Source organism: Streptomyces sp. DSM 120436 (genome assembly GCF_055778765.1).
Genome location: NZ_JBSKBS010000001.1, coordinates 3,867,214 through 3,923,402 on the forward strand (window position 1 = coordinate 3,867,214; position 56,189 = coordinate 3,923,402).

The 56,189-nt window shown below is 74.0% G+C and carries 54 protein-coding genes and 1 pseudogene (2 of these 55 only partly in view); 40 read left to right on the forward strand and 15 right to left on the reverse strand.

The annotated features are described in order from the left end of the window. A protein-coding gene (locus ACWH4W_RS17225) for an SRPBCC family protein (RefSeq protein WP_473076607.1) crosses the window boundary here: on the forward strand, positions 1–157 show its final stretch. Its footprint begins 290 nt before the window's first position; the window shows 157 of its 447 coding nt (coding positions 291–447); its start codon lies beyond the left edge, outside the window; it ends in the stop codon at positions 155–157. A 165-nt stretch (positions 158–322) separates the two neighbouring features. Then, complete coding sequence (locus tag ACWH4W_RS17230; protein WP_473076608.1) at positions 323–2,755, forward strand: MFS transporter; 2,433 nt, start codon at positions 323–325, stop codon at positions 2,753–2,755. Between the two features lie 304 nt (positions 2,756–3,059). On the opposite strand, the gene ACWH4W_RS17235 is transcribed toward ACWH4W_RS17230, so the two are convergent. Then, the gene (locus tag ACWH4W_RS17235; protein WP_473076609.1) at positions 3,060–3,953 is read right to left on the reverse strand and encodes an SDR family oxidoreductase; all 894 of its coding nucleotides are present in this window, start codon (positions 3,951–3,953) and stop codon (positions 3,060–3,062) included. A gap of 174 nt (positions 3,954–4,127) precedes the next feature. Here ACWH4W_RS17235 and ACWH4W_RS17240 point away from each other — a divergent pair, with 174 nt between their 5' ends. The 6 genes and pseudogenes from ACWH4W_RS17240 to ACWH4W_RS17265 all read left to right on the forward strand — a co-directional run. Then, on the forward strand, positions 4,128–4,961 hold the full coding sequence (locus tag ACWH4W_RS17240) for a M55 family metallopeptidase (RefSeq protein WP_473076610.1): 834 nt from the start codon (positions 4,128–4,130) through the stop codon (positions 4,959–4,961). Then, positions 4,954–6,258, forward strand: coding sequence for a M20/M25/M40 family metallo-hydrolase (locus ACWH4W_RS17245; protein ID WP_473076611.1), 1,305 nt, complete (start codon positions 4,954–4,956; stop codon positions 6,256–6,258). Before ACWH4W_RS17240 ends, ACWH4W_RS17245 begins: the two co-directional genes overlap by 8 nt. Before the next feature lie 16 nt (positions 6,259–6,274). Continuing rightward, positions 6,275–8,227, forward strand: coding sequence for an LpqB family beta-propeller domain-containing protein (locus tag ACWH4W_RS17250; RefSeq protein WP_473076612.1), 1,953 nt, complete (start codon positions 6,275–6,277; stop codon positions 8,225–8,227). After that, on the forward strand, positions 8,224–9,156 hold the full coding sequence (locus ACWH4W_RS17255; RefSeq protein ID WP_473076613.1) for a S66 peptidase family protein: 933 nt from the start codon (positions 8,224–8,226) through the stop codon (positions 9,154–9,156). Before ACWH4W_RS17250 ends, ACWH4W_RS17255 begins: the two co-directional genes overlap by 4 nt. A gap of 269 nt (positions 9,157–9,425) precedes the next feature. Further along, complete coding sequence (locus tag ACWH4W_RS17260; protein WP_473076614.1) at positions 9,426–9,998, forward strand: GNAT family N-acetyltransferase; 573 nt, start codon at positions 9,426–9,428, stop codon at positions 9,996–9,998. A 139-nt stretch (positions 9,999–10,137) separates the two neighbouring features. Beyond that, positions 10,138–10,412 (forward strand): annotated as a pseudogene (locus ACWH4W_RS17265) (DUF5107 domain-containing protein); the annotation flags it as partial. A gap of 7 nt (positions 10,413–10,419) precedes the next feature. On the opposite strand, the gene ACWH4W_RS17270 reads toward ACWH4W_RS17265, so the two are convergent. Continuing rightward, a complete protein-coding gene (locus ACWH4W_RS17270) occupies positions 10,420–10,767 on the reverse strand; it encodes a VOC family protein (protein ID WP_473076615.1) in 348 nt (115 codons plus the stop codon). 123 nt (positions 10,768–10,890) lie between these two features. On the opposite strand from ACWH4W_RS17270, the gene ACWH4W_RS17275 reads away from it, so the two are divergent. Further along, positions 10,891–11,397 carry a phage holin family protein gene (locus ACWH4W_RS17275; protein WP_473076616.1) on the forward strand — a complete coding sequence of 169 codons (507 nt, stop codon included), beginning with the start codon at positions 10,891–10,893 and terminating at the stop codon, positions 11,395–11,397. A gap of 43 nt (positions 11,398–11,440) precedes the next feature. On the opposite strand, the gene ACWH4W_RS17280 is transcribed toward ACWH4W_RS17275, so the two are convergent. Continuing rightward, positions 11,441–12,403, reverse strand: a complete 963-nt coding sequence (locus ACWH4W_RS17280; protein WP_473076617.1) for an LLM class F420-dependent oxidoreductase — start codon at positions 12,401–12,403, stop codon at positions 11,441–11,443. A gap of 141 nt (positions 12,404–12,544) precedes the next feature. Between ACWH4W_RS17280 and ACWH4W_RS17285 the strand changes: the two genes are divergently transcribed. From ACWH4W_RS17285 to ACWH4W_RS17345, 13 genes are all read left to right on the forward strand, one after another. Further along, positions 12,545–14,347: an NAD(P)/FAD-dependent oxidoreductase gene (locus tag ACWH4W_RS17285; protein ID WP_473076618.1), complete on the forward strand. Its 1,803-nt coding sequence runs from the start codon at positions 12,545–12,547 to the stop codon at positions 14,345–14,347. Continuing rightward, positions 14,344–16,191, forward strand: coding sequence for a transketolase (locus ACWH4W_RS17290; protein WP_473076619.1), 1,848 nt, complete (start codon positions 14,344–14,346; stop codon positions 16,189–16,191). The genes ACWH4W_RS17285 and ACWH4W_RS17290 overlap by 4 nt, the downstream gene beginning before the upstream one ends. After that, complete coding sequence (gene ligD / locus ACWH4W_RS17295) at positions 16,188–17,114, forward strand: non-homologous end-joining DNA ligase (RefSeq protein ID WP_473076620.1); 927 nt, start codon at positions 16,188–16,190, stop codon at positions 17,112–17,114. The genes ACWH4W_RS17290 and ligD overlap by 4 nt, the downstream gene beginning before the upstream one ends. A gap of 119 nt (positions 17,115–17,233) precedes the next feature. Continuing rightward, positions 17,234–17,716, forward strand: a complete 483-nt coding sequence (locus ACWH4W_RS17300) for a gas vesicle protein GvpO (protein ID WP_473076621.1) — start codon at positions 17,234–17,236, stop codon at positions 17,714–17,716. Positions 17,717–17,795: 79 nt separating this feature from the next. After that, a complete protein-coding gene (locus tag ACWH4W_RS17305; protein WP_106411541.1) occupies positions 17,796–18,215 on the forward strand; it encodes a gas vesicle structural protein GvpA in 420 nt (139 codons plus the stop codon). Then, on the forward strand, positions 18,212–18,985 hold the full coding sequence (locus ACWH4W_RS17310; RefSeq protein WP_473076622.1) for a GvpL/GvpF family gas vesicle protein: 774 nt from the start codon (positions 18,212–18,214) through the stop codon (positions 18,983–18,985). The genes ACWH4W_RS17305 and ACWH4W_RS17310 overlap by 4 nt, the downstream gene beginning before the upstream one ends. 4 nt (positions 18,986–18,989) lie before the next feature. Next, positions 18,990–19,256, forward strand: coding sequence for a gas vesicle protein GvpG (locus tag ACWH4W_RS17315; protein ID WP_106411539.1), 267 nt, complete (start codon positions 18,990–18,992; stop codon positions 19,254–19,256). After that, complete coding sequence (locus ACWH4W_RS17320; RefSeq protein ID WP_473076623.1) at positions 19,253–19,885, forward strand: DNA primase; 633 nt, start codon at positions 19,253–19,255, stop codon at positions 19,883–19,885. Before ACWH4W_RS17315 ends, ACWH4W_RS17320 begins: the two co-directional genes overlap by 4 nt. Then, entirely contained in the window at positions 19,885–21,195 is a 1,311-nt protein-coding gene (locus ACWH4W_RS17325) for an SRPBCC family protein (protein ID WP_473076624.1), read from the forward strand. The genes ACWH4W_RS17320 and ACWH4W_RS17325 overlap by 1 nt, the downstream gene beginning before the upstream one ends. Further along, complete coding sequence (locus tag ACWH4W_RS17330) at positions 21,192–21,527, forward strand: gas vesicle protein (protein WP_106411536.1); 336 nt, start codon at positions 21,192–21,194, stop codon at positions 21,525–21,527. The genes ACWH4W_RS17325 and ACWH4W_RS17330 overlap by 4 nt, the downstream gene beginning before the upstream one ends. Continuing rightward, positions 21,524–22,342, forward strand: a complete 819-nt coding sequence (locus ACWH4W_RS17335; protein WP_473076625.1) for a GvpL/GvpF family gas vesicle protein — start codon at positions 21,524–21,526, stop codon at positions 22,340–22,342. The genes ACWH4W_RS17330 and ACWH4W_RS17335 overlap by 4 nt, the downstream gene beginning before the upstream one ends. Next, positions 22,339–22,527, forward strand: coding sequence for a gas vesicle protein (locus ACWH4W_RS17340; RefSeq protein ID WP_106411534.1), 189 nt, complete (start codon positions 22,339–22,341; stop codon positions 22,525–22,527). Before ACWH4W_RS17335 ends, ACWH4W_RS17340 begins: the two co-directional genes overlap by 4 nt. Positions 22,528–22,748: 221 nt before the next feature. Next, positions 22,749–23,006: a gas vesicle protein K gene (locus ACWH4W_RS17345; RefSeq protein ID WP_026243351.1), complete on the forward strand. Its 258-nt coding sequence runs from the start codon at positions 22,749–22,751 to the stop codon at positions 23,004–23,006. 26 nt (positions 23,007–23,032) lie between these two features. Here ACWH4W_RS17345 and ACWH4W_RS17350 read toward each other — a convergent pair whose 3' ends face one another. Next, complete coding sequence (locus ACWH4W_RS17350) at positions 23,033–23,854, reverse strand: methyltransferase domain-containing protein (protein ID WP_473076626.1); 822 nt, start codon at positions 23,852–23,854, stop codon at positions 23,033–23,035. Positions 23,855–24,009: 155 nt separating this feature from the next. On the opposite strand from ACWH4W_RS17350, the gene ACWH4W_RS17355 reads away from it, so the two are divergent. Then, positions 24,010–25,629, forward strand: coding sequence for an ABC-F family ATP-binding cassette domain-containing protein (locus ACWH4W_RS17355; RefSeq protein ID WP_473076627.1), 1,620 nt, complete (start codon positions 24,010–24,012; stop codon positions 25,627–25,629). A gap of 18 nt (positions 25,630–25,647) precedes the next feature. Here ACWH4W_RS17355 and ACWH4W_RS17360 read toward each other — a convergent pair whose 3' ends face one another. After that, positions 25,648–26,757 (reverse strand): baeRF2 domain-containing protein, encoded by a 1,110-nt coding sequence (locus ACWH4W_RS17360; RefSeq protein ID WP_473076628.1) that lies wholly within the window; start codon positions 26,755–26,757, stop codon positions 25,648–25,650. A gap of 62 nt (positions 26,758–26,819) precedes the next feature. On the opposite strand from ACWH4W_RS17360, the gene ACWH4W_RS17365 reads away from it, so the two are divergent. Continuing rightward, the gene (locus ACWH4W_RS17365) at positions 26,820–27,107 is read left to right on the forward strand and encodes a DUF6158 family protein (RefSeq protein ID WP_473076629.1); all 288 of its coding nucleotides are present in this window, start codon (positions 26,820–26,822) and stop codon (positions 27,105–27,107) included. 70 nt (positions 27,108–27,177) lie between these two features. Here the strand turns inward: ACWH4W_RS17365 and ACWH4W_RS17370 are convergent, their stop codons facing one another. The 3 genes from ACWH4W_RS17370 to ACWH4W_RS17380 all read right to left on the reverse strand — a co-directional run bounded on the left by ACWH4W_RS17370 (position 27,178) and on the right by ACWH4W_RS17380 (position 28,691). Then, positions 27,178–27,723 (reverse strand): type 1 glutamine amidotransferase domain-containing protein, encoded by a 546-nt coding sequence (locus tag ACWH4W_RS17370; protein ID WP_473076630.1) that lies wholly within the window; start codon positions 27,721–27,723, stop codon positions 27,178–27,180. Positions 27,724–27,850: 127 nt separating this feature from the next. Further along, positions 27,851–28,276, reverse strand: coding sequence for a CBS domain-containing protein (locus ACWH4W_RS17375; protein ID WP_473076631.1), 426 nt, complete (start codon positions 28,274–28,276; stop codon positions 27,851–27,853). Between the two features lie 22 nt (positions 28,277–28,298). Further along, the gene (locus ACWH4W_RS17380) at positions 28,299–28,691 is read right to left on the reverse strand and encodes a DUF2795 domain-containing protein (protein WP_473076632.1); all 393 of its coding nucleotides are present in this window, start codon (positions 28,689–28,691) and stop codon (positions 28,299–28,301) included. A gap of 228 nt (positions 28,692–28,919) precedes the next feature. Between ACWH4W_RS17380 and ACWH4W_RS17385 the strand changes: the two genes are divergently transcribed. From ACWH4W_RS17385 to ACWH4W_RS17405, 5 genes are all read left to right on the forward strand, one after another. Further along, complete coding sequence (locus ACWH4W_RS17385) at positions 28,920–29,060, forward strand: hypothetical protein (RefSeq protein WP_473076633.1); 141 nt, start codon at positions 28,920–28,922, stop codon at positions 29,058–29,060. 148 nt (positions 29,061–29,208) lie between these two features. Continuing rightward, positions 29,209–30,009 (forward strand): RNA polymerase sigma factor SigF, encoded by an 801-nt coding sequence (locus ACWH4W_RS17390; RefSeq protein ID WP_473076634.1) that lies wholly within the window; start codon positions 29,209–29,211, stop codon positions 30,007–30,009. A 211-nt stretch (positions 30,010–30,220) separates the two neighbouring features. Further along, positions 30,221–31,168, forward strand: coding sequence for a hypothetical protein (locus tag ACWH4W_RS17395; protein ID WP_473076635.1), 948 nt, complete (start codon positions 30,221–30,223; stop codon positions 31,166–31,168). A 155-nt stretch (positions 31,169–31,323) separates the two neighbouring features. Beyond that, positions 31,324–32,571, forward strand: coding sequence for an aminotransferase class I/II-fold pyridoxal phosphate-dependent enzyme (locus ACWH4W_RS17400; protein WP_473076636.1), 1,248 nt, complete (start codon positions 31,324–31,326; stop codon positions 32,569–32,571). Further along, positions 32,568–33,623, forward strand: coding sequence for an MBL fold metallo-hydrolase (locus tag ACWH4W_RS17405; protein ID WP_473076637.1), 1,056 nt, complete (start codon positions 32,568–32,570; stop codon positions 33,621–33,623). Before ACWH4W_RS17400 ends, ACWH4W_RS17405 begins: the two co-directional genes overlap by 4 nt. A gap of 9 nt (positions 33,624–33,632) precedes the next feature. Here ACWH4W_RS17405 and ACWH4W_RS17410 read toward each other — a convergent pair whose 3' ends face one another. Beyond that, entirely contained in the window at positions 33,633–34,265 is a 633-nt protein-coding gene (locus tag ACWH4W_RS17410; protein WP_473077528.1) for a DedA family protein, read from the reverse strand. Positions 34,266–34,282: 17 nt separating this feature from the next. Beyond that, complete coding sequence (locus tag ACWH4W_RS17415) at positions 34,283–35,056, reverse strand: MBL fold metallo-hydrolase (protein ID WP_473076638.1); 774 nt, start codon at positions 35,054–35,056, stop codon at positions 34,283–34,285. Positions 35,057–35,162: 106 nt separating this feature from the next. Between ACWH4W_RS17415 and ACWH4W_RS17420 the strand changes: the two genes are divergently transcribed. From ACWH4W_RS17420 to dnaK, 7 genes are all read left to right on the forward strand, one after another. Beyond that, positions 35,163–35,564, forward strand: coding sequence for a hypothetical protein (locus ACWH4W_RS17420; protein ID WP_473077529.1), 402 nt, complete (start codon positions 35,163–35,165; stop codon positions 35,562–35,564). A 123-nt stretch (positions 35,565–35,687) separates the two neighbouring features. Further along, positions 35,688–37,769 (forward strand): phage holin family protein, encoded by a 2,082-nt coding sequence (locus ACWH4W_RS17425; RefSeq protein ID WP_473076639.1) that lies wholly within the window; start codon positions 35,688–35,690, stop codon positions 37,767–37,769. A gap of 130 nt (positions 37,770–37,899) precedes the next feature. Next, on the forward strand, positions 37,900–38,961 hold the full coding sequence (locus ACWH4W_RS17430; RefSeq protein ID WP_473076640.1) for an ATP-binding protein: 1,062 nt from the start codon (positions 37,900–37,902) through the stop codon (positions 38,959–38,961). After that, positions 38,958–40,778 carry a vWA domain-containing protein gene (locus ACWH4W_RS17435; protein ID WP_473076641.1) on the forward strand — a complete coding sequence of 607 codons (1,821 nt, stop codon included), beginning with the start codon at positions 38,958–38,960 and terminating at the stop codon, positions 40,776–40,778. Before ACWH4W_RS17430 ends, ACWH4W_RS17435 begins: the two co-directional genes overlap by 4 nt. Before the next feature lie 100 nt (positions 40,779–40,878). Beyond that, positions 40,879–41,307 carry an OsmC family protein gene (locus ACWH4W_RS17440; RefSeq protein WP_473076642.1) on the forward strand — a complete coding sequence of 143 codons (429 nt, stop codon included), beginning with the start codon at positions 40,879–40,881 and terminating at the stop codon, positions 41,305–41,307. Between the two features lie 66 nt (positions 41,308–41,373). Further along, the gene (locus tag ACWH4W_RS17445; RefSeq protein WP_473076643.1) at positions 41,374–42,117 is read left to right on the forward strand and encodes a glycerophosphodiester phosphodiesterase family protein; all 744 of its coding nucleotides are present in this window, start codon (positions 41,374–41,376) and stop codon (positions 42,115–42,117) included. A gap of 97 nt (positions 42,118–42,214) precedes the next feature. Continuing rightward, a complete protein-coding gene (gene dnaK / locus ACWH4W_RS17450; RefSeq protein WP_473076644.1) occupies positions 42,215–44,101 on the forward strand; it encodes a molecular chaperone DnaK in 1,887 nt (628 codons plus the stop codon). 13 nt (positions 44,102–44,114) lie between these two features. Here the strand turns inward: dnaK and ACWH4W_RS17455 are convergent, their stop codons facing one another. Together ACWH4W_RS17455 and ACWH4W_RS17460 are read right to left on the reverse strand one after the other, a co-directional pair. Next, the gene (locus tag ACWH4W_RS17455; protein WP_473076645.1) at positions 44,115–44,978 is read right to left on the reverse strand and encodes a helix-turn-helix domain-containing protein; all 864 of its coding nucleotides are present in this window, start codon (positions 44,976–44,978) and stop codon (positions 44,115–44,117) included. A 267-nt stretch (positions 44,979–45,245) separates the two neighbouring features. Continuing rightward, positions 45,246–46,064: a helix-turn-helix domain-containing protein gene (locus ACWH4W_RS17460; RefSeq protein ID WP_473076646.1), complete on the reverse strand. Its 819-nt coding sequence runs from the start codon at positions 46,062–46,064 to the stop codon at positions 45,246–45,248. A gap of 123 nt (positions 46,065–46,187) precedes the next feature. Between ACWH4W_RS17460 and ACWH4W_RS17465 the strand changes: the two genes are divergently transcribed. Next, a complete protein-coding gene (locus ACWH4W_RS17465) occupies positions 46,188–46,493 on the forward strand; it encodes a 4a-hydroxytetrahydrobiopterin dehydratase (protein ID WP_473076647.1) in 306 nt (101 codons plus the stop codon). Between the two features lie 5 nt (positions 46,494–46,498). Then, on the forward strand, positions 46,499–47,242 hold the full coding sequence (locus tag ACWH4W_RS17470) for a class I SAM-dependent methyltransferase (RefSeq protein ID WP_473076648.1): 744 nt from the start codon (positions 46,499–46,501) through the stop codon (positions 47,240–47,242). Here the strand turns inward: ACWH4W_RS17470 and ACWH4W_RS17475 are convergent. From ACWH4W_RS17475 to ACWH4W_RS17485, 3 genes are all read right to left on the reverse strand, one after another. After that, positions 47,211–47,804 (reverse strand): chloramphenicol phosphotransferase CPT family protein, encoded by a 594-nt coding sequence (locus ACWH4W_RS17475; RefSeq protein ID WP_473076649.1) that lies wholly within the window; start codon positions 47,802–47,804, stop codon positions 47,211–47,213. The genes ACWH4W_RS17470 and ACWH4W_RS17475 overlap by 32 nt on opposite strands. A 57-nt stretch (positions 47,805–47,861) precedes the next feature. Beyond that, complete coding sequence (locus tag ACWH4W_RS17480; protein ID WP_473076650.1) at positions 47,862–50,519, reverse strand: cellulose binding domain-containing protein; 2,658 nt, start codon at positions 50,517–50,519, stop codon at positions 47,862–47,864. 138 nt (positions 50,520–50,657) lie between these two features. Then, positions 50,658–53,573, reverse strand: a complete 2,916-nt coding sequence (locus tag ACWH4W_RS17485; RefSeq protein ID WP_473076651.1) for a glycoside hydrolase family 48 protein — start codon at positions 53,571–53,573, stop codon at positions 50,658–50,660. A gap of 493 nt (positions 53,574–54,066) precedes the next feature. Here ACWH4W_RS17485 and ACWH4W_RS17490 point away from each other — a divergent pair, with 493 nt between their 5' ends. Beyond that, the gene (locus ACWH4W_RS17490) at positions 54,067–55,785 is read left to right on the forward strand and encodes a glycoside hydrolase family 6 protein (protein WP_473076652.1); all 1,719 of its coding nucleotides are present in this window, start codon (positions 54,067–54,069) and stop codon (positions 55,783–55,785) included. 148 nt (positions 55,786–55,933) lie between these two features. Beyond that, positions 55,934–56,189 carry the 5' portion of a class I SAM-dependent methyltransferase gene (locus ACWH4W_RS17495; protein WP_473076653.1) on the forward strand. The gene runs 671 nt beyond the window's last position, so only the first 256 of its 927 coding nucleotides appear in the window; its start codon is at positions 55,934–55,936; the stop codon falls past the right edge of the window.

Here is a 56,189-nt window from a genome sequence, read left to right on the forward strand (position 1 = left end):
GGCCGGCGAGGGCCGCGCCCGGGTCGTCGTGACCACCGTGTGGGACGGTGCGGGCGGCGTGGGCGGCTTCTTCGAGCGCACCTTCGCCCCCAAGGGCCTCGCCCGCATCTACGACGCCGTGCTGGCCCGGCTGGCCGGCGAGGTCGAGGCGCGGTAGGTCCGATCGCCGCCAACTCCGTTCACACGAAATGGAGTTGGCGCTTCCGTCACCGGTTCGGGTGATCTCTCGACGGATCGACTCTGTGCCGTAACTCGTTGTGCTTGCTCGTAGTTGTCGCTTTTACGCGGGAATTGGCCGGCGGTGCGACGAGGGGAGCGGCACGTGGGCGGGATCACTCTGACGCAGGACGGGCCGGTCACGGCTCCATCGGCCGGGGGGCCGCCGCCCCCCGTGCCGCCGGCCGGGGACCCGCCGTCCCCGGCCCCGGAGAGCGGGCCGGCCCTGAGCCCCGCCCGGGTCCGGCTCGTCTTCCTCGCGCTCATGCTGGCGCTGCTGCTCGCCGCGCTCGAGCAGATGATCGTCGCCACCGCCCTGCCGAAGATCGTCGGCGAGCTGCACGGCCTGGACAAGATGTCCTGGGCGATCACCGCCTACCTGCTCACGGCCACCGTCGGACTGCCGGTGTACGGCAAGCTCGGCGACCAGCTCGGTCGCAAGGGCGTCTTCCAGTTCGCCATCCTCGTCTTCGTCGTCGGCTCCGCGCTGGCCGGCCGCGCCACGACGATGGACCAGCTCATCGCCTACCGCGCGGTGCAGGGCGTCGGCGCGGGCGGTCTGATGATCGGCGTCCAGGCGATCATCGCGGACATCGTGCCCGCCCGGCAGCGCGGCCGCTTCATGGGGCTGATCGGCGCCGCCTTCGGACTCGCGTCGGTCGCCGGCCCGCTGCTCGGCGGCTACTTCACCGACCACCTGTCCTGGCGCTGGTGCTTCTACGTCAACGTGCCGTTCGGCCTCGTCACCATGGCGGTCGTCGCCCTGGTGCTGAAACTGCCGAAGCCGGCCGGACGGCGCCGCTTCGACGTGCTCGGCGCCCTGCTGCTGACCGCCGCCTCCACCTGCCTGGTGCTGCTGACCAGCTGGGGCGGCACCGAGTACGCCTGGGACTCCCGCGTCGTGCTCGGCCTCGCCGCCGGCGCGGTCGCGGCCACCGCCGCCTTCCTGGCCGTCGAGCGCTTCGCCGCCGAACCCCTCATCCCGCTGCGGCTGTTCCGCGACTCCGTCTTCAACGTCACCGGCCTGGTGGGCCTGGTCGTCGGCGTCGCCCTGTTCGGCGCCGCCAGCTATCTGCCGACCTACCTCCAGATGGTCGACGGGGCCTCGGCGACCGAGTCGGGTCTGCTGATGCTGCCCATGATGGGCGGCATCGTCGGCGCCTCCGTCGTCTCCGGGCACATGATCAGCCGCTCCGGTCGTTACCGCGGCCACCCCATCGTCGGCTCCGCCCTGTCCGTCGCCGGCATGTGGCTGCTGTCCCGCCTGGAGACCGACACCCCCCGGCTGCACTACAGCGTCTGGATGTTCGTCCTCGGCGCCGGCATCGGCATGGTGATGCCGGTCCTCGTCCTCGCCGTGCAGAACTCCGTCCGCCCCGCGGACCTCGGCACCGCCACCAGCGCCAACAACTACTTCCGGCAGATCGGCGGCAGCGTCGGCGCCGCCGTCTTCGGCACCCTGTTCGCCGGCCGGCTCACCGACGCGCTCGCCGAGCGGCTCCCCGCCGGCGCGGCCGGCGCGCCCGCCGACGCCGAGTCGGTCACCCCCGAGCTCGTGCACGCCCTGCCGCCCGAGCTGCGCGACGCCTACGTCCAGGCCTACGCGGACGCCATGCCGCGCATCTTCCTCTACCTCGTGCCGGTGCTCGTCCTCGGCCTGCTCATCGCCTTCTTCCTCAAGGAGAAACCACTGGTGTCCCACCACGCCCCCACCGCCGACCCGGCCCAGGAAGCACCGCGGTTCGAGGCGCGCGTGCCGCAGGCGCGCAGCGCGCAGAGCGGCGGCGTCCCCGTCTGCGGCACCGTCCAGCACCCCGACGGCACCCCCGTGCCCCACGCGGCGCTCACCCTCATCGACGTCCAGGGGCGGCAGACCGGACGCGGCGCGAGCGGCGCCGACGGCCGGTACGCGCTGGCCACCCCGGGACCCGGCTCGTACGTGCTGATCGCCGCCGCGGGCGGTCACCAGCCGCAGGCGGTCTCCGTGACCGTCGGCGAGCGGCCCGTCGAGCTCGACGTCGTCCTCGGCGGCGCGGGCCGGCTCGCGGGCAGCGTCCTCACCGCCGACGGCACCCCCGTGCGCGACGCCGCCGTCACCCTCACCAACGTGCACGGCGAAGTCGTCGCCGGCACCCGCAGCGGCCGCGAGGGCGGCTACGTCATCACCGAGCTGGTCGCGGGGGAGTACACCCTCGCCGCCAGCGCCCCCGCCTTCCGCCCGGCGGCACTTCCCGTCACCGTGCAGGCCGCCCGCGAGACCCGGCAGGACGTCGAGCTGGCGGGCGGCGCGGTGCTCCGCGGCACCGTACGGGCGGGCGGCGGACGGCCGGTGGAGGACGCGCGGGTCACGCTGCTGGACGCGGCGGGCAACGTCGTGGACACCCTCACCACCGGACCCGACGGCACCTTCCGCTTCGTCGACCTGTCCTCCGGCGAGTACACGGTCATCGCCGCCGGCTACCCGCCGGTCGCGACCGTGCTCCAGGTGGCCGGCGGGGGCCGCACGGAACGCGACCTGCAACTGGGGCACGAGGACTGAGCGTTCCGCACCGTACCGGTGGACCGGAGCCGTCCCCCTCCACGGCTCCGGTCCATCCTCGTCGTCCCCCGGCCGCGGCGTCCGCCGCGTCCCCCTCGGTGCGACGGCGGACGACTCCAGCGGCACGGTCCGTCACGGACGACCACCGTGCGCCGAGCGGGGTCCGGCAGCGTGTTCCGCGTCGGATCCGGCCACAATGCGGCCCGTATTTGCGTGGCAGCGGTCGACCGTGGTGTGCGCACACGTCGTTGAGGAGCGCGGAGGGGACGGGCGCCGACCGCGGGCCGTCCGGGGAGCGTGCCGGTCAGGACGTCCGGCGGCTTCGGGTGGCGGCCTGGTCCGCGAGGCCGCCCGCGCCCAGCAGGCCCGTCGCCTCGAACGGCTCGGCGGCGGCCAGCCGCGGCAGTTCGCGCCGGGACAGCGCCGTCACCACCGGCGGCATCGCCGCCCGCACCAGCTGGGTCGCGCGCAGCCAGCCGGGCACGTACACCGACGGGCGGCGCCGCCGCACCGCGTCCGCCAGCCGCCGCGCCACGTGCTCCACCGGGTACACCTTCCGCGCCGGCGGCGGCATGTGGCCGCGCAGCTCGCGCAGCACCGCGTGCTCGTCCACGCCGCGGATCATGTCGGTGTCCGTCCAGTTGATGTAGGCGATGCCCACGCCCACGTGACGGTGCGCCATCTCCGCCCGCAGGGAGAGCGCGAACGACTCGACGCCCGCCTTGGACGCGCAGTACGCGCTCATCATCGGCGCCGCGCCGATCGACGCCAGCGAGGCCACCTGGAGGAAGTAGCCGCCGGTGGCGGTCAGGTCGCCGATGAACGTGCGGGCGGTGGCCGCGCTGCCGACCAGGTTCACCTCGATCACCCGGCGCCACACGGCCGGGTCGGACTCGGGGAACGGCCCGCCCTCGGCCACCCCCGCGTTGGCGACCACCACGGACGGCGGCCCGAGGCGCGCCCGGATCTCCGCGCCGGTCTCCGCCAGCCCCTGGTCGTCCGTGACGTCGACCTCCCAGCAGCCGGCCTCGCCGGGCAGCCGGTCCCGCACCTGCCGCAGCGTCCGCTCCTCCCGCCCGAGCAGCGCCACCTTCATGCCGCGGGCGGACAGCTCCCGGGCCAGTGCCGCGCCCAGGCCGCGCGCCGCTCCGGTGACGACGGCGGTCCTTCCGTCCAGCGGGTTCCGGGTGCCGTGCATGCGACGCTCCTGTGCTCCGTGGCGGGCGTTCGTCCCGTTCACGGTAGGACCGGCCGGGCATCCGCGCAGGTCGAAGGCGCGGTCCCCGGACCGTATGAGGCGTCAGTGGTCTGGACCGGTGGGAGTTATCCACAGGGTGGCCGGACCGGTGCGGGACGACGTAGCGTGTGCCGCATGAAGATCCTCATCAGCGCCGACATGGAGGGCGCCACCGGTGTCACCTGGCCGGCCGACGTCCTGCCGGGGACGCCCCAGTGGGAGCGGTGCCGGTCGATGTTCACCTCGGACGTGGACGCCGCCGTGCGGGGCTTCTTCGACGGAGGCGCCGACGAGGTGCTGATCAACGAGGCCCACTGGACCATGCGCAACCTGCTGCTGGAGCGGCTCGACGAGCGCGCCGAGATGCTCACCGGCCGGCACAAGGCGTTGTCCATGGTCGAGGGCGTGCAGCGCGGCGACGTCGACGGCATCGCCTTCGTCGGCTACCACGCGGGGGCCGGCATGGAGGGCGTCCTCGCGCACACCTTCCTCGCCAACTCCGTCACCGGCGTCTGGCTCAACGACGTCCGGGCCAGCGAGGGCCTGCTCAACGCGCACGTGGCCGCCGAGTACGGCGTCCCGGTGATCCTCGTCACCGGCGACGACGTGGCCTGCGAGGACGCCCTCGGCTACGCGCCCGAGGCGCTGAAGGTCGCCGTGAAGGACCACGTCTCGCGGTACGCCGCCGTGTGCCGCACCCCTTCCCGGACGGCGGCCGACATCCACGCGGCGGCCAAGGAGGCGGCCGCGCTGGCGGTGCGCCGGGAGCCGGTCCGGGGCGGGCCCTTCACCGTGGCGGTGGAGTTCGACGCCGAACACCTGGCCACCTCCGTCACCGTCGTGCCGGGCGTGACCCGCAGCGGCGAGCGCAAGGTGATCTACACCAACGAGACCATGTACGACGCGATCCGCACCTTCAAGGCGGTCACCACGATCGCCTCGGCCGCGGTGGAGGAGCAGTATGGCTGACCAGCTCGCCCTGGACGAGGTCGTGACCTTCACGTCCGACCTCATCAGGATCGACACGACGAACCGGGGCGGGGGCGACTGCCAGGAACGCCCCGCCGCCGAGTACGCGGCGGCGCGGCTCGCCGAGGCCGGCCTGGAGCCGGTCCTGCTGGAGCGCACCCCGGGCCGGACCAACGTCGTGGCGCGGCTGGAGGGCACCGACCCGTCGGCCGACGCGCTGCTGCTCCACGGCCACCTGGACGTCGTCCCGGCCGAGCCCGCCGACTGGAGCGTGCACCCCTTCTCCGGGGAGATCCGCGACGGCGTGGTCTGGGGACGCGGCGCCGTCGACATGAAGAACATGGACGCGATGATCCTGTCCGTGGTGCGGTCCTGGGCGCGCGAGGGCGTGCGGCCCCGCCGGGACGTCGTCATCGCCTTCACCGCCGACGAGGAGGCCAGCGCCGCGGACGGCGCGGGATTCCTCGCCGACCGGCACCCGCACCTCTTCGAGGGCTGCACCGAGGGCGTCAGCGAGTCCGGCGCGTACACCTTCCACGACGGCCAGGGCCGGCAGTTCTACCCGATCGGGGCCGGCGAGCGCGGCACCGGCTGGATGCGGCTCACCGCCCGCGGCCGGGCCGGACACGGCTCCAAGGTCAACCGGGAGAACGCGGTCACCCGCCTCGCCGCCGCCCTCACCCGCATCGGCGAGCACGAGTGGCCGCTGCGGCTCACCCCGACGGTGCGCGCCGCGCTGACCGAGATCGCCGCCGTGTACGGCATCGACACCGACCTGTCCGACGTGGACGCCGTGCTGGACAAGCTCGGCGGGGCGGCCAAGCTCGTCGAGGCCACCGTCCGCAACAGCAGCAACCCGACCATGCTCGACGCGGGCTACAAGGTCAACGTAATCCCGGGCGAGGCCGTCGCGCACGTCGACGGGCGGTTCCTGCCGGACACCGAGGAGGAGTTCCGGGCCACCATGGACCGGCTCACCGGCCCGGACGTCGACTGGGAGTTCGTCCACCACGAGATCGCCCTCCAGGCGCCGGTGGACTCGCCGACGTTCGCCCGCATGCGGGAGGCCGTCCGGGCGTTCGCGCCCGAGGCGTACACGGTGCCGTACTGCATGTCCGGTGGCACGGACGCCAAGCAGTTCGCCCGCCTCGGCATCACCGGCTACGGCTTCGCGCCGCTGAAGCTGCCCGAGGGCTTCGACTACCAGGCCCTCTTCCACGGGGTGGACGAGCGCGTCCCGGTCGAGGCGCTGCGGTTCGGTGTCCAGGTGCTCGACCGGTTCCTGCGGTCGGCCTGAGCGAGTGGGGAAGACAGTGCAGACCCTGGCGTACGGCGAGTGGCCCTCGCCGGTCGACGCGGCGACGGCCGCGGCCCACGACGGCAGCCCCGAGTTCGCGGACTTCGTCGGGGACGAGGTGTGGTGGACCGAGCCCCGGCCCGCCGAGGCGGGCCGGCGCACCCTGGTGCGGCGGCACGCGGACGGCACCGAGGAGTCCGTCCTGCCCGCCCCGTGGAACGTGCGCAGCCGTGTCATCGAGTACGGCGGCCGCCCCTGGGCGGGCGCCGTGCGTGACGGCGTCCCGGTCGTGGTGTTCGCGCACTTCCCCGACCAGCGCCTCTACCGCTGGGAGCCGGGCGGCGAACCGCGCCCGCTCACCCCGGTGTCGCCGGTCGGGCCGGGACTGCGCTGGGCCGAGCCCACCGTGCTGCCGGAGCGCGGCGAGGTGTGGTGCGTCCTGGAGGAGTTCACCGGCGACGGCCCGAGCGACGTGCGCCGGGTGCTCGCCGCCGTGCCGCTCGACGGGTCCGCCGCCGAGGACCGGGGCGCGGTGCGGGAGCTGACCGGGGAGCGGCACCGCTTCGTCACCGGGCCCAGGCTGTCGCCCGACGGGACGCGCGCGGCCTGGATCGGCTGGGACCACCCCCGCATGCCGTGGGACGGCACCGAGCTGATCGTCGCCGACGTCCGCGCCGACGGCACCCTCACCGGCGCCCGCACCGCGGCCGGCGGGCCCGAGGAGTCCGTCGCCCAGGCCGACTGGACCCACGACAACCGCCTGCTGTACGCGAGCGACCGCACCGGCTGGTGGAACCTCTACCGGGACGGGGAGCCGGTCTGCCCGCGCCCGGAGGAGTTCGGCGGACCGCTGTGGAAGCTGGGCCTGCGCTGGTTCGCCCCGCTGGACGGCGGGCTGATCGCCGTCCTGCACGGCAAGGGCGCCCAGCGGCTCGGCGTGCTCGATCCGGAGACCTGCGAGGTGGTCGACGCCGTCGGCCCGTGGAGCGAGTTCGGCCCCACCCTCGCCGCGCTCGGCGAGCGGGTCGTCGCCGTCGGCGCCGGACCGTGCAGCTCCCACGAGGTGGTGGAGCTGGACACCCGCACCGGCCGGGCCCGCGTGGTCGGCGCCGCCCACCGCGACGCCGTGGACCCCGCCTACTACCCCCAGCCCGAGGTCCGCACCTTCACCGGCCCCGACGGCCGGGAGATCCACGCCCAGGTCTACCCGCCGCGCAACCCGGACTGCGCCGGCCCCGCCGACGAGCTGCCCCCCTACGTGATCTGGGCGCACGGCGGCCCCACCGGCCGGGTGCCGCTGGTGCTCGACCTGGAGATCGCCTACTTCACCTCGCGCGGCATCGGCGTCGCCGAGGTCAACTACGGCGGCTCCACCGGCTACGGCCGCGCCTACCGCAACCGGCTGCGCGGCCGGTGGGGCGTGGTCGACGTCGAGGACTGCGCCGCCGTCGCACTGGCCCTCGCCGAGGAGGGCACCGCCGACCGGAACCGGCTCGCCGTCCGCGGTGGCAGCGCCGGCGGCTGGACCACCGCCGCCTCGCTCACCACCACCGACGTCTACGCCTGCGGCACGATCATCTACCCGGTGCTCGACCTCACGGGCTGGGGCACGGGGGAGACCCACGACTTCGAGTCGCAGTACCTGGAGACCCTGATCGGCCCGCGCGCCGAGGTGCCCGAGCGGTACGAGGAGCGCTCGCCCGTCACCCACGCCGACCGGCTCGGCGTGCCCTTCCTGCTGCTCCAGGGGCTGGACGACGTGATCTGCCCGCCCGTGCAGTGCGAGCGGTTCCTCGACCGGCTGGCCGGCCGGGGCGTGCCGCACGCCTACCTCACCTTCGAGGGCGAGGGCCACGGCTTCCGCCGGGCGGAGACCATGGTGCGCGCCCTGGAGGCCGAACTGTCCCTGTACGCGCAGGTGTTCGGGCTGAAGGTGCCCGGCGTCCCGCTCCTGGAGCTGGAGCGGTGAGCGCGCTCACCCCGCTGCGGCGGCCGCCCCGCCTCGCCCCCGGGGCCCGGGTGGCCGTGGTCGCCCCCAGCGGCCCCATCCCCGAGGAGCGGCTCGCGGCCGGGCTCGACGTGCTGCGCGGCTGGGGTCTCGACCCCGTGGCCGCCCCCCACGTCCTCGACCGGCACGGAGAGTTCGGCTACCTCGCCGGCACCGATGCCGACCGCGCCGCCGACCTGCAGAACGCCTGGTGCGACCCGGCCGTCGACGCGGTGATCTGCGCACGCGGCGGCTACGGGGCGCAGCGCATGGTCGACGCCCTCGACTGGGAGGCGATGCGGGCCGCCGGGCCCAAGGCGTTCGTCGGGTTCAGCGACATCACCACGCTGCACGAGGCGTTCGCGGTCCGGCTCGGCCTGGTCACCCTGCACGGACCGATGGCCGCGGGCGCCGACTTCGTCAAGAGCGTCCGCGCCCAGGAACACCTGCGGGCCACCCTCTTCGCCCCCGAGACGGTCCGCACGATCCGCTCCGACGGCACCGCGCTGGTGCCGGGACGGGCCCGCGGGGTGACGCTCGGCGGCTGCCTCTCCCTGATCGCCGGCGACATCGGCACCCCGCACACCCGCGCCTGTGCGCGCGGCGGACTGCTGTGCCTGGAGGACGTGGGGGAGGAGACCTACCGCCTCGACCGCTGCCTCACCCAACTGCTGCGTGCCGGGGTGCTCGACGGCGTCGCCGGGATACTGCTGGGCTCCTGGGCGGAGTGCGGCCCGTACGCCGAGGTGCGGGTGCTGCTCGCCGACCGGCTCGGCGGGCTCGGGGTGCCGGTCGCCGAGCAGTTCGGGTTCGGCCACTGCGACGACGCGCTGACGCTGCCGTTCGGCGTCGCGGCCGAACTGGACGCGGACGCGGGCACCCTGACGCTGGACGAACCGGCGCTGAGCTGAGCGGGCACGGGGAGCCGGGAGAGCGGGTCGGGGTGATCCCGTGCCGGGCGAGGGACGCATCGGGGTGATCCCGTGCCGGGCGAGGGACGCGTCGGGGTGATCCCGTGCCGGGCGAGGGACGCGTCGGGGTGATCCCGTGCCGGGTCGGAGGGCGCGTGGGGGTGGCCCGTGCCGGCCACGAGGCCATGCCGAAGTGACCCCGTGCCGGGCGACGAGGCCGATGTCCCCGCCCCGGCGCGCGGGAACGGCTCCCGTCGTAGGGTGACAGGGTGCCGCACACCGCTTCCCGTTACCTCACCGAAGGCCGCCGCGTGGGACTGCGCCACTTCACCCACGAGGACGCCGCCGAGTTCACCGCGCGGGTCCGGGAGAGCAAGGACCTGCACCACCCGTGGCTGTTCCCGCCGGACACACCGGCCGCCTACGCCGCCTACGCGCAGCGGCTGATCGAGGACCGCACCAAGGCGGGGTTCCTGGTCTGCGAGAAGGAGGCGGACGGCGCCCTCGCCGGGTTCGTCAACATCAACAACATCGTCGAGGGCGGCTTCCTCTGCGGAGCGCTGGGCTACGGCGCCTTCGCGCACGCGGCGGGACGCGGGCTGATGAGCGAGGCGCTGGACCTGGTCGTGCGGTACGCCTTCGGGCCGATGCGGCTGCACCGGCTGGAGATCAACGTGCAGCCGGGCAACGCCGCCTCCCTGGCTCTGGCCCGCGCCTGCGGCTTCCGCAAGGAAGGCTTCTCCCCGAAGATGCTCTTCATCGACGGCGCCTGGCGCGACCACGAACGCTGGGCGCTCACCAGCGAGATGCTGAGCAGCGAGATGCCGACCGGGGAGAGCTGACCGGGAGGAGCTGACCGCGACCCGCGCGAAAGCCATTACGCCACGGCCCCTGTTCAGGCGGGCGTCCGGCGGCTTCCATGGGGATCGTGACGACCATCCGACATGAGGTGCTCACGCTGCCGGCCGCGCACCTCGGCGCGAGGTGCTGCTCGCGGTGGGGCGCACGGCGGACGCCCGGTCGGTGTGGGGGGCGGCTGCCCCCGCGGACCCGGGCCCCGCGGGCGCTTCCGGCTGATCGAGGCGGGGCTGCTGCTCGCCGAGGGGCGGCGCGAGGAGGCCCGCGCCGTGTTCGACGCGGGCTTCGAGGTGGCCGGCCTGCGCGGGGGCGACGAGGTGATCGGACGGCTGTGGACACGGCTCACGGACGAACCGCTGCCCGAGCGGTACGACTTCCGGACGCGGCCCGTGCCGTGACGGAACGTCAGGCGCGGCGGTCCGCGTACTCGTAGACCGTCCCGTCCGGGTGGCGTGCGATCAGGTTGCGGCCGACGGGGGTGGGCAGCGGTCCGGCGAGGACGGCCGCGCCCATCTCCTCGAGCACCTGGCGGGTCTCGTCGACGTCCGTGACCGCGATGGTCGCGGCGACCTTGCGCAGCACCTCCAACTCGGCCTCGGGGCCGCTCATCAGCAGGAAGCAGCCCACCGCGGCGACCTGGACGCCGCCCCGCTCGAAGCGCAGGGCCCGGCCGCCCGCCAGGCGCTCGTAGAAGGGGATGGCGGTCTCGATGTCGTCGACGCAGACGCGCAGTGTGGCACCCAGAATCTCCATGCGACCGAGCCTAGTTGGACGGTCCGGTCGGCGGGCGGGGGGCAGGCGGACTCCATGCCGCTCTCTCCGGTCGTGGGCGCGGGGCGAGTTACCGCCGCCCCGGGTGCGGGTACCCGAGGCGGCATGCAGCGCTTGGAGCACATGCAGCATCTGGACAAGCATCTGGTGGACGAACTGGCCCAGGTGGCCCGGGAGTCCGTGCGGGCCGAGCTGCGCGAGCAGACGCGGGGACAGCGCCGCAGGGCGGCCCTGTACGCCGGTTCCGGCGCCGCCGCCCTGTACGCCGGCGCGGCCGTCGCCCTCTCCGTCGGCCTCGTCCTCGACCTGGTCCTGCCGGGGTGGGCGGCGGCCCTGATCACGGCGGTGATCCTGGCCGCGGTCGCCTTCGCCCTGCGCACGGCGGCCCGCCCGGACACACCGGGCGCCGCCACCGCAGGCCGGGTACCTGCCCCCGGCAAGGGATCCGTCCCCGGCAAGGGATCCGTCCCCGGCAAGGGATCCGTCCCCGGCAAGGGATCCGTCCCCGGCAAGGGATCCGTCCCCGGCAAGGGATCCGTCCCCGTTCCCCCGGTGCCGTCCACCCCGCCGACGGTCGGCACCGACCGCACCCCGGACGGCGACCGGGGCTGACCCACCGCATGCGAGGCACCCGGCCCCGCTACGCCCGGCCCCGCTAGTCGCCCTGCCGCAACTGCGGCAGCACCTTCGTGCGGTAGAAGTCGAAGAAGCCGCGCAGATCGGGACCGATCTGGTTCACGTAGATCAGGTCGAAGCCCGCGTCGGCGAACGCGCTCAGTTCGGCGACGTGTTCGTCGACGTCGTCGCCGCACACCCGGTTCTCCCGGACCATGTCCTCGGTGACCAACGTCTGCGCCTGCTCGAAGTGCTTGGGCGAGGGCAGCATCTGCCCCAGTTCGCCGGGCAGTTGCTCGTTCGCCCACAGCCGGTGCACCGTGCGCACGCACTCCTCGCGGTCGGTGCCGTAGCAGACCTTCGTGCCACCGCTGACGAGCTTTCCGCCGCCCCCGCCCTTGCGGTACTGCTCCACCATCGAGGTGTCCGGCATCATCGTGATGTAGCCGTCGCCGATCCGCGCCGCGAGCTTCGTCGCCGCCGGGCCGAAGCCCGAGATGTCGATCGGCACCGGCTCGTCGGGCCGCGTGTAGAGCCGGGCGTTCTCGACGGTGTAGTGGGTGCCGCGGTGGTTGACCTCCTCGCCGGAGAACAGCCGGCGCATCACCTGCACGGCCTCCTCCAGCATCTCCAGACGCACGTGCGCGGGCGGCCAGGGACCGCCGACGATGTGCTCGTTCAGCGCCTCGCCCGTGCCCACGCCCAGCCGGAACCCGCCCGGTGACATCACGGCGGCGGTCGCCGCCGCCTGCGCCACGACCGCCGGGTGCGTCCGCACGGTCGGGCAGGTCACCGCCGTGCCGACCGGCAGGGACACCGCCTCGGACAGCGCGCCGATCACGGACCAGACGAAGGGACTCTGCCCCTGGGCATCGTTCCACGGGTGGTAGTGGTCCGAGATCCACAGCGCCTCGAACCCGGCCTGTTCGGCCATCCGCGCCTGCTCGACCAGCTCCGCGGGCCCGTACTGCTCGCACGAGAGGAAATAGCCGTACCGGGGCATGGGGTGCCTCCCTGACATGGGACGTCCGGGTCCCGGGCCGGGTACCCGGGCCGCCCCGCGGCAACCGGCCCGACGTTTGGCGGTCCCGCTCGGGGGGACGCGGAAGGCTCCCGACGTACGCGACCGCGCCGGAGGCGAACCGTGAGTCGACCCCGCATTGTGATCGTCGGTGCCGGCTTCGCCGGGTACCGCACGGCCCAGACCCTGTCGAAACTGGCCAAGGGCCGGGCCGAGATCGTGCTGCTCAACCCCACCGACTACTTCCTGTACTTGCCCCTGCTTCCCCAGGTCGCCGCCGGCGTCCTCGAGCCGCGCCGGGTCACGGTGTCCCTCTCCGGGACGCTGCCGCACGTCAGGCTGGTGCTGGGCGAGGCCGACCACATCGACCTCGACGCCCGCCAGGTGCACTACACCGGTCCCGAGGGGGAGGGCGGCACCCTCTCCTACGACCGGCTGGTGCTCGCCGCCGGCAGCGTCAACAAGCTGCTGCCCATCCCGGGCGTCGCCGAGCACGCGCACGGCTTCCGCGGCCTGCCCGAGGCGCTGTACCTGCGCGACCACGTCACCCGCCAGGTGGAGCTCGCCGCCGCCACGGACGACCCGGAGCGCTGCTCCTCGCGGTGCACCTTCGTCGTCGTGGGCGCTGGCTACACCGGCACCGAGGTCGCCGCGCACGGACAGCTCTTCACCGACGCGCAGGTCGCCAAGCAGCCCCTGCGCACCGGCATGCGGCCCCGCTGGATCCTGCTCGACATCGCTGACCGGGTCCTGCCCGAGCTGGACGAACGGCTCTCCCGCACCGCCGACACGGTGCTGCGGGAGCGGGGCGTCGACGTGCGGATGGGCACCTCCGTGAAGGAGGCCACGCCCGACGGGGTGTTGCTGACCGACGGCGAGTTCGTGGAGACCCGCACCCTGGTGTGGTGCGTGGGCGTACGCCCCGACCCGCTCGCCGCGTCCCTCGGGCTGCCCATGGAGCGCGGCCGGCTGCTGGTGGACCCGCACCTGCGGGTGCCGGGCCGACCGGAGGTGTTCGCCTGCGGTGACGCGGCGGCCGTGCCCGATCTGGAGAACCCCGGCTCGTACACCCCGATGACCGCCCAGCACGCCTGGCGGCAGGGGAAGGTGTGCGCGCGGAACATCGCCGCGTCCTTCGGCGACGGGGAGCGGCAGGCGTACCGGCACAAGGACCTGGGGTTCGTGGTGGACCTCGGCGGCGTCAAGGCCGCCGCCAACCCGCTCGGCGTCAACCTCTCCGGGGTGGCGGCCGGCGCGGTGACCCGCGGCTACCACCTGGCCGCGATGCCCGGCAACCGGGTGCGGGTGGCCGCCGACTGGCTGCTGGACGCCGTCCTGCCGCGCCAGGCCGTGCAACTGGGCCTCGTCCGGTCCTGGTCCGTCCCGCTGGACACCGCGTCCCCCGAGGTCGCGCGCGTCCCCGGCGGCCCCCGCGAGAACGGGCGGTCCCCCGGCGACGACACGGCCGCCGAGTCGGCCAGGAACCAGCCGGGTGGCGAGCCGGCCAGGAACCGGCAGGGCGGTGAACCGGCCAGGAACCAGCCGGGCCGTGAAGCGGCGAAGAACCAGCCGGGTGGCGAGCCCGCCAAGAACCAGCCGGGTGGCGAACCGGCCAGGAACCAGCCGGGTGGCGAGCCGGCCAGGAACCGGCAGGGCGGTGAACCGGCCAGGAACCAGCCGGGCCGTGAAGCGGCGAAGAACCAGCCGGGTGGCGAACCCGCCAAGAACCAGCCGGGTGGCGAACCCGCCAGGAACCAGCCGGGCCGTGAGCCCGCCAAGAACCAGCCGGGCGGCGAACCCGCCAGGAACCAGCCGGGCGGCGACGGCCCCGGTCTCGCCCCGCCGCCCGACCAGCCGGCCCCCGGCCCGGACGTGGCGCCCGGCCCCGTCCGGCGTACCGACCGATTTACCGAAGGAGACGCATGAACACCGGTGAACTCGTCGAGCTCGGACAGCAGCTGCGGGTGGACAGTGTCCGGGCGGCGGCCGCCGCCGGCTCCGGGCACCCCACGTCGTCGATGTCCGCGGCCGATCTGATGGCCGTCCTCTTCGCCCGCCACCTGCGCTACGACTTCGAGCGCCCCGACCATCCGGCCAACGACCGCTTCGTCCTCTCCAAGGGCCACGCCTCCCCGTTGATGTACGCCACCTACAAGGCGGTCGGCGCCATCGGCGACGAGGAACTGCTCACCTTCCGCGAGAACGGCAGCCGCCTCGAGGGCCACCCCACGCCCCGCAAGCTCCCCTGGGTGGAGACGGCGACCGGCTCCCTCGGGCAGGGCCTGCCCGTCGGCGTCGGCATCGCGCTCGCCGGGAAGCGGCTGGACCACGCCGACTACCGGGTGTGGGTGCTGTGCGGCGACAGCGAGCTGGCCGAGGGGTCGGTGTGGGAGGCGGCCGAGCAGGCCGCGTACGAGAACCTCGACAACCTGACCGCGATCGTGGACGTCAACCGGCTGGGCCAGCGCGGCCCCACCCGGCACGGCCACGACCTCGACGCCTACGCCCGCCGCTTCCAGGCGTTCGGCTGGCACACCGTCGAGGTGGACGGCCACGACGTGGACGCGGTGGACCGCGCCTACGGGGAGGCCCTGTCCACCCGCGGCCAGCCGACCGTGATCCTCGCCCGCACCCTCAAGGGCAAGGGTGTGGAGTCCGTGCAGGACCGGGAGGGACTGCACGGCAAGCCGCTGCCCGAGGCGGAGGACGCCGTCGCCGAACTGGGCGGCCCGCGCGACCTGCGGATCACCGTCCAGGCGCCGCCCGCCGACGGCGCGGCCCCCGCCCGGCGGACCGGGACGCCCGAGCTGCCCCGCTGGGACAAGGGCGAGGAGGTGGCCACCCGCAACGCCTTCGGTGAGGCGCTGGCCGCCCTCGGTTCCGCGCGCGGTGACGTCGTGGCCCTGGACGGCGAGGTCGGCGACTCCACCCGCCTGGAGTTCTTCGCCAAGGAGCACCCCGAGCGCTACGTCGAGTGCTACATCGCCGAGCAGCAGATGGTCGCGGCCGCCGTCGGGGTCGCCGCGCGCGGCTGGAACCCGTTCGCGTCCACGTTCGCGGCCTTCCTCACCCGCGCCCACGACTTCGTCCGCATGGCGTCGGTCAGCGGCTCGGGCATCAACCTCGTCGGCTCGCACGCGGGCGTCGCCATCGGCCAGGACGGGCCCAGCCAGATGGGGCTGGAGGACCTCGCGATGATGCGGGCCGTGCACGGCTCGACCGTGCTGTACCCGTGCGACGCCAATCAGACGGCCCGCCTGGTCGCCGCGATGGCCGGGCTGGAGGGCATCCGCTACCTGCGCACCTCGCGGGGCGAGAGCCCGGTGATCTACGGCCCGGACGAGGAGTTCCCGGTCGGCGGCAGCAAGGTGCTGCGCTCCTCCGACCGTGACCGGCTCACCCTCGTCGCCGCCGGCGTCACCGTGCCCGAGGCGCTGGCCGCCGCCGACGCCCTCGCGGAGGAGGGCATCGCCGTGCGGGTCGTCGACCTGTACTCGGTGAAGCCGGTCGACCGGGAGACCCTGCGCGTCGCCGCCGAGGAGACCGGCTGCCTGCTGACCGTCGAGGACCACCACCCCGAGGGCGGCCTCGGCGACGCGGTCGCCGAGGCGTTCGGCGACGGACGCCCGGTGCCGCGGCTGGTGCGGCTCGGCGTGCGGAACATGCCGGGCTCGGCCTCCCCGGAGGAGCAGCTGCACGCCGCCGGGATCGACGCCGCGTCGATCGCCGCGGCCGGCCGGCTGCTGGTGGGGGAGGCGATCGTGTCGTGAGCGACGGCGGCTCGCGCACCGTACGGGCCGGCCGCCGCCGGGTGGAGATCCACCGCCCGGACAAGGTGCTCCTCCCGGGCGTCGACGGCGCCCGGGAGTACACCAAGGGCGACCTCGTCGACTACCACCGGGCCGTCGCCCGCCACATGCTGCCGCACCTGCGGGGCCGGCCGCTGATGCTGGACCGGCGGCCCGACGGCATCGACGGCCCGGCCTTCATGCAGAAGAACACCCCGGACGGCTACCCGGACTGGATCACCCGGGCCGAGGTCGCCAAGGAGGACGGCACCGTCACGCACACCGTGTGCGACGACACCGCCACCCTCCTCTACCTCGTCGACCAGGCGAGCGTCACCTTGCACCGCTGGCTGTCCCGCACCGACGCCGTCGACCGCCCGGACCGGCTGGTCTTCGACCTCGACCCGTCCGGCGACGACTTCGAGGCGGTGCGGGAGGCCGCCGGGCTGCTGGGGGAGCTGCTGGGCGAACTCGGCCTGCCCTCCGCCCTGATGACCACCGGATCGCGGGGCCTGCACGTGATCGTGCCGCTCGACGGCGGCCAGGACTTCGACACGGTACGGGAGTTCGCCCGCGAGGTCGCCGACACGCTGGCCGACGCCCACCCGGACCGGCTCACCACCGCGGCCCGCAAGAAGGACCGCGGCGACCGGCTCTACCTCGACGTGCAGCGCAACGCCTACGCGCAGACCGCGGTCGCCCCCTGGACGGTCCGCGCCCTGCCCGGCGCGCCCGTCGCCGCCCCGGTCACCTGGGAGCAGCTCGACGACCCGGAGCTGCACGCCCGCCGCTGGACGGTCGGGAACGCCGTCGAACAGGCGGACACGAAGCCGTGGGCCGGCTTGTCCCGCAAGGGCCGCTCCCTCGCCCCGGCCCGCCGCCGGCTGGCGGCACTGCGCGGCTGAACCACGGGCCGCCCGGCGCTCGCCCCCGCGCCGGCCGGGGGCGAGCCGGACGTGGCGAACGGGTGAGTCCACGGAGGTTTGGCGCACACACTTGCGGCCACACGGAGGGGGAGGTGGTCATGTCGAACACGAAGAACACCGAAGAGCCACGGAGTTCACAGGAACTCCAAGACTCGCAGGAACCCCAGGACTCACAAGAACCCCAAGACTCACAGGAGAGCCAGGACTCGCAGGAGGCCCGGAGCTCACGCAAACCCCGTAAGCAGACCGCACCCCGCAAGCGGACCGGAACCCGGAGCGGGACGACCGAGAGCACCACGGAGCGGAAACGGCCGAGCCCCATGGAGGTGCTGCGCCAGGCGCGCGGACAGCTCGCGGAGCTCACCGGCATGGAGGCCGAGTCCGTGTCGTCCTTCGAGCAGACCTCGGAGGGCTGGGCGCTGGAGGTCGAGGTCCTGGAGCTGGAGCGGGTGCCCGACACGATGAGCCTGATGGCGAGCTACCAGGTGGAGCTGGACCCCGACGGGCAGCTCACCGGGTACCGGAGGGTCCGCCGCTACGAGCGGGGACGCGCCGACGCGCGCAGGTCCGGCGGCCGCTAGGCCGCCCCCGCGTGAGCACAGGCGCGGACAACACACGCACAGACAACACACCCACCGACAACAAGGAGGAATGGCCGGCATGACAGTCGTACCGGCACAGCAGTCCGGCGGTGGAGGCGGCAGCAGCGGCCTTTACGACGTGCTTGAACTTGTTCTGGACAGGGGGCTCGTCATCGACGCATTCGTGCGCGTGTCCCTGGTCGGCATCGAGATTCTCAAGATTGACGTCCGTGTCGTCGTGGCGAGCGTCGACACCTACCTCCGTTTCGCGGAGGCGTGCAACCGCCTCGACCTCGAGGCAGGCCCCCGCAAGAGCCCGGGCCTGCCCGAGATCGTCGGCGAGGTCACCGAGGGCGGTGCCCGCGGCAAGTCCAAGGGCGCTCTCTCCGGGGCCGCCGAGACCATCTCCGACGCCTTCAAGCAGTCGCGTGAGGGCGAGACCGAGTCGCGGCCGAGGGCCCGCAAGAGCACGTCCCGCCGGAAGGAGGAGCAGGAGTGAGCACGTACGTCTACGGCATCACGGCGGCCTCGCACCCGGCCCTGCCGGAGGGCATGGGCGGCGTCGGCGACCCGGCGCGCCCGGTGCGGGTGCTGACCCGGGGCGACCTCGCGGCCGTCGTCAGCGACGCGCCCGAGGGGCTGCGGCCCAAGCGCAGGGAACTGCTCGCCCACCAGAACGTGCTCAGCGAGATCGGCGCGGGCGGCTGCGTCCTGCCGATGCGGTTCGGCAGCGTCGCCCCGGACGACGAGTCCGTCACCGGCGTCCTCGCCGAGCGGGCCGACCACTACCTGGAGCGGCTGCGCGCCCTCGACGGCCGCGTCGAGTACAACGTCAAGGCCAATCACGTGGAAGAGGCCGTCCTGCACCACGTCATGGCGTCGAACCCGGAGATCCGCGCTCTCGCGGAGGCCAACCGGCAGTCCGGGGGCGGCAGTTACGACGACAAGATCCGCCTCGGCGAGATGGTCGCCGAAGCGGTCAAGGCCCGGGAGTCCGAGGACGGCGCGGCGCTGCAGAACGCGCTGCGGGGCATCGCCGACGCGGAGAGCGTGGGACCCGAGTCCACGGGCTGGCTCGCCAACGTCTCGTACCTGGTGAAGCGCGAGACGGCGGAGGAGTTCCTGGCCGCGGTGGAGCAGGCCCGCAAGGACATGCCCCACCTGGAGATACGTCTGAACGGCCCGCTGCCGCCGTACAGCTTCGTCGAGCCCGGCCCCGCCGAGTCGGCGGGCACGACGGCCGGCGCGGCGGACACCGGAGCGGGGTGACGACATGGGCCTGATCTCGGAGGTGCTGCTGCTGCCGCTCGCCCCGGCGCGCGGCGGCGCCTGGGCCATCCGGCAGGTCCTGCAGGAAGCGGAACGCATCTACTACGACCCCGCGACCATCCGTGCCGAGCTGGCCCGGCTGGAGGAGCTGCTGGAGGCCGGGGAGATCACCGAGGAGGAGTTCGACGAGCAGGAGGACGCACTCCTCGACCGGCTGGAGATCGCGACGCGCACGGGCGCGGGTACTGGGGACGGGACGGCACACCAATGAATCGAACGGGAATGGGCCTCGCCATCGGGGCCGGATATCTGCTCGGACGGACCAAGAAGCTGAAAATGGCGCTGGCCGTCGGCGGTCTGGTGGCGGGCAAGAAGCTCAACCTCAGCCCGCGGGCGGTCGCCGACCTGGTGTCGCAGCAGCTCCGCGACAACCCGCAGTTCAAGGAGCTGGGCGACCAGCTCCGCGGTGAGCTGCGCGGCGTCGGCAAGGCGGCCTCCGGCGCGCTGGTCGAACGGCAGATCAGCTCGCTCGCCGACCGGCTGCACGGCCGTACCGCCGAGGTGCGCGGCCGACTGGACGGGAAGGGCTCCGAGGACCGGGACGAGGAGGACGAGGACACCGGCGGCTCGCGGGACCGCGACGCCGAGGACGCCGAAGCCGCCGACGACACGGACGGCGCCGAGGACACCGACGGCGGGGACGACGAGCCGGACGCCGGACGGAAGGCGCGCAAGGCGACCGGCAAGGCTCCGGCTCGCAAGGCCACCGCGAAGAAGGCGGCGCCGGCGAAGAAGGCCGCCGCGAAGAAGACGGCTGCGAAGAAGACGGCCGCGAAGAAGAGCGCGTCCGCCTCCCGCGGCGGCACCCGTTCCCGCAGCTCGAAGGGAGGCGGTGAGTGATGGCCGAGACCCTGGGACGGGCCGCGTCCGCCGCACGCGACGGCGCGGACGGCGCCACGAAGAACCCCCTCTCCGACCTGGCCCACAGCGAGGCCGCGGACCGGCTCAAGAGCGAGCTGCAGGACTACCTCGCGGCCCAGGCCACCCGGCTGCTGACCGGCGTCGGCCAGAAGCTGGGCGAGACCACCAACAAGCTCAACGACATCGCCGAGGGCAACAGCCCGGGCTTCGCCAAGCTCGCCGCCGACGGCGGCCGCAAGCTCGCCGAGGGCAAGGGCCCCCTGCGCACCGCCGTGGAACTCGGCGCCACGCGCGCCAAGGACAACGTCAAGGGCGCCCTGAAGAACCTCGGCGGCGGCAAGGGCAAGCGCAAGAAGTCGTCCGGCAACAAGCCGACCGTCATCATCGAGCACATCGACGTCGGGGTGCCGCTGCGCACGGCGTACGACCAGTGGACGCAGTACCAGGACTTCAGCACCTTCGCCAAGGGCGTGAAGAGCGCCGGCAAGACCGACGACACCACGTCGGACTGGCAGGCGAAGATCTGGTGGTCCAGCCGCAGCTGGAAGGCGACGACCAACGAGCAGGTCCCCGACGACCGCATCGCGTGGTCCACGGAGGGCGCCAAGGGCACGATGAAGGGCGTCGTCTCCTTCCACCGGATCGCCGACAACCTGACCCGGGTGCTGCTGGTCCTCGAGTACTACCCTTCGGGCCTCTTCGAGAAGACCGGCAACATCTGGCGCGCCCAGGGCCGCCGCGCCCGGCTCGACCTGAAGAACTTCGCCCGCTTCATCACGCTCAAGGGCGAGGCCGAGAACAGCTGGCGCGGCGAGATCCGCGACGGCGAGGTGGTCCGCAGCCACGAGGACGCCCTGGCCGAGGAGGAGGAACAGGCCGAGCAGGAGGACTCCGGGGCCTCCGGGGCCGAGGACCAGGACGACACCGCATCCGAGGACGAGCACGACGAGGATCACGGGGACGACGGGGGCGACGCCGCTCCCGAGGACGCGTACGACGAGGACGACGCCGGCCCCGAGGACGCGTACGACGAGGACGACGAGGACGAGGCCGCCGAAGACGCCGCTCCCGAGGACGCGTACGACGAGGCCGACGGCACCGAGCCCGACGACCCGTACGAGGACGAGGACGAGGAAGCCGCCGCCGACGAGGACGAGGACGAGGAGGGCGTGCCCCCGGAGGAGGAGTACGAGGACGACGACGAGGAGTACGAGGACGAGGAGTACGAGGACGACGAGCCGGCCGACGAGGCCGGTGACGAGGAGCCCGAGGGCCGGAGCCGTCGATGACCACTCCCAGCCGGCTCCCCGACACGTACGGCCAGGGCAGCAGCGCCAACCTCGCCGACATCCTGGAAAGGGTGCTGGACAAGGGCGTGGTGATCGCGGGCGACATCCGCATCAACCTGCTGGACATCGAGCTGCTCACCATCAAGCTGCGTCTCGTCGTCGCCTCCGTGGACAAGGCCAAGGAGATGGGGATCGACTGGTGGGAGTCCGACCCGGCACTGTCCTCACGCGCCCGGCGCGACGAACTGGCGCGTGAGAACGCCGAGTTGCGCGAGCGTCTGGCCCGGCTGGAGGAGCTGGAGCCGCGCCGCGCGGAGGAGGAGGCCCCGTGACCGGACTGCGCTACGTCTACGCGGTCTGCCGTCCCTTCGGCACACCGCTCCAGGCCCAGCTGACCGGGGTGGCCGGCGACCCGCCCCGGCTGGTGCCGCACCGCGACCTGGTGGCCGTGGTCAGTCATGTGCCCGAGGAGGACTTCGCCGAGGAGCCGCTGCGCGCTCACCTGGAGGACCTCGACTGGCTGACCGCGGTCGCGCGGGCCCACCAGGGGGTGATCGACGCGCTCACCACCGTCACCACCCCGCTGCCGCTGCGGCTCGGGACCGTGTTCCGCGACGACAGCGGCCTCCGGTCGATGATCGAGGCGCGTGAGGAGCACTTCCTGCGCCGGCTGGACCGGCTGGAGGGCCGTGTCGAGTGGGGCGTCAAGGTGTTCCTGGAGTCCGAGCGCGAGCCGGAGCCGGCCCCCGCGCAGCCCGCGCCGAGGCCCGCGGCCATGTCCGGCCGGGACTACCTGCGCCGGCGCCGGCAGCAGACGCGGTCACGGGAGGAGCTGTGGCAGCGGGCGGAGGCCTTCGCGACCCGGCTGCACGAGACCCTGGCCGCGGTCGCCGAGGACTCCCGGCTGCACGCGCCGCAGAACCCCGCCCTGTCCGGCGCCCGCGGCCGCAACGTCCTGAACGCCGCCTACCTGGTGCCGCGCGGTGATTCGGAGGCGTTCGTGGAGCAGGTGGACCGGACGAAGGACGACGCCCCGGGGCTGCGAGTGGAGCTCACCGGACCGTGGGCAGCCTACTCGTTCGCCGGTGAGGAGACCGCCGGTGAGGAGACCGCCGGTGAGAAGGCCGCCGGGGAGGGGACCGCGTGACCGTCGTCGAACGGCGTGAGATCGCCCTGGTCGACCTGCTCGACCGGCTGCTGGCCGGCGGCGTGGTGATCACGGGTGACATCACGCTGCGGATCGCGGACGTCGACCTGGTCCGCATCGACCTCAACGCGCTGATCAGCTCGGTGAACCAGCAGGTCCCCTCGCCCTTCGAGGAGCCGCTGTGACCGACGACCCGCGTGACCGCGCGCCCGAGGCGCCGGACCCCGTCACGGCGGACCCGCGTGACCGCGCGCCCGAGGCGCCGGACCCCGTCACGGTGACGGACGCCGACGTCTTCGAGGGGCGGTCGCCCCTGGACCCCGCGGCGTCCTTCGACGCGCGCCCGGAGTCGGCGGCCGCCCGTCCCGCCGGACCGCGCGCCGGCCGGCCCCGCCGCCGCCTCGACCTGGAGCCGGACACGGTCGAGCGCGACCTGGTGAAGCTGGTGCTGACCGTCGTGGAACTGCTGCGCCAGCTCATGGAGCGCCAGGCGGTGCGCCGCTTCGACGAGGGGGATCTGACCGAGGAACAGGAGGAGCGCGTCGGACTGACCCTCATGCTGCTCGAGGACCGGATGGCCGAGCTGCGCAACCGCTACGGACTGCGCCCCGAGGACCTCAACCTCGACCTCGGGCCGCTCGGTCCGCTGCTGCCCCGGGACTGAGTCCCGGGGCAGTCCCGCGCGTCGGCTCAGGCGTCCTCGCGGCAGAGGATCTCGCCGTGCGGCACGGCGAACCAGCCGTCCTCCCGGGCGCCCCACTCCCGCCACGCGGCGGCCACCGCCTCCAGCCGCTCGCGGGTGGCGTGCCCGCCGTCCACGGCCCGTTCCGCGTACGCGGACGCCACCGTGCGGTCCGCCCACAGCCCGCTCCACCAGGCGCGTTCCTCCCTCGTCGAGAACGTCCAGGTGCTCGAGGTCGCGGTGACGTCGGTGAACCCCGCGGCCAGGGCCCATGCCTTCAGCCGCCGGCCCGCGTCCGGCTCGCCCCCGTTGGCCCGCGCCACCCGCCGGTACAGGTCCAGCCAGTCGTCCAGGCCGGGGGCCGCCGGATACCAGGTCATCGCCGCGTAGTCCGCGTCCCGGACGGCGACGTACCCGCCCGGCCTCGTCACCCGCCGCATCTCGCGCAGCGCGGCCACCGGGTCGCCCACGTGCTGGAGCACCTGGTGGGCGTGCACCACGCAGAAGCTGTCGTCGGGGAAGTCCAGCGCGTGCACGTCGCCCGTCACGAAGCCGACGTTCGTCAGCCCTCGCCCGTCCGCCACCGCGCGCGCCCGCTCCAGGACGCCGGGCTCCCGGTCGAGGCCCGTGACGTGCCCGTCGGGCACCCGCGCGGCCAGGTCGGCCGTGATGGTGCCGGGCCCGCACCCGACGTCCAGGATCCGCAGGGAGGGCCGCAGCGCCCCGAGGAGGTACGCGGCCGAGTTCTCCGCGGTGCGCCAGGTGTGCGACCGCAGCACCGACTCGTGGTGTCCGTGCGTGTAGACGGCGGTCTCCCGTGCGTGCGGCATGGCGGGCCACCCCTTTCCCTCGTCCGTCGTGAGGACGCCACCCTACGCGCGACGACCGCATGATGAGACCTGAGTTTCACAAAGTGAGACGCGCGAAGGGGGCGGGCTGGGAAAACCCGTTGCCGGTCACTCCCGGCACCCGCAGAATCGCGCCCATGGGACACCTCGAAGCCGCGCACCTGGAGTACTGCCTCCCCGACGGGAGGGCGCTGCTCGGCGACGTCTCCTTCCGGGTGGGGGAGGGCGCGGTCGTGGCCCTCGTGGGTCCCAACGGAGCGGGCAAGACCACCCTGCTGCGCCTGCTGTCCGGGGAGCTGAAACCGCACGGCGGGACCGTCACCGTGAGCGGCGGCCTCGGGGTGATGCGGCAGTTCGTCGGCTCGGTCCGGGACGAGACGACCGTGCGCGACCTGCTGGTGTCCGTCGCGCCGCCCCGCATCCGCGAGGCCGCCCGCGCCGTCGACGCCGCCGAACACGCGATCATGACGGTCGACGACGAGGCCGCCCAGATGCGCTACGCGCAGGCTCTCGCCGACTGGGCCGAGGCCCAGGGCTACGAGGCCGAGACGCTGTGGGACATCTGCACCACGGCCGCGATGGGCGTCCCCTACGAGAAGGCCCAGTGGCGGCAGGTGAACACGCTGTCCGGGGGCGAGCAGAAACGGCTGGTGCTGGAGGCGCTGCTGCGCGGCCCCGACGAGGTGCTGCTGCTCGACGAGCCCGACAACTACCTGGACGTGCCCGGCAAGCGCTGGCTGGAGGAGCGCCTCGCGGAGACCCGCAAGACGGTCCTCTTCGTCTCCCACGACCGGGAGCTCCTCGCCCGCGCCGCCGAGAAGATCGTCTCCCTCGAACCGGGCCCCGCCGGCGCCGACGCCTGGGTGCACGGCGGCGGCTTCGCCACCTTCCACGAGGCCCGGCGCGAGCGCTTCGCCCGCTTCGAGGAGCTGCGCCGCCGCTGGGACGAGAAGCACGCCCAGCTGAAGAAGCTGGTGCTGACGCTGCGCCAGGCGGCCGGCGTCAGCGACGACATGGCCTCCCGCTACCGCGCCGCCCAGACCCGGCTGCGCAGGTTCGAGGAGGCGGGACCCCCGCCGGAGCCGCCGCGCGAGCAGAACATCCGGATGCGCCTGAAGGGCGGCCGCACCGGCGTCCGCGCCTTCACCTGCGAGCAGCTCGAACTGACCGGCCTGATGAAGCCGTTCGACCTGGAGGTCTTCTACGGCGAGCGGGTCGCGGTGCTCGGCTCCAACGGCTCCGGCAAGTCGCACTTCCTGCGCCTGCTCGCGGGCGAGGACGTCGCGCACACCGGTGCCTGGCGGACCGGGGCGCGCGTGGTGCCCGGTCACTTCGCGCAGACCCACGCCCACCCCGAACTGGTCGGCCGCACCCTGCTGGACATCCTGTGGACCGAGCACGCCCAGGACCGGGGCGCCGCCATGTCCCGGCTGCGCCGCTACGAGCTGACCCAGCAGGCGGAGCGGACCTTCGACCGGCTCTCCGGCGGGCAGCAGGCCCGCTTCCAGATCCTGCTGCTGGAGCTCCAGGGCGTCACGGCCCTGTTGCTGGACGAGCCCACCGACAACCTGGACCTGGAATCGGCGGAAGCCCTCCAGGAGGGCCTGGAGGGCTTCGAGGGCACCGTCCTCGCCGTCACGCACGACCGCTGGTTCGCCCGCTCCTTCGACCGCTTCCTGGTCTTCGGCAGCGACGGCAGGGTCCGCGAGACCCCGGAGCCGGTCTGGGACGAGCGGCGGGTGGAACGCGCGCGCTGACCGCCGGCGGGCGGCTCGCTACCAGCGCAGCAGCGCGCCCAGCCCGCCCACCGGCGCGTCGTCCCCGGCGTCCGGGGCGGCGGTCACCGACAGCGCGGACGCGTCCGTCGCCACCGCCGACCGGATCAGCGCGTCGTCCGCGCGGGCCGCCCAGGAGTTCTGCTCGCCGAGGATCTTCAGATCGGTGCGCCGCACCGCCAGCTGGTCCGGGTCCTCGCCGATCCACACCTCCCGGTGCGCGTCGGGGCCGTCCGGCCGGATCAGCAGCTCCTCGATCCGGTGCTCCCGGGCCGCCTCGACCAGGGCCGGCACACCCTCCACGGCGCCCGCCCGGCCCTCGTCGTCGCGGCCGCGCGCGGCGAGGAACCGCTCCAGCTCGGCCGCGGCACGGTCCCGCACGTGCTCGGCGCGGAGCCGCTCCACGTCCTCGTCCAGCAGCCGGCTCCCGGCGCCGTGCGACGCCTCCACCACCAGGCCGTGCAGCCGCTGCGGCAGGCGTTCGCGCACCGCCCGCCGTTCACGGTCGTCGCCGACCAGGATCACCAGGTCGGCGCCGGTCTCCTCCTGGCAGACGGCCAGCGCGTCCGCCACCTCCGCCGCGTTGTGCTCCCAGGTGTTCTCCACCCGCAGCTGGAAGTGGCGCACCGACCAGTCGCCGGTGCTGGTCCGGTGCAGCGGATGCTGCCGCCCGGTCACCGAACCGGCGTCCTCCCGGCCCAGCGCGCTGCGCAGCTCGAACTCGGCGCCCGCGCGGTCGACGTACGCGACCACGCACACCGGGTCCCCGCCCGCCAGCTCCAGCAGCGGCGCGACCCGGGGCAGCGGCGCCCACTCGGCGCCGTCCCGCCGCGGCGGCCGGGCCAGCGGCGGATCCAGCACCACCTCGCCGTCCCGGGCGAACAGGGCGCGGCCGTGCGGTTCACCGGAGTGCCGCAGCTCCTCCAGCGCGTGCCGCACCGCCGTGCAGGTCGCCTCGTCGGCGCCCTGGCCGGCCAGCTCGCGCGCCATCGCCTCCGCGGTCAGCTGCCGTTCGTGCGCGGTGCTCTCCGTGCGCCGGGAGGTGTCGACGTAGACGGAGGCCCAGGGGCCGGGACGTTCGTAGAGCGGAGCGAGGAATGCGAGATCCATGGTTCCCTCCCGGTTGCCGTTCGGGGGTGGTGCCTGTGCCGTCGGGCGGGTACCCGGGGCGCATGAACGCACACGAGGAGCGGGACACCACGATGACCGGAGTCGACCCGAACCGCCTGGACGACCAGCAGCTCATGAAGGAACTGGAGACCATTCACCGCACGCGCCACGACACGCTGCTGTACGGCTCCGACGACGCGCTGCGGACCCACAACGAGCGCATGGCGCAGCTGGAGGGCGAGTACCTGCGACGCAACCCGCGCCGCCCCGTCGCGCCGGGCCGCACCCGCGAGGGCGCTCGTGAGCGGACCGCCGGGGACTCCGCCACGCCGACCGCCCCGGGCACCTGAGACGAGGACGGGAGCCCCGCTCGTGCGGGGCTCCCGTCCAGTGCCCGTGCCCGTGCTCGCGCGGCGCCTTCTAGGAGGCGCGCTCCGCCGCGAACACCTCCAGGAAGGTCTCGCAGAACGCCTTGAGGTCGTCCGGCTTGCGGCTGGTGACCAGCTTGTTCGGCCCGTGGTCGCAGACCTTGACCTGCTCGTCGACCCAGGTGGCGCCCGCGTTGCCGAGGTCCGTCCGCAGACTCGGCCAGCTCGTGAGCACCCGGCCGCGGACGACGTCCGCCTCGACCAGGGTCCACGGCGCGTGGCAGATCGCGGCCACCGGCCGGCCCTGCTCGAAGAAGTCCCGGACGAACGCGACGGCCTTGTCGTCCATCCGCAGGAAGTCCGGGTTGGCGACCCCGCCGGGCAGCACCAGCCCGTCGAAGGAGTCCGCCGAGGCGTCGCCGACGACCTCCTGCACGGGGAAGGTGTCCGCCTTGTCGAGATGGTTGAACGCCTGGATCTCCCCGGACTCGGTCGACACCAGGACGGGCTCGTGACCCGCCTGCTCGGCCGCCTTCCAGGGCTCGGTCAGCTCCACCTGCTCGACGCCCTCGGGTGCGGTCAGAAATGCGATGCGCATGATGGCGCCACGTCCTTTCGTCCGTTCTTCGTTCTGTCGGCCGTACGCGGTCTCCGTCGCGCCGGCCGGTGTTCGCCGGGCCGACCGGTCTTCGTCACGCCGGCCGGTTCTTCGTCACGTCGGCCGGTCAGCGGGTGCCGTCGGGTTCCGCGCGGCTGATGTCGGCCAGCGCCGACCCGGGGTCCTCCGCCTCGGCGAGGTCGCCGAGGGTCACCAGTCCGACGGGCAGTCCGTCCTCCACCACGGGGATGCGGCGTACCGCGTGCTCCCGCATCAGGGCGACGGCCGACGTCACCGTGTCGTCCGGGGCGAGCGTCAGCGGGTCCGGCGTGCACACCGACCCCACGCTCACCCCGTACGGGTCCCGGCCCTCGGCCACCGCACGCACGGTGATGTCCCGGTCGGTGACCACCCCCACGACGCGCTGTCCGTCCGCCACCACCACGTCGCCGATGTCCTGGCCGCGCATCAGCCGCGCGGCCTCGACGACCGAGGCGTCCGGGCGGACCGCGACCACGCCGGGGGTCATCACGTCCTTCACGAACTCGGCCATGACCGGCCGGCCTCCCTTCCGGTCACGCCGTCTCCGTCTCCCGGACCCGGGTCAGCGCCTCGGCCAGCTCCTGGACGGTGGCGTAGCGGTCCTTGCGGGGCAGCCGCTCCAGCGCGTCGACGAGCGCGTCGGGCGCGTGCCGCCGGTCCAGGGCGCGCATGAGTTCACGGGGACCCGCGGGGAAGTCCCCGCGGGTCAGGATCCGGGCCAGCTCCAGTCGCACCGACTCCAGCGACGACGGGTCCCGGCCCGGCGTCACGGGTCCGCGCGCGACCGCGGGGTCGTCGTCGGCGTACGGCTCCGGGTCGTGCCACTCCTCGGTGCGGGTGGGGTGTCCGGACCGCAGCAGGCCCTGCAGTTCGTGCTTCATCTCGTCGTCGCGGTGGACGCTGAGCCGGTCGTTGCCTCGCTGCATGTCTCCCTCCAGGTCCTTCGGGGGTGCGCACCGCGTACCCGAGGAGCGCGGGCCGACACCGCGATCCGGGCGGCGGTTCGGGCGGCGGTTCGGGCGGCGGTTCGGGCGGCGGTTCGGGCGGCGGTTCGGGCCGGATCCGGGGGCGGGCCCGGACCGCCGGGGTTTGGCGCCGGCGGCGGGGGTGACCCGGACGGCACGCCCCCCACGCGGCTCCCGGAAGGACCGGCCATGGCGGTGCTCGCCCTGCTCGTCCCGTTCCTCATGCTCGGCGTGCTCCTGACGCTGGGCCGCTACGAGGACTACGTCCTGCCACCCCGGGACGCGGATCCGGAACCACGTGACACGCCCGTGGGAGGTTTGCGCGGCTGATACGGGGGCACGCGCACACGAAGTGCTTCGGACAGGAGGCACGTCCGTGGTGGCGGCGACAACCGCCCGGACGCGCCTGTCCCGGCGGGTGCGTCCGCCACGGAGACCGTCCGTCCCCGAGCACCTCCGAGGGAGTTGGCGACGCACCATGCCCAGCCGAACCGGCGCCAAGACGCACCCCCACCACGACGCCCCCGACACCGTGGCGGCCTTCCGCAGACTCGCCGCCCTGCCCGACGGACCCGAGCGCGACGCGCTGCGGGACGAGATCGTGGAGGCCTGGCTCCCCATGGCCGACCGCCTCGCCGGACGGTTCCGCAGCCGCGGCGAGAGCTACGACGACCTGCGCCAGGTGGCGGCCCTGGGCCTGGTCAAGGCCGTCGACCGGTACGACCCGGAGCTCGGCAACGCCTTCGAGAGCTACGCCGTGCCGACCGTCACCGGCGAGATCAAGCGGCACTTCCGCGACCACATGTGGACCCTGCACGTCCCGCGCCGCGTCCAGGAACTGCGCAACCGCGTCCGGCACGCCGCCCAGGACCTCTCCCAGACCGTCCAGGGCCGCAGCCCCACCGTGGCCGAGATCGCCGCGTGCGCGGGACTGAGCGAGGACGAGGTGCGCACCGGGCAGGCGGCGGCGGAGAGCTTCAGCGCCCTGTCCCTGGACGCCGAGATGCCCGGCAGCGACGACGGCTACTCGCTGGGCGACGCCCTGGGCGGCCCCGACCCGGCGCTGGACACCGTGGTCGACCGGCAGGCGGTGAAGGACCGGCTGGCCGAGCTGCCGGAGCGCGAGCGGGCGATCCTCTACATGCGCTTCTTCGACGACATGACGCAGAACAGCATCGCGCAGGAACTGGGCCTGTCCCAGATGCACGTCTCCCGGCTGATCAGCCGGAGCTGTGGCCGGGTGCGGGAACAGGTCATGGGCGACACCGACGAGGAGTGAGCACCGCGAGGGGCCGGCATCGGGAGGGACCGGCGCCGGGAGGGACCGGCGCCGGGAGGGGCCGGCACCGCGAGGACTGACCGCCCTTCACCCGCACGGGCGCGTCCGGTCCCGCGAATGGTGCCCGGCCGCGCGCGGGGCCGGGGCGGGCGGGCTGTGATGGCACCGGGGCGACCGCCGCGCCCCAGCCGTCGCCGAAGGAGCCCGCACCATGCGCCGCACCGCCCGTGTCCTGTCCGTCGCCGCCGTCGCCGGCACCGTCCTCGGCGCGCTCGCACCGGCCGCGTCCGCCGTGACGGTCCCCGGCAGCGCGGGCGCCTGGGCGTCCCCCTCCCCGTGCGCGTCCCCGGCCGGAGGACACGGATGGCAGGGGCACGCGTCCAGGAGCGCGGCGCCGAGCCCCGCGGGACCGGGCGCGCACGAGGCCGGGGAGTCCGAGGCGGAGACGCTGGTGGAGGAGTTCACCGAGGCGGACCTCTACGGCGCGGAGCCCCTGGACGCCTCCGAGGGCCTCACCTTTGGGGAGGCCGGGGAGGCCGGGGAGGCCGGAGAAGCCGGAGAGGCCGGAGAAGCCGGGGAAACGGACCCGCTCGCGCCCGAGCCGGCCGAGGAGCCGTCCGCAGCCCTCGACCCGGCCGCGTCCGGCGACACCGCCTGGGAGGAGCTGATCCCCGACGCCGACGCCGAGGAGCGCGCCGGGACCCAGGGCGCGGAAGGCGCACCCGGCACGGCGGTGGCCCCCGGAGCCGCGAACCCCGACGGCACGGACGCCGACGCCACGGACTCGTACAGCGCAGACCCCCGCATCGCCGATCCGTACGCCGCGGACACCGGGGCCATGGACCACAAGGCCCCGCCCCGCACGGCCGTGGACCCGGAGGCCACCGGCCCCGGGGCGGACCCGCTCCGGACCGCCCCGCCCAAGCCCACGACCTCGCCCACCGCCTCCCACCAGCCGACCCCCGGCCACCCCACCCACAAGCCGACGACGACGCCCTGCCCGTCGCCGACCGCGCACCAGGGCGTCCAGGCGGGCGGGGGCGGCGCGTTCACCGACTCCGTGCCCGCCCAGGTCGCGGGCGGTCTGCTGATCGCGGGCGCGTTCGGCGCCGCCGCGCACCGCCTGCACCGCAGGCGCACCGGCCGGGCGCGTGCCTGACGTGTCCGCCGGACGGCGTACGGCTGTGCGACGGCGCACCCGATCCGGCACCGCGCTCATGACGGGCCGGTCACGGGGTACTGACTTCGCCGAGGGCGGCACGGACGGACGCCGGGAGACGGCGCCGGGGCACCGGTAACTGCGCGGAGGTGGCGATGCGGCGGACGGATCCGGAAGGACACGGCCCGGTCCGCTTCGGGCCGCCGCTCCCCGAGGACGGGCTGCCGGTGCTGCCCGAGCTGGCCGGGGTGCTGGCGGCGGCCGCCTCCCGGGGCGGCCCCGAACCGGTCGGCGGCGGCCCCGCGCTCATCGACGCGGCCTGCGGCTACGGGGAGCGGCGCGGACTGCCCGCCCGCCCGGACCGCACGGCCCTCGCCCCGGGCGCGCCCGCCCTGCTGACCGCCCTGACCGCCGCCATCGACGGCGACGTCCTGGTGCCGCGGCCGTGCACCGCCTGGTGGGCGCCGTACGCGCGGCTGCTCGGCCGGCCCGTCTTCCATGTGCCGGCCCCCGCCGAGAGCGGCGGGGTCCCCGACCCGTACGCGCTGCTGGAGACCGTGCGCCGGATGCGCGCCGAGGGCCGCGACCCGCGCCTGCTGGTGCTGTCCGTGGCCGACGACCCCACCGCGACCGTCGCCCCGCCCGACCTGCTGCACGAGACGCTGCAGGCCGCGGCCGGGGAGGGGCTGCACCTGATCAGCGACGAGACCTGGCGCGACACGCTGCACGACCCGCGCGGCACGGTGCTGCTCAGCCCCGCCGAGATGCTGCCCGACCACGTCACCGTCGTCACCGACCTGGCCGGCTCCCTGCTCCCGCCCGGCTGGCCCGCCGCGATCGCCCGTTTCCCGGCCGGCCAGGAGGGCGGCGCGCTGCACGCGCGCGTCCTCGACGTGCTCACCGCCCTCGACGCGTGCGTGGCGACGCCCGTCGCGGCGGCCGCCGGGTACGCGCTGGCCGAGCCCGAGCCGGTCACCGCCCGCGTCGCCGCGTCCGTACGGGCGCACGCGCGCGTGGCCGCCGCCGCGCACCGCGCCGTCGTCGCCGCGGGCGCGGTGGCCCGGCCCCCGCAGTGCGGCCGGCACCTCTACGTGGACCTCACCCCCCTGGCGCCGGCGCTCGCCGCGCGCGGCGTCGGCGACACCCAGGAACTGGAGGACTTCCTCACCGGCCGGTCGGGCATGCCCGCGGCGGGCGGCCACCGGTTCGGCGACGACCTCGAGACACCGCGCGTGCGGCTGTGCACCGCGCCCCTGCTGGGGGCCACGCCCGAGGAGCGCGCGGAGTGCCTGGACGCGGACGAACCGGCGGAACTGCCCTGGGTGCGACGCGCGTTGCACCGGGTGACAGCCATCTTCGACGACCTCCGTGACGACGCTCGGCGATGGGAGTCCTCTCGATGACGCAGTGGCACGAGTCGACCGGCACGACGACCACGGCACCGGACGCCGGCCCCCCGGCCCCCTCCCGCGACGACCGCCCCCACCCCCCGCTCGCCGAACCGCGCCCGCTCGCCGAGCGCCGGGTGTGGCCCCGCACCTTCCACGACCGGCTGACCGCCCCGCTGCCCGGCCTCAAGGCGTTCGCCCGCTTCGCCCGCGAGGGCGCGGTGCGGCCCGGCCCCGAGGGCCTCGCCGACATCCCCCGCCTCCCGTACGCCCCCGGCCCGGTGCCCGACGTGGACGCCCGCACGCTCGCCGTGACCTGGGCGGGCCACGCCAGCTGGGTGGTGCGGATCGGTGGGCTCACCGTGCTCACCGACCCGGTGTGGTCCCGCCGCATCCTCGGCACGCCCGCCCGCGTCACACCCGTCGGCGTGCCCTGGGAGGCGCTGCCCCGCGTCGACGCGGTCGTCATCAGCCACAACCACTACGACCACCTGGACGCCCCCACCCTGCGGCGGCTGCCGCGCGACACCCCGATGTTCGTGCCGGCGGGCCTGGGCCGCTGGTTCCACCGCCGCCGGTTCACCCGCGTCACCGAGCTGGACTGGTGGGAGGCGGCCGAACTGGACGGCGTCCGCTTCGACTTCGTGCCGGCCCACCACTGGTCCAAGCGCACCCTGACCGACACCTGCCGCTCGCTGTGGGGCGGCTGGGTGCTCACCGCGCCCGACGGCCACCGGGTGCACTTCGCCGGCGACACCGGCTACGGCCACTGGTTCTCCCGCATCGGCCGCCGCTACCCGGGCATCGACCTCACCCTGATGCCGATCGGAGCGTACGACCCGCGCTGGTGGCTGGCCGACGTGCACTGCGACCCGGAGGAGGCGGTGCGCGCCGCCCTGGACCTGGGGGCCCGGCACATGGCGCCCATGCACTGGGGCACCTTCGTGCTCTCCGCGGAACCGGTCCTGGAGCCGCTCGTCCGGGTCCGCGCCGCCTGGGAGGCGGCCGGGCTGCCCCGGGACCGGCTGTGGGACCTGCCGGTCGGCGGGTCGCGGGTGCTCGGGTGACCGGCGGCGTCAGCCGGCGGGCGTGCGGCGCGCCCGCCGCCACAGGGCCGGGGCCACGCTGATCAGCACGGTCAGCACGATCGCCGCGAGCACGCCCTCCCAGGGCTCGGCGAACAGCGAGCCGCCGAGGACGCCGATGAGCTGGTAGGTCGCCGCCCAGGCCAGGCAGGCCGGCAGGTTGCCGCGGACGAAACGCCGCAGCGGCCACTTCGCGACCAGGCAGGCCAGCATCACCGGCAGCCGCCCGGCCGGCACCAGCCGGGACAGCACCAGCACCGACACGCCGTGGTCGGCGAGCTTCTCCTGGGCCTGCGCCAGCCGCTCCTCGGGGGCCCGGTCCCGGATCGCCTCCAGCCAGCGCGACCCGTTCCTCGACGTCATCCCGCGCCGCCCCAGCCAGTACAGCGCCACGTCGCCGAGGAAGGCGGCCAGTGCCGCCGTCACGAACACCAGCGCCATCGAGAACGGCGCGGTCCGGTGGAAGGCGACCACGGCCGCCGAACTGACCAGCGCGCCCGTCGGCACCACCGGCACCAGCGCCCCGATGAGCACCAGCAGGAACAGCGACGGGTACCCGATCGCCTGCTGGGTGGACTCGGGCGCCACGGCCGCCGGCGGTATCAGACCGCCGGCCGCCTGCACGAGGGCGGCGGAGGAGGTCACCGCGCGGCCCCCAGGCGCACGCTCTCCCCGTGCCCGAGCCGGTGCACCACCGCCTCCGGCGCGTGCCGCCCCGCCAGCCGCTCGAACTCGTGCCCCGGCGCATGGAACTCGTGGGGGCGCACGGCGTCCATCCCGATCGGCCAGTACGTGCCGTAGTGCACCGGCACCGCGTGCGCCGCGCCCAGCAGCGCCAGCGCCTCGGCCGCGCGCCCCGCGTCCAGGTGCCCCTCGCCCAGGTACGGCCCCCAGCCGCCCACCGGCAGCAGCGCCGTGTCCACCGGGCCGGTCTCCTTGGCCATGTCCTCGAACAGGCCGGTGTCCCCGGCGAAGTAGGTGCGCGCCTCACCCTCGACCACGTAGCCGAGGGCGGGCGCGCGGCGCCTCCCCACGGGCAGCCGCCGCCCGTCGTGCAGCGCGGGCACGGCCCGCACCGCCAGCGGTCCGACGGACGTCACGTCACCGGGCGCCATCTCGGTGACGTCGAGCGCGGTGAGCCTGCGCAGCCCCGGCACCGCCCGGAGCGCCCCCGAGGGCACCAGCAGCCGGGCGCCCGGGGCGAGCCGGGCCAGCGACGGCAGGTGCAGGTGGTCGTGGTGCAGATGGGACACCAGCACCACGTCCGCGCGCAGCGCCTCCGGCGGCGGCACCGCGCCGCGCCTGCGCCGCAGATGCGCCAGCCGGCGTGCGAACAGGGGGTCGGTGAGGACGCGCGTGTGCGAGTCCTCCAGCGTGCAGGTGGCGTGCCCCCACCACGTGACCTCCACCGCCACCTCTTCGCCTCCTTCGCGCGACTCCCCGAAGCCTACGCGCAGGAGTAGGGTCGTCGGCGAAAACCCGAGGTGAGCCCGAGGTGAGCCCGAGGTGAGGAGGGACGCCGTGGCGCCGGTGCGGGGGACGGCCGTCGCGAGCCCGACGCCGCCGGAGGAGCTGGACGCCGAGCCGTTCCCGGTGGACTCCCGCGGCCGGCACGCGGTGCGCGCGCGCCGGGCCGCCGAGCACGGGTACGTGGTGGTCCGCGAACTGCCGGTGCGCGGCCTGTGCCCCGGCCACGCGCTGCTCCGGGACGGGGTGCGGCCCGGCGCCGGCCTGTTCGTGGCGCCCGGCCCGCGGGTGCCGGAGCGGGCGCTGTCCTCCGTGGCCGGGTTCACCGCGGAGTGCGCGCGGCGCGGGGTGCGGGTGGAGACGGCGGGCCGCGCGGAGCCGTCGTACGACGCGGCGACGAAGGCCCGGGTGCACCGCGGGCTCTCCCTGCCGGCCGCCGGCCACGACGGCCGCTGAGAGGCCACGACGGGGGCCTGGCGGGCGGGCCGAGAGGCGCGGCAGGCGCCGGAGCAGGGGACGAAACACCTCATCGGGACGTTGTGACAGGGTGGGGGCGGGCCAGAGACGGGAACGTGAGGTGTGCGCGGCGTGGGCGGCGGGCGAGGGCGACGGGTCGCCAGTCAGATCGGACGGAGTGTCACCGTGTGGGCGGTCTCCACGCTCACCATGCTGGCGCTCGCGGGCATCCTGCCGGACTTCCGGCTGCGGTCGGCCGACGGCAGCAGCGCCACCGACATCGCGGTCACCGCCGCGCTCGGCGCGGGCGCCTTCGGCCTGCTGTCCGCGCTGGTCTGGCCGCTGCTGGTGCGGCTGCTGCTGCTCGTGCCCGCGCTCGTCCTCGGCCTGCTGGTGTTCTTCCTCAACGGCGCCCTGCTGTGGGTGGCGCTGCGCGTCAACCCGGTCGAGCGCGGCTCGGCGGCCCCCGAGACGGCGGTGGTGGTCGCCGCCGTGATGTCCGCGGTCGCCTCCGCCACCGGAGGCGCCCTCGCCGTCCGCGACGACGACGCCTACCGACGGCGGCTGTACCGGCTCGCGGACCGCAGACGGCGCTCCGACCCGCCCTGCCCGACCACCCCGGGCACCGTGTTCCTCCAGCTCGACGGTGTGGGCCACGACGTCCTGCTGTCCGCCGTCGACAAGGGCCTGATGCCCACCGTCGCCCGCTGGCTGGGCGCCGACGGCGACCGGCCCACCCACCGCCTCACCCCGTGGCGCACCGACTGGTCCAGCCAGACCGGCGCCAGCCAGCTCGGCATCCTGCACGGCAGCAACTTCGACGTCCCCGCCTTCCGCTGGTACGAGAAGGCCCGCCGCGAGGTGATGGTCTGCAACCGCCCCACCAGCGCCGCCGAGCTGCAGGCCCGTGCGATCGAGCACTCCGGCCACGCGGGACTGCTCGCCCACGGCGGCGCCAGCCGGGGCAACCTGTTCAGCGGCGGCGCCGACGAGCAGGCGCTGGTGCTGTCCATCGCCGGCCGCCGCAGGGGCCCGGCCGCCCGCTCCCGCGCGGGCTACTTCGCCTACTTCTCCGACCCCGCCAACGCCGTGCGCACCGCCCTGTCCTTCGTCGCCGAGGTGGGCCGGGAGATCGGACAGTCCGTGCGGTCCCGGACGCGCGGACAGCGCCCGCGCGTCTCCCGCGGCGGGCTGTACCCCCTGGTGCGCGCCTTCGCCACCGTCGTCGAGCGGGACGTCGTGGTCGCCGCCGTGACGGGCGACCTGCTGGCCGGCCGCAACGCCGTCTACGCCGACCTGGTCGCCTACGACGAGGTCGCCCACCACTCCGGGCCGACGAGCCGGGACACCGAACAGGTGCTGCGGCGCCTCGACCGCGCCCTCGCGCTGATCGAGAACGTCGCCGAGCACGCCCCCCGCCCGTACCGGATCGTCGTGCTGTCCGACCACGGGCAGAGCCCCGGCGAGACGTTCCGCTCCCGGTACGGCCTGACCCTCGGCGACCTGGTGAGGGCCGGCTGCGGGCTGCCCGTGCCGCGCCGCGCCCGGCGCACCCACAGCGGCGCCGAGGCCCGCGCGGCGGTCCGCGCCGCGCTGCGCCGGCCCGTCGAGGAGGGCGCCGAGCACTACCGTCCCTCCCGCGGCTCGGAACCGGTCGTGCTCGCCTCCGGCAACCTGGGCCTGGTGTCCTTCCCGGACGTGCCGCACCGGATGACCAAGGAGGAGATCGACGCCCGGCACCCCGCGCTGCTGCCGACCCTCGCCAACCACCCCGGCATCGGCTTCCTGCTGGTCCGCAGCGAACGCCACGGCGGGGTCGTGCTCGGCGCGTACGGCGCGGAGATCCCGCTGGACGAGCTCGACGAGAACCCGGGACCGCTCGCCCCGTTCGGGCCCGGCGCCGCCGACGTCGTGCGCCGCACCCACACCTTCCCGCACACCGCCGACATCATGGTCAACTCCTTCTACGACCCGGCGGACGGCGAGGTGCTCGCGTTCGAGGAGCAGATCGGCTCCCACGGCGGCCTCGGCGGCGCCCAGTCCCGCCCCTTCCTGCTGTCCCCGCTGGTCCTGTCCGCCCCGGCCCCCGGGGGCGCCGAGCCGGCCGGCGCCGAACAGGTCCACCACGTCCTGCGCCGCTGGCTCACCGAGTCCGCCGAGGCCGACGCCCGCCCCCTGCCGGACCGCCGCGAACGCGCGGCCTGACGGCCGCGACGGGGACGTCCGGGGCGGATATTCGCGTGACGGGCGTGCTTTCCGGCTGACACCCTCGACGGAGAGTCGTCCACCGTCCGCGTCACCGCGCCCGCCGAGGCGCGCGAAAGGGAGCACCTGCGTGCAGGCAGCCGTCGCCGTCACCCCCGCCCGTGTCCCGGAGCTGCTGCTCGGTCTGGCCACCGTGCGGCCGGTGTTCCTCTGGGGCGCGCCCGGCATCGGCAAGTCCTCCCTGGTGAGGGAGTTCGCCGAGAGCCTCGGGCTGGAGTGCGTGAGCCTGCTGGGCACCCAGCTCGCCCCCGAGGACCTGATCGGCGTGCCGCAGATCCGCGACGGCCGCTCGGTGTTCTGCCCGCCCGAGTCGATCGCCCGCGACGAGCCGTACTGCCTGTTCCTGGACGAGCTGAACGCGGCCACCCCGGACGTGCAGAAGGCGTTCTACTCGCTGATCCTGGACCGCCGCATCGGCGACTACGAGCTGCCCAAGGGCTCCGTCGTCATCGGCGCCGGCAACCGCTCCACGGACAACGCGCTCGCCCGCCCCCTCGCCTCCGCGCTGGTCAACCGCCTCACCCACGTCCACCTGGAGGCGTCCTCGACGGACTGGCTGGTGTGGGCGGCGGACAACGGCATCCACCCGTGGATCACCGACCACCTCACCGACCGTCCCGACCACCTGTGGTCCAAGCCGCCCAAGACCGAGGAGCCGTTCTCCACGCCCCGCTCCTGGCACATGCTCTCCGACGCGCTGCACTCCTTCGGCCGCGACCTCGACGAGGACACCCTGAAGGTCCTCGCCCACGGCACGCTCACCCCCGCGCACGCCACCGCCTTCTGCGGCTACGTCAAGATCGTGCGCAGCCGGTTCGGCATCGACGCCGTGCTCAAGGGCGACGCCCGCTGGCCGCACCGCCCGGAGGACCGTGACCTGCTCTATTACCTCGCCGAGTCCTTCCGCGGCCGGCTGCTGAAGGAACTGCCCGCGTCCAAGGAGCACATGTCGGCGGCCGGCCGGCAGACCGCGTACCGCGCCAAGGCGCTGCTGGTGCAGCTCGCCGAGATCTCCGTCGAGGTCGCCCAGACCGTCATCGCCCCCGACGCGGACGGCAACCCGGTGCTGCCGTCGTGGTTCCTCGTCGAGGCGGCCCGTGACATGCCCCGTCTCGTGGAGGCGCGCCGGTGAGCCGTACGCGCGGCAAGGGCCCGCAGGCCAAGGGCGGCAAGCAGCAGCGCAAGCGCGACCTCGCGGCGCAGGCGTTCACCGCGGGGCTGCGGATCATGCGGGCCAACCCGGCGCTGGCCGCCGTGGAGGCCGACGTCTGCCGCCGCGAGGACTGCGAGCTGTCGCCCCGCGAGGGCCTGGTGCGCGTCGACTCGGACGCCGTGCTGCACGTCCACCCCGACCGGACGGCCGACCCGCAGACCTGGGCGTGGGCGCTGGCGCACGCCGTCCTGCACCTCGGCTTCGGGCACGTCCCGGCCGCCGCGGGCGACCGCACCCAGCCGGACGCCTGCGAGCTGGCCGCCCGCTGCGCCGTCGTCAACCGCTTCCTGCTCGGCTCGCCCGTCGGCCGGGCGCCCGAGGAACTGCCCGCCGCCTACCCCGACGGCGACGAGGAGCGCCTCGCCACGGCCTGGCGGCGCACCGGCGTCCCGGAGGCCTACCGGCGCTGCGGCACCGCGGGCGCCGAGGCCGACCTGCACCTGACCACCTGGGACAGGTGGTACGGGCAGCCGCCGGACCACCAGCTCGCGTTCGCCTCCGCCCTCACCCGCACCGTCGCCGCCGCGATGGACGTCGCGGGCGGCCGCCGCGACAGCCTGGACGGCGTCCCGGCCCCGCGCCGTCCCTGGCAGAAGGCGCTGAGCTGGTTCGTCTCCTCCTACCCGCTGCTCGGCGGCATCGCCTCCGGCATGACCCTGGTCGCCGACGCCGAACTGGCCCGCGCCCACCAGATCTCCGTCGCCGCCGTCAACGCCGAGGCGGGCGAGATCTACGTCAACCCGCTGCGCGTCCTGGAGGACGAGGAGTGGCGGTTCGTGCTGGCGCACGAGATGCTGCACGCCGCCCTGCGCCACGGCGACCGCTGCGGCCCCCGCGACCCGTTCCTCTTCAACGTCGCCTGCGACTTCGTCGTCAACGGCTGGCTGGTGGAGATGCGGATCGGCACGCTCCCCGAGGGCCTGCTGTACGACAAGGACCTCGCCGGCCTGTCCGCCGAGGAGGTCTACGACCGCATCGCGGGCGACCGCCGCGCCCGCCGCCTGCCCACCCCGCGCGGCAAGGGGCTCGGCGACGTCCTCGGCAGCCCGCTCGGACCGCCCCGCGACTGCGCCGACCTCGACGGCTTCTACCGCCGCGGCCTCGCCCAGGGCCTGGACCTGCACGACTGCCAGGAGCGCGGTCTGCTCCCGGCGGGCCTGGTCGAGGAGATCCGCGCCCTCAGCCATCCGCCGCTGCCCTGGGACGCCCGGCTCGCCCGCTGGTTCGACGAGTTCGTGCCCCGTCCCGAGCCCCTGCGGTCGTTCGCGCGGCCCTCCCGGCGTCAGGCGTCCACCCCGGACATCCCGCGCGCCGGCCGCCGGTACCCGCCCGAGGAGGTCGCCCGCTGCACCTTCGGCGTGGTCCTCGACACCTCCGGCTCCATGGACCGGACCCTGCTCGGCAAGGCGCTCGGCGCCATCGCCTCCTACGCGGAGTCCCGAGACGTGCCCGCCGCGCGCGTGGTGTTCTGCGACGCGGCGCCGCACGACGCGGGGTACCTGCCGGTCACCGAGATCGCCGGGAGGGTGCGGGTCCGCGGCCGGGGCGGCACCGTCCTCCAGCCGGGTGTCGACCTGCTGGAGCGCGCCGACGACTTCCCGCCCGGCGCGCCCGTGCTGGTCGTCACCGACGGCTGGTGCGACGTGGTGCGGGTGCGGCGCGAGCACGCCTACCTGATCCCGCGGGGCGCGACCCTGCCCTTCACCCCGAGGGGGCCCGTCTTCCGGGTGAGTTGAGCCGTGATGTGATCGGATGGACCAGGGACGCCCGGTGATCCGGGTGTCCGGACCGAGCACCGCCGGCCTCACGGCCGGAATCATTCCGAAAGGATGCGGCATGGCAACCACGCGCTCCGCGCACACCGTTTGGGAAGGCAGCCTCTTCAAGGGCAGCGGGGTCGTCGCCTTCGACTCCTCGGGCGCCGTCTCCGAGCAGCCGGTCACCTGGGCCTCGCGAGCCGAGGACGCGAACGGGAAGACCAGCCCCGAGGAGCTGATCGCCGCCGCGCACTCCAGCTGCTTCTCGATGGCCCTGTCCAACGGCCTCGACAAGGCGGGCACCCCGCCCACCCGGCTGACCACCAACGCCGAGGTCACCTTCGTGCCGGGCACGGGCATCACCGGCATCCACCTCACCGTCGAGGGCACCGTCCCCGGTCTGGACGAGGCCGGTTTCGTCGCCGCGGCCGAGGACGCCAAGGTGAACTGCCCGGTCAGCCAGGCGCTCAAGGGCACGGAGATCACCCTGACGGCGAAGCTCGCCTGACCCGTCCGCCCGCAGGCCGCCCCCGCGGGGGCGGCCTGCTCCGCGTCCGCCGCCGAAAGCCGCCCCATGACGTCACGCCCCGCCGTCTCCGCCCACCGCGGAGGGACCGAACGCGCCGCCCCGGCCACCTGGGAGGCGTACCGGGACGCACTCGCCTCCGGCGCCGAGTACGTCGAGTTCGACGTGCGGCGCACCGCGGACGGCGTCCTCGTCGTCCACCACGACGCCCGGGTGGGCGGCACCGGCCCCCTGCTGTCCACGCTCACCCGCGCCGCGCTGGACGCCCGCGCCGGGTACCCGGTGCCCGCCGTGGAGGACGTGATGGCACTGATCGCGGGGAAGCTCGTCGCGCACCTGGACCTGAAGGAGACCGGCTACGAGCACCAGGTGCTGGACCGGGCGGTCGCCCTGCTGGGGGAGGACGGGGTCGTCGCCACCACCCTGGAGGACCGCTCCGTCGCCGCCCTCACCGCCGCCCGCCCGCGGGTGCGCACCCTGCTCTCCCTCGGCCGCGACGGCCGGGGCCTGACCCGGCGCGGGCTGGTGCGCACCCGGATGGGCGAACTGCTGCCGCTGCGCCGCGTCCGCGCCTGCGGCGCCCACGGGGTCGCCGCGCACCAGCGGCTGGCCCGCGCCACCGTGCTGCGCGAGGCCGCCCGCGGCGGACTGTTCACGATGGTGTGGACGGTCAACGACGACACGGCGATGCGCGCCTTCCTCGGCGACCCGCGCGTGGACGTCCTGGTCACCGACCGCCCCCGCCGCGCGGTGACGCTGCGGGACCACCCGGACGGGTCACGCCCCCGCTGACCGAAACCCCCTCCGCACACTTGACAACGGGCCGCTCAAGTTTTGTGCTGGAAGTGGTGGAAGACCGGAGTGGAGCCTGGCGGAAGGGGTTACAGCGATGGGACGTGCCGTCGGAATCGACCTGGGAACCACGAACTCGGTGGTCGCCGTGCTCGAAGGCGGTGAGCCCACCGTCATCGCCAACGCGGAGGGCGCCCGCACCACCCCCTCGGTCGTGGCCTTCGCCAAGAACGGCGAGGTGCTCGTCGGGGAGGTCGCCAAGCGGCAGGCCGTCACCAACGTCGACCGCACCGCCCGTTCGGTCAAGCGGTACATGGGCGACGCCCGGTGGCGGTTCCCCGAGGAGGGCTCCGTCGACGGCACCCGCTACCGGGCGCAGGAACTGTCCTCCCGCGTGCTGCAGAAGCTCCGCAGGGACGCCGAGTCCTACCTCGGCGAGGACGTCACCGACGCGGTCATCACCGTGCCGGCCTACTTCGACGACACCCAGCGGCAGGCCACCAAGGAGGCCGGTGAGATCGCCGGGCTCAACGTGCTGCGCATCATCAACGAGCCCACGGCCGCGGCGCTCGCGTACGGACTGGACAAGGAGAACGACCAGACCGTCCTGGTGTTCGACCTCGGTGGCGGCACCTTCGACGTGTCGCTGCTGGAGATGGGCGAGGGCGTCATCGAGGTGAAGGCCACCAACGGCGACACCCACCTCGGCGGCGACGACTGGGACCAGCGGATCGTGGACTGGCTCGCCAAGCGCTTCAAGGGCCAGTACGGCGTCGACCTGGCGCAGGACAGGATGGCGGTGCAGCGGCTGCGGGAGGCCGCCGAGAAGGCGAAGATCGAGCTGTCGTCGTCGAGCGAGACGACCGTCAACCTGCCGTACATCACCGCCTCCGCCGAGGGCCCGCTGCACCTCGACGAGAAGCTCACCCGAGCCCAGTTCCAGGAGCTCACCGCGGACCTGCTGGACCGCTGCAAGAAGCCCTTCCACCAGGCGGTCGAGGACGCCGGGGTGCGGCTGTCCGACGTCGACCACGTCATCCTCGTCGGCGGCTCCACCCGGATGCCCGCCGTGACCGAGCTGGTCCGCGAACTCACCGGCAAGGAACCGCACAAGGGCGTCAACCCCGACGAGGTGGTGGCCCTCGGCGCCGCCCTCCAGGCGGGCGTCATCCGCGGCGACGTCAAGGACGTGCTGCTGCTCGACGTCACCCCGCTGTCCCTCGGCATCGAGACCAAGGGCGGCATCATGACCAAGCTGATCGAGCGCAACACCACGATCCCCACCCGCCGGTCGGAGATCTTCACCACCGCCGCCGACAACCAGCCCTCCGTCGGCATCCAGGTCTACCAGGGCGAACGCGAGATCGCCGCGTACAACAAGAAGCTCGGCACCTTCGACCTGACCGGCCTGCCCCCGGCGCCGCGCGGGGTGCCGCAGATCGAGGTGGCGTTCGACATCGACGCCAACGGCATCATGCACGTCTCCGCGAAGGACCTGGGCACCGGCAAGGAACAGAAGATGACCGTCACCGGCGGCTCGGCCCTGCCCAAGGAGGACATCGACCGCATGATGCGCGAGGCCGAGCAGTACGCCGAGGAGGACCGCCGGCGCCGGGAGGCCTCCGAGACCCGCAACCAGGCCGAGCAGATCGTCTACCAGACCGAGAGGTTCCTCGACGAGAACGGCGACAAGGTCCCCGGCGACACCAGGTCCGAGGTGGAGTCGGCCGTCGCCGACGTCAAGCGGCTGCTGGAGCGGGAGTCGCCCGACACCGCCGAGCTGCGCACCGCCGTGGAGAAGGTCGCCTCGGTCAGCCAGCGGATGGGCCAGGCGATGTACGCGCAGACCGACGCCGGGGGCGCGAGCGCCGGCCCCGGAGCCGCGGACACCGGCGCCGCGGCCCAGGGGGACGACGACGTCGTCGACGCGGAGATCGTCGACGACGACAAGGACGCCGGCGGCCGGCGGGACGGCGCGGCCTGAGCCCGCGGGCGCCTCACAGGTGCTCGCGGCACTCCCGCAGCAGCTTCTCGGTGCGCTGGGCCGAGGACGCACGGGCCGTCATGCGGTCCAGCACCTCCAGGTGCACCGAGACCTCCTTGCGGGAGTCCAGGTACAGCGCGCCGGTCAGGTACTCGGTGAACACCAGGTCCGGCAGCTCCGGCTCGGCGAACCGGAACAGGGAGAACGGCGCGTACGTCCCCGGGTGCGGCCCGTCCGCGAACTCGGCGACCTGCAGCGTGACCCGGTCCCGCGCGGAGTACTCCAGCAGCTTGTCGAGCTGCTCGCGCATCACCCGGCCGTCCCCGCTCACCGGGCGCCGCAGCACGGTCTCCTCCATGAGCACCCACAGGTGCGGCGGGTCCGGGCGCTCCAGCAGCCGCTGCCGCTCCATGCGCAGTGCCACGTGCCGCTCGACCGCCTCCGGGCCCGCCGTGCCGATGGTCCCGGCCTCCAGCACCGCCCGCGCGTAGTCCTCCGTCTGGAGCAGTCCCGGCACGAAGTGCGGCTCGTACGAGCGGATGATCCGCGCGGCGCCCTCCAGGCTCACGTAGAGGCTGAACCACTCGGGGAGCACGTCGCCGTACCGCTGCCACCAGCCCGGACGGTTCGCGTCCTCCGCGAGCTGGACGAACGCGTCGGCCTCGGTGTCGGGCACCCCGTAGGCGGTCAGCAGCATCTGCACGTACGGGATCTTCAGGGCGACCTCGGCGGTCTCCATCCGGCGGACCGTCGCCGGCGCCACCCGCAGGATCCGGGCGGCCTCCTCCCGTGAGAGGCCCGCGGCCTCCCGCAACTCGTACAACCGCCGTCCCAGGACCACCTGGCCCACGGTGGGTGCGGCCCGCCGCTCACTCAACGCCACGCCTCCCCAACGCGCTCGGGCATGCGTTCATCCTGTCATGTCCCTCCGAGACTCTCACGAGCCTCGGGAGACCGCCCTGTTTCCGCGCGTCCGCCGCATGACCCCGCACGTGATCGGCCCGGCCCCGCCCGCACGGGACCGTGGACGCACCGCTCCCGACGGAGGACGCCGCCCGTGTCCGCGGCCCCGCTCGCCGTGCCCGCCCGCACCGCGGCGCCGCGTCCGCCTCACCCTGCTGCGTCACAGGGCGTTGAAGTCACGTCAGCGCAGCCAGGTCTGAAGGTACGCGGCCGTCGCCGGGTCCGCCGGGAGCAGCGTCTCCACGGCCAGCTCGGCGACGGTCACGTCCATCGGGGTGTTGAAGGTGGAGAGGGACGACACGAACGACAGCGTCCGCCCCCGGTGCTCGATCACCATCGGCAGCGCGAAGTACGCCACCGGTTCGGCCGGTTCCTCCGCCCGCCCGGCGGCGTCCGGCACCGGGAACGCCGCCACCTCGTCGTACAGCGCCCGCAGCCGCTCCGAGCGGCGCAGGGCGATGTTCCGGCGCATCTGCTCCAGCAGGTGTCCGCGCCACTCGCGCAGGTTCCGGATCCGGGGCGCGAGACCCCGCGGGTGCAGGGTGAGCCGCACCGCGTTCAGCGGCGGCGTCAGCAGCGACTCCGGAACGCCGTCGAACAGCGCCGTGACCCCCCGGTTGGCCGCCACCACGTCGTACGCCGCGTCCACCACCAGCGCCGGGTACGGCTCGAAGCCGCCGATCAGCCGCTCGATGCCGGTGCGCACGACCTCCAGCGCCGGGTCGTCCAGCGGGGTCTGTGGGTAGCGGGGCGCGTAACCGGCCGCGAGGAGCAGCGCGTTGCGGTCCCGCACGGGCACGTCCAGGTGTTCGGCCAGTCGCAGCACCATCTCCTCGCTGGGCCGGGAGCGGCCGGTCTCGACGAAGCTGATGTGCCGGGCGGAGGAGCCGGCGCGCAGGGCCAGCTCCAGCTGGCTGACCCGCCGCCGCTGCCTCCAGGCGCGCAGCAGCGGACCCACGCCCTCGGTGCGGGAGACGGGGTCGGGGGGTGCGGTGGTCATGCCGAGACGGTAGTCGAACAACGGCCGTAGGGGGGAGCCTCCAGCCCTTCGACCAGGGCACGGCAGGACCTTCTGTGGCAGCCTGGACGCGCCACGAGAGCCGACCCGGCGAAGGAGCAGCCCATGCCCGTCGAACCGCTGTCCCGGACGGAGATCGAGACCCGGCTCGCCGAGCTGCCGGGCTGGACCCTCGACGGGGACCGCCTCACCCGCGCCTACCGGCTGGACTCGCACGTCGCGGCGGCGGCCATGGTCGTCCACGTAGCCCGGGTGCAGGACGAGCTGGACCACCACTCCGACCTCACCCTCGGCCACCACACCGTGTCCCTGTCCGTGCACACGCACAGCGCGGGCGGCGTCGTCACCGAGAAGGACCTCGAGCTCGCCCGCAGGGTGGAGGACCTGGCGCCCGCCCACGGGGCACACTGAGGCGCGTGCTGGACTACGACGAGGAAGCGGAGCACTACGACGCCCTGCGCGGCGGCGAACCCCGCGCGGCGGCCGCCGCCGAGGCCGTGCTGGGTCTCGTCCCGCGGCAGGCGCGGAGCCTGCTGGACGTGGCCTGCGGAACCGGCATCGTGACCCGGCTGTTCCCCGCGTCCCGCCCCGGACTGCGGGTCACCGGGGTGGACCTGTCGACGTCGATGACCGTACGGGCCGCCGCCCGCCTGCCGGGGGCCGTGGTGCGGGCCGACAGCCGCCGGCTGCCCTTCCGGGACGCGCGGTTCGACGCGGTGGTCAGCGTGTGGCTGCTGCACCTGTTGACCGACCCCGCCGACGTGCGCGCCGTCGTCGCCGAGTGCGCGCGCGTACTGAGACCCGGCGGGGTCTACGTCACCACCGTGCACAAGGGGCTCTCGCACAACGTGGGCAGCGACATCGACGCCGTGCTCGCCGACCGCCCGCCGAGCCCCGTGCCCGACGCTCCCGCGACGGTCGCGGCCTGCGCGGCCGGGCACGGACTGGTCCCCGCGGGTCAGGCCCGCTTCCGCGGCCACGGCCAGGGCCGCAGCCCCCGCCGCACGCTGGACGACCTGCGACGCGGCTGGTTCGTCACCCTCCCGCCCGGCCACCCCCTCGCGGACCGCTTCGCCGCCCGCCTCACCGCCCTCCCCGACCAGGACCGCCCCCGCCCGGACCCGGTGTTCACCCTCCACGCGTTCCGCAAGCCGGCGTGACGCTTTCACCGGGTGCGGGGCTCGCCGGCTCGCGGAGTCGTTCGAAGGCGGTGGGGGAGGGGCGGTGGGGCAGGAAGGCGGCGATCGTGCGGGCGCAGTCCGCCGGGCCCGTCGTGGTCGTGTCGCATTCGAGGTCGTAGACGCCGTGCGCGTGCACCCGTTCGTACTGCCGGGCGGCGAGACCCGGCGGGCGGTCGCCCCGCTCCCGCTCGCGCCGCTCGGTCTCCTCCAGGGAGCAGCGCACGCCGACCAGGACCACCTCCCGCGGGTCGAACAGCGCGAGACAGTCGGCCAGGCGCCACTCCTCGCTCAGCACGTGATCGACCACCACGTTGTTTCCCGCCGCTGCCATGCCCGCGACCGCCCGGTGATACCCCCGCCAGGTGCGGTGCAGCACCTCGGGGAGCCGGCCGGCGTCGATCTCCCGGCTCGTGCGCATGCGGTGGAAGGCGTCCACGGGCATGTGGAAGTACGGCTCGTCCAGCACCCGCAGCAGTTCCCGCGCGATGCTGGACTTGCCCGAACTGGACGTGCCGTTGAGGAAGATGATCCGCCCGTGCATCGGGGCTCCTTCGGGGTCGCCGGCGGGGGCCGGGTCATCTTCCCCCGCCGGCGACGTTCAGCGCACCCCGCACCCCTTCCCGCCCAGCGTGAACGCCGTCGGGCTCGCGTTCGTCGCCGGTCCGCTCGCGGTGAAGCCGAAGGCGACCGAGGAGCCGGGGGTCACCGTGCGGTTCCAGCCGGCGTCGCGGACCGTCACCGCGGCCCCGGACTGGGTGTGCGAGCCGTTCCAGAGCTGGGCGATCCGCTGCCCGCCCGGGAAGGACCAGGCCAGCGACCAGCCGTCCCAGGGCGCTGTGCCGGTGTTGGTCAGCCGGACCTCCGCCTGGAAGCCGTCGCCCCACGCGTGGGTGACCCGGTACGCCACCTCACAGGCGCCGGACGGCTCCGGGTCGGTGCCGCCGCCCGTGTCCGCGAGGTCGCCGTACACGACACCGCGGCCGTTCGTCGCCACGTAGACCCGGCCGAACACCCGCGGGTCGCCGGTGATGGCCGCACCGGTCCAGCCCCACTGGTGCGCGTCGTCGTTGACCCGTACCCAGCTCGCCCCCGCGTCCGTGGAGCGGTAGATGCCGCGCACCCCGTCGATCCGCGCGCTGGTGAACAGCGTCGGGTACGACGCGCCCGGCGCCGCCTTGCCGAAGCCGACGGTGTCCGCCTCCTCGACGCCCGGCAGCTCGGTGAACGTCTGCCCGAAGTCGGTGGAGTGCCACAGCCCGTACGGCCCGTCGCTCGCCCCGCCCGCCAGCCAGATCTCGCCCGCCGTGCCGGGCAGCGCCTTGAACCGCACGCTGTCACCGGCCGGCAGCCCGGTCGCCGGCGACGCCTCGAAGGTCGCCCCGCCGTCCCTGCTGACGTAGAAACGCCCGGACTTGAAGCCGTAGAAGGTCTCCGGGTCCTCCCGGTCCGACTCCACGACCGCCCCGGCCGGGATGCCCTCGGACGCCGACCACGACGTGCCGAACCCGGTGGTGTGGTGCACGCCCGCGCCCTCCGGGCTCCACACGAAGCGGCCGCCGTCCGCCGACGCGGCGACCGTCCCGCCGCCGCTCACGCCCGAAGGGTCGGCGCCCGCGAACCAGTTGGCCCCGTTGTCGGTCGAGAAGGCGATGTGCGGGCCGGAGTCCACGTGCCCGGCGCGGACCACGACGTCCGGGTCCGACTCGGCGAAGTCCAGACTCGTCGTCGAGGTGAAGTTCGGCCGGGTGAACATCATCGACGGCACCTTCGTCAGGTCCGTGTGCCGGAAGCCGCCGATGTCGCCGAGCGCGCTGAGCAGCGGGGCGCCCGACGGGGGAGAGGCCAGGTCGAGGACCGCGGTCTCCTCCAGCCCCCGCACCATCGGCCGGATGGTGAACGGGGCGTCCTCGTCCCAGTTCGTCAGCTCCTCCGTGCCGTAGATCGTCGCGCCGGTGCCGTACATCATCCGGTCCGGGTCGAAGGGGTCGATCTCCAGCGCCTCCGTCATCCACCCCAGCTTCGGCGTCTGTTCGGGCGGCGACGGGTTCGCGCCCCAGGTCAGCCAGGGCGACGAGGAGACGTCCATGACGTAGCGGTTCTCGCGCTCCGGGTACGCGGTGTAGCGCCACGCCTGGGTCCAGGTGGCGCCGCTGTCCGTGGAGCGGAAGATCTGCGTGTCCGGCCACCAGGAGCTGTACGCCGTCGCCATCACCGTGCCCGGGTTCTGCCGGTCCACGGTCAGCCCGCTGAAGCCGAAGTAGGTGTCCTCCTCCGCGACCGGGCTGATGTCGGTCCAGGCGCCGGTCGCCGTGGCGTACCGGTACAGCCGCCCCTTGCCCCCGTCGTAGGGGCCGCCCGTGTCGCTGTACGCGAGGTACAGGTGGCCGTTCTCCGCGTCGAGGACGCCCTTGTGCGCGAGGTAGCCGGTGGGCTGGCCGGCCAGCCGCTCCCAGGTCGCGCCCGCGTCCGTCGAGCGGTACACGGCGTTCTCCTTGTCGGCGACCCCGACGTACACGGTCCGCGTGGGCGTGCCCGCGGTCCCCGTCGACTCGTCGAACGTCACCCAGACGACGCCCTGGTTGTCCGAGGCGTACCCGCTCTCGTCGTCCGGATCCTCCGCGTAGTTCCCGGGGTTGGGGAAGGACGTCACCTCCGCCCAGGTCACGCCCGCGTCGGTGGACCGCCACAGGCCGTGGCCGCTGGGCGCGCCCAGGTACAGCACGTCGTTGTCGTGCGGGTCGACCGCCAGCCGTTCCCCCATGCCCCGTCCGGGCATGTTGCCGCCCAGCTTGAACGGCAGCGCGGCCTTCCGCCAGCTCGCGCCCCGGTCCGTGGAGCGCATCACCGCGCCGTTGCCCGGGTCCCAGTCGTTGGTGTACGTGCCGACCGCCGCGTACACCCGGTCGGGGTCGGCGGCGTCCGAGGCGATGCTGACCACGCCGGTGTGGCCCCAGTCGTCCCAGCCGACCGAGTCCAGCAGGGGGATCCAGCTCTTCGTCGACTCCTGCCAGCGGTAGGCGCCGCCGATGTCGGTGCGGGCGTACGCCAGGTCCGGTTCGCTGCGGTTGAAGACGATGCCGGGCACGAAGCCGCCGCCGTCGATGCGCGCGTTGCGCCAGGTGTAGGTGTCGGCGGCGGCCCCGGAGACGGCGGCGGGAGCGACGGCCGGGGCGTCGGCGGCCAGGGCGGGCGGGCCGCCGGCGAGCAGACCGGCCGCCAGGGCGAGCACGGCCGTGAGGACACGGGTTCTTCGCACGGTGGGGGTTTCCTCTCTCGTGGGGGAGGGGCGTCGGAGCGTGCGAGGCCGGGCGGTCCCCCGTGCGCGAGGGGACCGCCCGGCCCGGTGGGCCCCGGCGTCAGGTGCCGGGGCCGGTACACGGAGCGTCGGCGGGGACTATTCGAGAAGCTCCGCGTACGCGCCCATGGCCGTGGCGATGTCCGCCTGGGCCCAGAACCGGTGGTACGTGAAGACCGGCGCGGCGCCGCCCTTCAGATAGCTCTCGACCTTCGACCAGGCCGGGTCGTCCTTGTAGAAGGAGCGGATCGAGACGAACGTCGACGACGAGTCGATCCGGTCGCCGTTCGGCATGGTGCCGGTCCAGCCGGACGGGATGTGGACCGGGTCGTCGAAGCGCTCGTAGTCGGCGCGGGTCTCCGGGACGGCGATGCCGAGGTCGTCCTGGTGGTTCTCCCACATGCCGTCCAGCAGCGCCTTCGCCGTGTCCGCCGCCTCGGTGTCACCGGAGCGGGCGGCGTAGTACGTCAGGATCTTGGCGTAGGCGCCGGCCACACCGACGTCGTTGGTGTAGTCGACGACCTCGACGTGCAGCCCGCTGTTGGCGCCCGGTGACGACGGGTTCCAGGTGTCGGGCTTGCCGGACCACTTCAGCGTGGACGGGAAGCGGAACGTCCCGTCCGGGTTGACCGTGGTCTCGGACAGCGCCCAGTCCACCCACTTCTCCAGGACCGACTCGGCGAGCGCGTTGCCCGTCTGGTGGTACACCTCGGCCACCCGCTCCATCGACCACGCCTGGAAGCCGAACCACTGGTTCGACGGCGGGTCGTGGTACACCGGCTTCTCGTCGTAGTACATGCCGTAGAAGGTCGGCGTACCGGCTGGCGGAGTGGTGTAGCGGCCCGCCCAGCTGTTGGTCGCGCCGCCCGCGATGCCGCCCTCGTCGGACTGCAGCCAGCGGTAGAACTCCAGCTGGCGCTGGAACGACTTGCCCCAGTCCTCCGCGCCCGTCGCCGACTTCGGCTTCAGGGGCGCGTGGTTGGCCAGCGCGTACGCGGCGAGCGGGTTCTGGTACCCGCCGTGCGCGTGGCTGGAGCCGATGCGCCAGGCCCAGCCGGCCGAGGTGTCGGTGGCGCCGCCCCAGGCGTAGTACCAGGAGAGCAGGTAGTGCGAGGCGTCCTTGCCGGTGCCGGCCGGGCAGGACGGGCTGGTGCAGTTGCCGATCTTCTTGAAGTACTTGTCGTACATGGCGTAGCGCAGGTAGTCGCCCATCTTGGCGGCCTTGGCGACGGTTCCGGCGATCTCACCGCCCTTGCCCTGCTCCTTCGCCCACAGGTCGGCCCAGTACGCCGCCTGCACCGCACGCGCGTCGGCGTCGGGGGCGTTGGTGAACTTCCACTGCTTGGCGTAGGACGCGTCCTTGGTGAACAGGTCCAGGTAGCCGTTGGGGCCGCCGTACTTGAAGGCGTCACAGGTCGGCTGGGTGACCGTCTCCCACACCGACTCCTGCGGGCCGCGCTGGAAGGTGTTGATGTAGGACGGGCCGGTGTCCGACGGTCCGGCCTCGCACTTGCCGGGCGAGTTGCCGTAGCCGTAGACGTTGTCCACGTCCTGGATCCAGTGCATGCCGTACACCTGGTCGGTGCCGTACGCGGACCTCAGCTCCGCCGCGATCGGGTCACGGCCCACGGAGACGCCGGGGTCGAGCTGCGACGGGTACTCGTTCGGGGTGTCGTGCTCGGGCGCGTACGTCGCCGGCTTCGAGGGGTCGTAGAAGGAGGTGGTCGGCTGGTCGGCGGCGGTCGGGATGGCGTACTGCTCCATCGTCTCCCAGGCGTCGTTGAACCGCGTCCAGTCCCCGGTGATCCTGCCGTACATCGCCTGCAGCCACAGCAGGTAGCTGTACGCCTCCGAGGTGGTCTCGTGACCGTGGTCGGGCGCCTCGACGATCAGCGTCTCGACCGAGTGGTACGGGATGCCCTCGGGGGAGAAGTAGCCGTTCGCCGGGTCGGTGATCTTGTCGTACAGCTCCAGGAACCGCGCCTCGTACGACTTGGTCGCGCCCAGCTGGGTCACGGTCACCGCCGCCTTGGCGTGGCCGGGCGCGGTGGACTCGAAGACCGCCTGACCGGTGCCGGAGGAGTCGGCGGCGACGGTCACCCTCTGAGCGGTGCTCCAGTTCGACGGGGTGAAGGTGAGGCTCGCGCCGGAGGACACGGACAGCCCCGTGGTGCCGCTCGCCCGCGTCGTCGTGACGGTCACGTTCCCGCTCGGCTGCTTGGAGAGCTTCACCTCGAAGGTGCCCGACTCACCCTGGCGCACGCCCAGTTGGGAGGGGCTGGCGACCACGGCGGGACCCGAGGCGACCGTGATGCCGACCGGGGCGGAGGAGGCGGAGGCGCCCATGCTGTCGTACGCCTTCGCCACCAGGGAGTGGGCGCCGACGGCCAGTCCGCCGACCGACAGCGTGAACGGCGCGGAGGTGTCCGTCCCGAGCAGTTCGGTGTCGTCGTAGAACTCGACCTTGGTGATGGTGGCCCGGTCGGCCGCGGCGGCGGTGGCCGCGAGCGGCACCGTCTCGCCCTGGGTGTAGACCGAGCCGGCCTCCGGGCTGGTCAGCACGGCGATCGGCGGCTGGTGGGCGCCCACGCAGGCGGTGCCGTTGACCGAGAAGGAGGTGGGCGCGGCGTTGGCGCCGCTGTAGGAGAACTGGGCGCCGGCGGTGACGGCGGCGCCGACGGCGATCCGGCCGTTGTACCCGGCGTCCTTCACGGTGACGGTGGAGCCGGACTGGGACCAGCTCCCGTTCCAGCCGTTCACCAGGCGCTGGTTGCCCGTGTAGTCGTACGTCAGGGTCCAGCCGTCGATGACGTCGGTGCCGCGGTTGGTGACGGTCAGGTCGGCGGTGAAGCCCGAACCCCAGTCGTTCGTCTTGTAGTCCACGCTGCACTGGACGGCCGCCGCCCGGGCGGGGGTGGTACCCGTCGACAGCATCGTCAGCGGCAGCGCGAGGGCGGTCACGGCGACCGCTAAGAGACGTCGCACGCCACCGCGTCTGCGGGGTGGGGGATGCATGGTGCTGGTCCTTCCTGCGACTCGTACATGTCAAGGCTTGAACCAGTGGGAGCGCTCCCATAGTGGGGACGGGGGGTGGACCGGTCAACCCTTGGTGCGAATCGAAAACATTCGACACCGCAAGAAATGCCAATGTCCGCGCACCCTCTGTTCTTCATCGTCACTTGGCGCTAACTTCATGGACACCAGTGGGAGCGGTTCCATCAGTCGACGCGTCGGTCCCGACGCGTCCGAGCTGCAAGGAGTCGCTCGATGAACCACCCCCCGTGTTCAGCACTTTGAGCCACCCCGTGCACGTGTGGAGCACCTGACGCGGGGCGCTCGTCACCGTGGGATTTCTGTGCCGTCCGTGCTGTCCGGAGCCATCCGGCCGGCCTCACGGACCCGCCCGTGCGGAGCCGGGACGGCATCCCCCACCCCGTAAGGCACCAGGCCGCGCGAACGCCCGTGCGCGCCCAGAAGGAAAGCCCCCTACGGATAGGAAACCCGCACCATGAGTCGCACCAGAACCGCGCTCCTCGCCGCCATGGCGCTGGTCGCCGGCGCCACCGGGTCGGCGATCGCCGCCGCCCCGGGCGACGTCGGCGCGGCCGCCGTCCCCTGCACCGTGGACTACACGGTGCAGAACCAGTGGAACACCGGCTTCACCGCGTCCGTGACGGTCACCAACCACGGTGCCGCGAAGTCCTCGTGGGCGGTGAAGTGGAGCTACGCCGGGAACCAGAAGGTGACCAGCGGCTGGAACGCCAGGATCACCCAGTCCGGCGCGGACGTCACGGCGGCCAACGAGTCCTACAACGGCACGCTCGCCACCGGAGGCTCCGCCACCTTCGGTTTCCAGGGCACCTACAGCGGCACCAACGCCGTCCCCGCCACCTTCACCCTCGACGGCGTGACCTGCAACGTCGACTCCGGCGGACCGACGGATCCGCCCGACCCGACCGACCCGCCCCCGGGTGACCGCGTCGACAACCCGTACGACGGCGCCAAGGTGTACGTGAACCCGGAGTGGTCCGCGAACGCCGCCGCCGAGCCGGGCGGCAGCCGCATCGCGAACCAGCCGACCGGTGTCTGGATGGACCGCATCGCCGCCATCAACGGGGCCAACGGCAAGATGGGGCTGCGGGAGCACCTCGACGAGGCCCTGCGCCAGAAGGGCTCGGGCGAACTCGTCTTCCAGGTGGTCATCTACAACCTGCCGGGCCGCGACTGCGCCGCCCTCGCCTCCAACGGCGAGCTCGGCCCGACGGAGATCGACCGCTACAAGAGCGAGTACATCGACCCGATCGCACAGATCCTCTCCGACCCCAAGTACGCCTCGCTGCGCATCGTCACGGTGGTCGAGATCGACTCACTGCCCAACCTGGTCACCAACGTGTCGCCGCGGGCGACCGCCACGCCGAACTGCGACACGATGAAGGCCAACGGCAACTACGTGAAGGGCGTCGGCTACGCCCTGAACAAGCTGGGTGACGCGCCCAACGTCTACAACTACGTGGACGCGGGCCACCACGGCTGGCTGGGCTGGGACGACAACTTCGGTCCCTCCGCGCAGCTGTTCAAGCAGGCCTCGACCGCCGAGGGCGCGACCGTGGCGGACGTGCACGGCTTCATCGCCAACACGGCCAACTACAGCGCGCTGAAGGAGGACCACTTCTCCGTCAACGACACCGTGGGCGGCAAGTCCGTGCGCGAGTCGAAGTGGGTCAGCTGGAACCGCTACGTCGACGAGCTGTCGTACGCCCAGGCCCTGCGTCAGGAACTGGTCTCGCTCGGCTTCGACTCGAAGATCGGCATGCTGATCGACACGTCCCGCAACGGCTGGGGCGGTGCGAACCGGCCCACCGGACCGGGCGCCACGACCGACGTGGACACCTACGTCGACGGCGGCCGTTACGACCGCCGGTACAACACGGGCAACTGGTGCAACCAGGCCGGAGCCGGCCTGGGTGAGCGGCCCCAGGCGTCCCCGGAGCCCGGGATCGACGCCTACGTGTGGATCAAGCCCCCGGGGGAGTCCGACGGTGCGAGCAAGGTCATCGACAACGACGAGGGCAAGGGCTTCGACCGGATGTGCGACCCGACCTACGGGGGCAATCCGCGGAACGACAACAACATGTCGGGCGCCCTTCCGGACGCCCCGATCTCCGGGCACTGGTTCTCCGCCCAGTTCCAGGAGCTGATGAAGAACGCCTACCCGCCGCTGTCGTGACGGGCTGACCCGCGTCCGCCGGGCCCGGACCCCTCGGGGATGCCGGGTCCGGCGGACCACGGTCGATTTGCGGTATCGGCAACGTGGTTTGCCCGCCCCCGGTGCGTCGTCGCAGGCTGACCGCATCCGAGCGGAGAGGCTGACCACCATGGCGCACCACCACCACGCATCCGGCCGCGACGGCGAGCACCGTCACGAGAACGGGCACGGACAGGGACCGGGGCACGACCACGAGCACCTGGACTGGGCCGAGCTGGCGCCCCTGCTGGAGAGCCAGGCGGAAGTGTTCACCCCGCTGTACGAGCGGGCCCTGGCCTGGCTGGCCAAGGAGGTCACCGAACCGGGCCTGATCGTGGACGCCGGCAGCGGCCCCGGCGTGATCTCCGGCCTGTTCGCCGAGACCT

Coding starts and splice junctions, on each gene's coding strand:
- ACWH4W_RS17235 (WP_473076609.1), bottom strand. CDS start 3,953: ATGCACGGCACCCGGAACCCGCTGGACGGAAGGACCGCCGTCGTCACC.
- ACWH4W_RS17240 (WP_473076610.1), top strand. CDS start 4,128: ATGAAGATCCTCATCAGCGCCGACATGGAGGGCGCCACCGGTGTCACC.
- ACWH4W_RS17245 (WP_473076611.1), top strand. CDS start 4,954: ATGGCTGACCAGCTCGCCCTGGACGAGGTCGTGACCTTCACGTCCGAC.
- ACWH4W_RS17270 (WP_473076615.1), bottom strand. CDS start 10,767: ATGGAGATTCTGGGTGCCACACTGCGCGTCTGCGTCGACGACATCGAG.
- ACWH4W_RS17275 (WP_473076616.1), top strand. CDS start 10,891: ATGCAGCGCTTGGAGCACATGCAGCATCTGGACAAGCATCTGGTGGAC.
- ACWH4W_RS17280 (WP_473076617.1), bottom strand. CDS start 12,403: ATGCCCCGGTACGGCTATTTCCTCTCGTGCGAGCAGTACGGGCCCGCG.
- ACWH4W_RS17290 (WP_473076619.1), top strand. CDS start 14,344: ATGAACACCGGTGAACTCGTCGAGCTCGGACAGCAGCTGCGGGTGGAC.
- ACWH4W_RS17300 (WP_473076621.1), top strand. CDS start 17,234: ATGTCGAACACGAAGAACACCGAAGAGCCACGGAGTTCACAGGAACTC.
- ACWH4W_RS17305 (WP_106411541.1), top strand. CDS start 17,796: ATGACAGTCGTACCGGCACAGCAGTCCGGCGGTGGAGGCGGCAGCAGC.
- ACWH4W_RS17315 (WP_106411539.1), top strand. CDS start 18,990: ATGGGCCTGATCTCGGAGGTGCTGCTGCTGCCGCTCGCCCCGGCGCGC.
- ACWH4W_RS17320 (WP_473076623.1), top strand. CDS start 19,253: ATGAATCGAACGGGAATGGGCCTCGCCATCGGGGCCGGATATCTGCTC.
- ACWH4W_RS17325 (WP_473076624.1), top strand. CDS start 19,885: ATGGCCGAGACCCTGGGACGGGCCGCGTCCGCCGCACGCGACGGCGCG.
- ACWH4W_RS17330 (WP_106411536.1), top strand. CDS start 21,192: ATGACCACTCCCAGCCGGCTCCCCGACACGTACGGCCAGGGCAGCAGC.
- ACWH4W_RS17350 (WP_473076626.1), bottom strand. CDS start 23,854: ATGCCGCACGCACGGGAGACCGCCGTCTACACGCACGGACACCACGAG.
- ACWH4W_RS17355 (WP_473076627.1), top strand. CDS start 24,010: ATGGGACACCTCGAAGCCGCGCACCTGGAGTACTGCCTCCCCGACGGG.
- ACWH4W_RS17360 (WP_473076628.1), bottom strand. CDS start 26,757: ATGGATCTCGCATTCCTCGCTCCGCTCTACGAACGTCCCGGCCCCTGG.
- ACWH4W_RS17365 (WP_473076629.1), top strand. CDS start 26,820: ATGAACGCACACGAGGAGCGGGACACCACGATGACCGGAGTCGACCCG.
- ACWH4W_RS17370 (WP_473076630.1), bottom strand. CDS start 27,723: ATGCGCATCGCATTTCTGACCGCACCCGAGGGCGTCGAGCAGGTGGAG.
- ACWH4W_RS17375 (WP_473076631.1), bottom strand. CDS start 28,276: ATGGCCGAGTTCGTGAAGGACGTGATGACCCCCGGCGTGGTCGCGGTC.
- ACWH4W_RS17380 (WP_473076632.1), bottom strand. CDS start 28,691: ATGCAGCGAGGCAACGACCGGCTCAGCGTCCACCGCGACGACGAGATG.
- ACWH4W_RS17385 (WP_473076633.1), top strand. CDS start 28,920: ATGGCGGTGCTCGCCCTGCTCGTCCCGTTCCTCATGCTCGGCGTGCTC.
- ACWH4W_RS17390 (WP_473076634.1), top strand. CDS start 29,209: ATGCCCAGCCGAACCGGCGCCAAGACGCACCCCCACCACGACGCCCCC.
- ACWH4W_RS17395 (WP_473076635.1), top strand. CDS start 30,221: ATGCGCCGCACCGCCCGTGTCCTGTCCGTCGCCGCCGTCGCCGGCACC.
- ACWH4W_RS17400 (WP_473076636.1), top strand. CDS start 31,324: ATGCGGCGGACGGATCCGGAAGGACACGGCCCGGTCCGCTTCGGGCCG.
- ACWH4W_RS17405 (WP_473076637.1), top strand. CDS start 32,568: ATGACGCAGTGGCACGAGTCGACCGGCACGACGACCACGGCACCGGAC.
- ACWH4W_RS17440 (WP_473076642.1), top strand. CDS start 40,879: ATGGCAACCACGCGCTCCGCGCACACCGTTTGGGAAGGCAGCCTCTTC.
- ACWH4W_RS17445 (WP_473076643.1), top strand. CDS start 41,374: ATGACGTCACGCCCCGCCGTCTCCGCCCACCGCGGAGGGACCGAACGC.
- dnaK (WP_473076644.1), top strand. CDS start 42,215: ATGGGACGTGCCGTCGGAATCGACCTGGGAACCACGAACTCGGTGGTC.
- ACWH4W_RS17460 (WP_473076646.1), bottom strand. CDS start 46,064: ATGACCACCGCACCCCCCGACCCCGTCTCCCGCACCGAGGGCGTGGGT.
- ACWH4W_RS17465 (WP_473076647.1), top strand. CDS start 46,188: ATGCCCGTCGAACCGCTGTCCCGGACGGAGATCGAGACCCGGCTCGCC.
- ACWH4W_RS17475 (WP_473076649.1), bottom strand. CDS start 47,804: ATGCACGGGCGGATCATCTTCCTCAACGGCACGTCCAGTTCGGGCAAG.
- ACWH4W_RS17485 (WP_473076651.1), bottom strand. CDS start 53,573: ATGCATCCCCCACCCCGCAGACGCGGTGGCGTGCGACGTCTCTTAGCG.
- ACWH4W_RS17490 (WP_473076652.1), top strand. CDS start 54,067: ATGAGTCGCACCAGAACCGCGCTCCTCGCCGCCATGGCGCTGGTCGCC.